Raw genomic sequence first — 57,671 nt, forward strand, 5'->3', positions numbered from 1 at the left:
GCATATTTATATGATCTAATAATTTTTATCATAACCTCATAAATTAATTTTACATCGTTTTCTCCAATAGGAAGTTCTTCTGCTTAAATCAACTTTTCTATATTGGTACATCTAACTTCTAGAACAATGTCTTCAAATAACTGGGTTCCTTCACAGATATACTATAAAGAAAAAATCGTACATCCCCAATAAAGCAAATTCTTAAATGTTCCTAAATTTTTCTTAAAGTTGTTTTGGATATACAAATTCATTAATCATTTCCCCTTAAAATTTTAAACACTAAAATAATTGTGTTGTAAAGTAGAGGTTTAGATATCTCTCATCAAATCTAAGAGCACAAATAATTAATATTTAGTTTTCATATAAATATTCCTCAATCTTCTTGTCGAATTCTTGATTATTCTTACTTATATCCGAAATAAATTGTTGACAACTATTATCAAACACATCAAAATCAAGCGATTTATACCACTGATAAATTTTATCAGGGAGATTCTCGTTAATCTCATCAACTACATATCCGATATTATACTCTAGTATTTTCTTAGCCATATAGGTATTTGCATTAACTAAAATTGGTGTTCTATAGTAAATACCATAATATAACTTAATGGAAAGTGCGTAATCAAGAGAAGTATTATTGTTACCGTAAAGGTTGTTTACAATATCAGTATTTTTAATAAAATTTATTGTGTCATTAACAGGAAAAGCAGGATAAAATTTTCCGTTGTTAATCCCACTTTCTTTACAGTACTCTTTTAATACTTCCGCATTTGTTCCATAGAAGTGCAATTCAAATCTCGCATCATTTTTAAAGATATTCAAGAGTCTTTTATTATTTTCAATGAATCTTACATTTCCAATAAAAGTAATTCTTAATTTATCTTTCTTTGATTGAAAATTAGTTCTTGGCTCCAGTCCGGACAATAAACCCTTATTAAAACTATGAACATGAATATACTCATGATTTGGTAAAAATTTTTTATAGCCATCAGACGATATAGTGGCGAATGCTGCATTTTTTATTACTCTTTCATTTATTTTTGAAATAATTGGTATATCTTGATAAAGATAATCTCTATAATTTAAGCAATATTTATTAGCCCAATTTTTTGATAAAAAATTAAAGAATAACATTGCAGTTATTTCATTCCAAACAATTACAAAGTCATATTTATTTTTTTCAAGGATTGGTTTAGCAAAATGAACAAACTTATAATATTGAAGTATTTTCTTAAATTTATTATCTTGTGAATTTATAATATTAACAAACCTATATATATTTTGAGCTTCAATTTTTTCCTCTTCGCCATACTTATCCATATAAATGATATCAAAAGGTATACCCTTTGAAATTAGCTTATCTGTATAGATAGAAATCAATGTCATGTGTTTTATATTTACAGAACTTAAAATACAAATCTTTTTCAACTATTTTTCCCCCATACAACCCTGTTCACATAATCTGTATAAGACAAAATAATTCTTAGCACCTTATCTGAGACATTAGGCATACTATAATCTCTAACAAGCCTTAATGCATCATTTTCTTGAGACTCTAATACATCAAGTCCTTGTAATATTCTTTCCTTCCTTAGTCCAACCATTATTACCGAGGCTTCTTCCATCGCTTCTGGTCTTTCATGGGCTTGTCTAATGTTAAGTGCTTTAAACCCTAGAATGGATGATTCCTCACTAATCGTTCCGCTGTCACTTAAAACAGCTTTAGCATTGATTTGAAGTTTAACATAATCATTAAACCCTAAAGGTTTCATAGTTATCACTAAAGGATTGAACTTGATTTGCTTAGAGTCAATCATTTTTTTAGTTCTAGGATGTGTACTCAAAATCACAGGTTTATTATATTTCTCAGCAACAGTATTTAAACTATCAACTAAATTTAAAAAATTTACTTCCGAATTAATATTTTCCTCTCTATGTGCTGATACTACAAAGTAGTTCCCTTCCTCTAGATCTAATCTTTCTAATACATTTGAGCTATCTATGTCACCTTTTCTAGTGTTAAGAACTTCGAACATCGGACTCCCTGTTTTAATAACTCTATCCGAAGGGAATCCCTCCCTGAGAAGATATTCTCTTGCAATATCACTATAGGTTAAGTTAATATCAGCAGTATGATCAACAATTTTTCTATTCGTTTCTTCTGGAACTCTTTGGTCAAAACATCTATTACCAGCTTCCATATGAAAAATCGGAATATGCCTTCTTTTAGCTGCAATTGCAGTTAAACAGCTATTTGTATCACCAAGAACCAAGAAAGCATCTGGCTTTACCTCTTCAAAAATTGGGTCAATTTTAACTAGAATATTACCTATAGTTTCTACAGCTGTTCCCGTAGCCGCATTAAGAAAATAATCTGGCTTCCTTAAATTGAAATCTTTAAAGAATACTTCGTTCAACTCATAATCATAATTCTGTCCCGTATGGACAAGTGTATGTTCAATTGCATTTGATTCTTCCAATTTATTAATAACAGCCGACAACCTAATAATCTCTGGTCTCGTTCCCACGACTGTCATGACTTTCAATTTCTTCATTAGTTATACCTCCACAAAGTAAGTGTCTGGCTTTTCTGGATCGAAACCTTCGTTCGCCCACATAACTGTTACAAGGTCTCCTTTTCCTACATTTACTATAGAGTGAGTATACCCTGTAGGAATATCAACAACTTGTAACTCTTCTCCACTTACGCGATACTCAATAATTTCTTCACAATCGATTTTTCTGAAACGAATTAATCCTTCTCCACTAACCACTAGAAATTTTTCGTTTTTAGTATGATGCCAATGATTTCCCTTTGTAATTCCAGGTTTAGAAACATTGACTGAGACCTGACCTCTTTCAGGTGTTCTTATAAACTCTGTAAAAGAACCTCTATGATCAGTATTCATTTTTAAATTATAAGAAAATTGATCTTTCGGCAAAAAGCTTAAATAGGTGCTATAAAGATTTTTAACCAACTTTTCTTCCATATTTGGAATACTTAAATTTGTTCTGCTTTCTTTGAAACTCATTAAAAGTTTAGCTAGTTCTCCAATTTTTATTTTATGTGTTACTGGCACAACACAAAAATCATCCTCTTGTAAAGTTGGATTCCCTTCTACAGCCTTCATAAATTCTTCTATCACATCATCTATATAACAGAGATTCAACTCAATTTCCGGATCATTAATCTGTATATCTAAGCCAGTAGCAATGTTGTGACAAAATGTGGCAACTACAGTATTATAATTAGGTTTGCTCCACTTACCAAATAAGTTAGGCAATCTATATACATAGACCTTTGCATCAGTCTCATAATAGTGATTAAATAGTAGGTCCTCTCCTGCTTTCTTACTTTTTCCATAAGGATTGTCCTTCTCTGCCTGTATAGATGAAGTAAAGAGAACAGGAGCCTTATTATTATGCTTTTTTAATAGCTCAAGTAATTGAGAAGTTAATCCAAAGTTGCCTTCCATAAATTCTTTTTCATTTGTCGGTCTGTTAACTCCAGCTAGATGAAAGACGAATTCACATTCCATAGTAAATTTTTCGAGTAACTCAGGATCACTTTCCCTGGAAAACTCAAAAACATCATTGTACCCTCTATTTTTAAGCTCAGCTATAAGGTTTTTTCCCAAAAACCCTTTTGCTCCTGTAACAAGAATATTCATTATTCTAACCCACCCTTAATTCATAACGTGTACTTTTTTATTCCACTCATTTAATTCGTTTCGTACATAATCTAATTCCAGTAGCTTTCCTTTAATTTGTTCAATGCTAAGAATTTGTGTATTCTCTGAATTATATTCTTCTACAGTAGAAAGCTTTTGATCTCCCTCCGCAAAGTACTTATCATAGTTCAAATCTCTTTGATCGGCAGGCACCCTATAAAATCCAGGTAAATTTTCTGATTTAACATACTCCTCTTTTGTTAAAAGTGTTTCGTAACGTTTCTCCCCATGCCTTGTGCCAATAATTTTTATTTCGTTTTCGGCATTAAATAACTCCTTAATTGCTCGGGCTAAATCTCCAATAGTACTTGCTGGAGATTTTTGAACCATAATGTCCCCTGCATTTGCATTTTGAAAAGCAAACACAACTAGTTCAACTGCTTCTTCTAGACTCATAAGGAACCTTGTCATATTAGGATCAGTAACTGTTAATGGCTGCCCATTTTTTATTTGATCAATAAATAAAGGAATGACAGATCCACGAGAGGCCATTACATTACCATATCTCGTTCCGCAAATAAGAGTTCTTTCAGGAGAAACTGTTTGGGATTTGGCAACAAAAACTTTTTCCATCATGGCTTTAGAAATTCCCATTGCATTAATCGGATACGCTGCTTTATCGGTCGAAAGACAAATCACTTTCTTTACACCATATTCAATAGCAGCTGTAAGTACGTTCTCTGTACCTAAAACATTTGTTTTCACCGCTTCTAATGGGAAGAATTCACATGAGGGAACTTGCTTTAATGCAGCTGCATGGAAGATATAATCAACTCCATGCATAGAATTCTTGACACTTGATATATCTCTAACATCACCTAGATAAAATTTTAGTTTGTCGTTCTTATAAAGTTTTCTCATATCATCCTGCTTCTTCTCATCCCTGGAAAAGATGCGGATTTCCTTTATGTCAGTACCCAAAAACCTTTGCATGACAGCATTTCCAAATGAACCTGTGCCGCCTGTTATCAATAAAGTTTTATCTTTAAACATATTATTTTAGACCTCCAGTATCTTTTTCATCAAGTTCACATATTGTTGGGTACATTTTTCTTTTGTATATTTCTCTAAAAAAATACCCCTGCTTTTTTTCCCCATGTATTCACGTTTATTATAATCGTCACGCAGTTCCTCTATAGCTTTAACCAGGTTGTAACTTTCTCCTGCTTTCATAGCATATCCGGCATTATTTTCTTTTAGATCTTTAGCTATATCTGACTCCTCTCCTATAATCGCAATTACAGGCTTACTAGCCATCATATAGCTGTAAGTTTTGCTTGGTACAGCCAGTCCAGTCAATCCATCTGATAGACTGACGATGAAACAATCACTAATATTAAGTGCATCTTGGAAATCTTGCCCATGCAAGAAATCAAAAACTGTAACATTGTTTAACTCCTCATTTTTCACAATATCTTTTAACAGATGCATTTTATTCCCATGTCCCGCAAAAAGAAATTGTACATTGCTGTCATTTTTAAGTTTCCGGATTGCGTCAATTATAGTATCAAGATCCTGAGCAATCCCCATATTTCCGAAATAAGAAACTACCAGATTTCCGTCCTTTTTAATGGATTTGAATAGTTTATTATCAATGGAAGCCGAAGAATTCGAAACTCCTTTATCCTCGTACCAATTAGGAATTACTTCGACCTGGTCTGCAGATAATGCAGGTCTATGTTCAAGCAGATAAGATTTCATTTCATTTGATAATGCCACCACTTTGTTTAATCGCTTATAAATTCCTTTGTTTATAAACTTCATCACTCTGCTGATTAAACTTTTTTGAGATATAGTGTTCGTAACATGTGCAATCTCGGGATAGATATCATAGCAGACAAATATTATCTTAGTGTCAAAGAATTTATTCGCCAGTGCTGCGATGAATGGTAACACTGGGGGATTAGAATAGACCATTATTGTCTTATAATTTCTTAACTTCATGAAGCGTAAAGCAACAGCAGATGTAAAAGAAAAATAATTAATTAATCTTCCAATAATATTACTTCTTTTTAGTTGAATATATTTTAGCCGTTTAATATCAATATTCTTGTATTTTTCTCTTAACGGAACTTTATTTGATAGATTGTATTCTTTAGGATACCCACATAAAACTTCAACTGAAAAACCTGCATTACTAAGAGAATGTGCAGTATCAAATGGAAGTGTAGCAGATGAGATGTACTCCGGATAAAAGTACTGACATAAGAACAATACATCCTTCTTTTTTTTCATATAACCTCTTCTTTCTGAAAATCCATTTCTGTAAGCCTAATAGACTCTGCTAAAGAAATTTGCTCATTTATCTCTAGTTTAGTAAGGCTTTTTTCGTAAACCAAGTTACCGAACACTTTATTAACTGTTTCGTTCCTCTTCAATAAAGCAAGTAAAGGATTAAATAACTTAGTCAATAACACGGTCTTACCATGTGCCTTTGCAATTAAATCAACCATCTTGCTTGTATTCACATAATCCTCATTTTGTGGAAAAAATAATCCATTACCACAGCTATCCACTACACACTTAACAAATTCTGATAAATTATCTATATAAATCATACTTCGATTATTGTCTATATCCGGAAAAATAGGTGTTTTCAATGCTAGTTTTGCCAATCGATTATAGTTACCTTTACAACCCCGTCCATATATCATTGGAGGTCGCAGAATGGCAACCTTAAATACATTACTCTCTAAATTTGCGATTAACTTTTCTGCTTCAAGTTTAGATTTCCCATAATTACTCTTTGGTTTTACCGGAGTATCCTTATTGATAATACCAGTTTCAATGCCATAAACACTCATTGAACTAAGGAATATGAACTGCTTAACCCCCTCAATCTTTGCCTTCTGAACAACTTCGAATGCCAAGTCACGGTTCACTTTATAGTAGAGATGTGCATTTTCTTCAGTTTCTTTTATATGTGCTATCCCAGCCACATGATACACAACATCATAGCTTGAAAAGTCTTTCTCTTTCCACGAATCATTTCTTAGACTAATAGAATCAATTGAATATTTCTTCGGTTGTCTTCCAAGCCATTTTACTAGGCTGGTACCTACATAACTATTTTTTCCTGTTATTAGTATTCTTTTCATCGAGAGGTATGCTCCTTGCTGCTTGCAACTTCTTTCTTTGCTGTAGTGCCAGTACCGCCCTCTATAACCCCGTCACTTTTTAAAACTCTAACCACAGTTCCAAAGAAACACTTTATATCCATTCTTAGACCAAGCCTTTCAACATACTCCCCATCCAGCTTTGACTTAGTCTCAATGGGTAACTCATCGCGTCCATTAATTTGTGCCCATCCAGTCAAGCCTGGCGGAACAGCATTAGCTCCATACTTATCACGTTCAGCTATAAGATCGTATTGGTTCCATAATGCTGGTCTTGGTCCTATAATGCTCATCTGACCTACGAAGATATTCCATATTTGTGGCAACTCATCAAGAGAAGTTTTCCTCAAAAACTTTCCTACCTTTGTTATATACTGTTCAGGATTCTCCAATAAATGAGTTGGAGTATCTTTTGGAGTATCAATCCTCATAGTACGGAATTTCAAAATATTAAAATGTGTCTTGTTAATTCCTAGACGTTTTTGTTTGAATAGGACCGGTCCCCTTGAGTCGATCTTTATAGCAATAATTAAAATTAAATATATAGGTGATAATATGATTAGACCGAATAAAGAAAGAATAATATCAATCAATCTTTTAATTTTCATGTACATGGGTAGAAACACTCCTTTAGAAGATTATTTAGTAAGTTAGGACTTAATTGGTTATGGTCTCTTTCCAATTAACTGCTAAGCTACTAAACACATAATGACTTTGACTTCTTATGTAACAGGCCAGGTATATATCCCTCCATCTCTAAGGTCCTTGTTATGAAACATGACCTTTTCATAAAAAAGATCTAGACATACAATAAAATAAAACTTAGTATGTCTAGAATATTTAAGATTAGTTGAACTCATTTATTATCACTATTTTGCAAGAGAAAAAGTTTTATTCTCTCTCCGATTAGCCACATTGATCACAAACTCACTAATCTCCTGCACCGTCATCGTTTCAAATCTATCAATCAAATAATGCACTTCATGCTCCTGCTCGAGCACAGCTTTTCCAATATGTATCTTCGGAAATACTGCTTTTGTGTGCACTTCTTTTTCATTAAGAAGCTCTTCGAACATCTTCTCCCCAGGACGGATTCCCGAGAAGTTGATCCCGATTTCTTCTATAGTATAGCCAGACAGCTGGATGAGGTTTTTCGCCAGATCGACGATCTTGACCGGTTCTCCCATATCGAGGACGAAGATTTCTCCGCCGCGTGCCAGGGCCCCTGCCTGCATGACCAGTCTGGATGCTTCCGGGATCGTCATGAAATAGCGGGTCATATCCGGGTGGGTGACCGTTACCGGGCCGCCTGCCTGGATCTGCTTTTTGAATAATGGGATCACACTGCCGCGGCTACCGAGGACATTGCCGAAGCGGACAGCGACGAATTTCGTTTTGCTCTGCTCGTCCAGCGCCTGGATGACCATTTCGGCAATCCGCTTGGTAGAGCCCATTACATTGGTCGGGTTGACCGCCTTATCGGAGGACACCAGCACAAATGTGCCGACCCCGAATGTATCAGCTGCCTCGGCGACATTTTTCGTGCCGATGACATTGTTTTTCACAGCTTCTTTCGGATTGTATTCCATGAGCGGCACATGCTTATGGGCTGCTGCATGGTAGACCACATCCGGCTGATGCTCTTCCATTACTTCAAAAATCCTCGCCCGGTCCTGGATATCAGCAATAACCGGCCTGATTTCCAGATTCTCGATTTTGAGATTACGGAGCTCCATGTCAATCAGATAGATGCTGTTTTCCCCATGGCCGACGAGAACGATTTTCTTCGGATGGAATTTAATCACCTGGCGGCAGATTTCAGAGCCGATGCTTCCGCCTGCCCCTGTCACCATGATCGTCTTGCCTGTAAGCTTTTGCGAAATGCTTTCTGTATCCAGCTGGACAGGCTCCCTGCCGAGAAGATCTTCAACCTGGACATCGCGGAACTGATTGACCGAAACGTTTCCAAGCATAACATCCTCAATCAGCGGCATGATCACCGTTTTGGCATCTGTTCCTGCACACTGTTCGAAGATATTCTTCATTTCTTCCTTATTCAAAGAAGGAATGGCAATGATGATTTTATCTATTTGCAAAGTTTCAACTGATTTACTGATGCGTTTAGAGCCGCCGACTACCGGAAGCCCGTGTATTTGGAGACGGAATTTCTTCGGGTCGTCATCGATAAAGGCAACCGGCTTGATGCCGGCGTCTGTATTTTTCAGCAGCTGGCGGGCAAGCATGGTGCCTGCTGCTCCTGCACCGATGATCAAAGCCCTGGACTGTTCAACCTGCGGCTTGATATAGCGGTCGCGGTAGACACGCCATGCAAAGCGCGAGCCCCCAATCAGGAGAACGTGAAGCATCCAGGCGAGCATAAGTGCCCGGAAGTAAATGTCCTGTATGACAAGCTGCTGGACAACGGCTGTCATCATAATGGAAAGGCTGACTGCCTTTACGATGCTGACAAGCTCGCCTACGCTCGCATATTCCCAGGCCTTGTTATAGAGCCGGTAGATGCTGGCGAAGATATGGTGGCTTAAGAGCAAGGTAATGGATGTCAGCATCAATGTTTCGTATTTGAAAATCTGAAATGTGGGATGAAGGGTAATATAACTGAGATAAATAGCGGACAGCACAATAAGTGAATCCAACGCAACCAGAAAAGTTAAGCGTTTTTGAAATGTCATCCATAATCCTCCTATAGCTTTAGTATAATAAAGTACACATGCAAATAAATATCTAATGAAAGCACACGAATGTTCATGTGTTTCCATTAGATATTTATCATTTTTATGTAAAAGGGCATCCAACCCGCCCTCACACCACTCCAATGACGACAAGCGTCTAAGGAAAAGATCTCTGATCCCACAGAATGGCCGAGTGCCCCCTTGGATAACGGCGAGGAGACATCACCGGTTCTTTATGTAAAATTCAAAATGACTGATATTTCGAACGATCAAATTAGAACAGACCCATGAACTTCTTCTTTTTAACCCGGCTGGGTATTTCTTTAATTACGTTCTGCCCCTGAACAAGGAGCTCTGCATTCTCTGTAAATAAGAAGACCGTATCAACACCGTATCTGCTGTCAATCTCAGCGAAAGCCTCCGCCATTTTGAAGCCCCGCTTTGTGGTGTTATGGGCATCTGAAGCGATAAAGTGCGTCAGATTGGCTTCAATCAGCTGATGGGAAAAGCCTTTGATCTTCTTCCCGAAGTACCCGCATAAGCTTGCAGCTGTCACTTGTGTTAATGACCCTTTTTTGACCAATTGGTATAACACGTCAGGACGTTCCATGATTTCAGCATTGCGCTCAGGATGCACAATGACCGGTGTCAGGTCTTTCATCTGCAGATCATATAAGAGCTGCTCTGTGTAGCGCGGTACATGCCCGCTTGGCAATTCAATGAATACATAAGGCGAATTGGCAAGGGGAAGGATTTCCCCTTTATCCAGGTCAGCCAGCAGATCCCCATTAATCCGGGTTTCCTGTCCGGCCAGGATTTCAAGGCCGATTTTTTCCTGCTTCAGTACATCATTCACTAGAGAAACTTTATTCTGTATCTCTACTTTAGTATTATCGTAGCTTTCATTTCTATGATGGGGCGTCGCAATGATTGTATGAATCCCTTCTGAAACAGCCTGCCTGGCCATTTCTATCGTTTCACTCATATCCTTGGCTCCGTCATCAACTCCGGGCAATATATGACAATGGATATCAATCATTGCGCCCAACCCCTTCCAATTAAATGTTAATAATCTAGGACTTTTTTAATATACCATTCTGCTCCTATAGGGTAAATAAGAGATTTTGTCGAATCTTCTTATTTTCCGCCATAGTAGTAATAGTAATGCGAATCCTGAAGCTTTTTCTGATTCAGCACTGCTCCAAGCAGCTTGCCCTTGGATGTTCGGAGAAGCTCTGTCGCTTTTTCCGCCTGTTCCATTTCTGTGTAGCCGCTGCTGATCACGAGCATGGTGCCCTCTACCTTGTTAGCCAGGATCTGGGCATCAGCTACAGCAAGAATCGGCGGAGTATCGAATAGGACGACATCAAATTCCTTCTGGACATTTACCAGGAATTCTTCCATCGCCTGTGAACCAAGAAGTTCAGCAGGGTTTGGCGGAATCGGTCCGCTTGTCAGCACAGAAAGATTTTCAATCGCTGTTTCTTTAACAGCTTTTAACAGACTGGAGCTTTTCGTCAATACATTTGTCAGACCGTTGTTGTTCGTCAGGTTGAAGGTATAATGGGCAGTAGGCTTCCGCAGGTCGGCATCAACCAGCAACACCCGCTTGTTCTGCTGCGCAAATACTACAGCAAGATTGGCCACTGTTGTGGACTTCCCTTCCCCCGGACCGGATGAAGTCACCAGGATGGAACGGACATCCTGATCAACGGATGAGAATTGAATATTGGTTCTTACGGTCCTGTACTGCTCGGCAATCGGAGATTTTGTGTTATAAGCTGCCACCAGCTTTCTCCTGCTGTCATTCACAGATGCTTTCGGCTTCTTCTTAAACAGCATCCCGTTCACCTCCACGCTGCTTTCGTGCTGCTTTCTCTTCCATGGCTCCTGTTTCTTCATTAATAATGGCAATCGTGCCAAGCACAGGCAAATCCAGCAGTTTCTCGATATCCTGCTCTGTTTTTACCGTGTTGTCCATGTATTCTAATAGGAAGGCAAGTCCAACACCTGCCATCAAGCCGACTACGAGGGCAATGGCCATATTCAGCAATTTGTTCGGTTTGATAGGTGCCGGATTGTCAGTGAGCTCTGCTTTCGCCAGAATTTTGACATTATCAATATTCATGATTTCAACGATTTCACGCTTGAAGACATTTGCCGTTGTGTTGGCGATATCCGCTGCCATATTGGCATCAGGATCCTGGACTGTAATGGCCAGTACCTGGGAGTCCGTCTGGCTGCCGACCGTAATCTTCGAATCCAGCTGGCTTGTCGTTATATCAAGGTCCAGCTCCTCTTTTACCAGGTCAAGGATTGCCGGGCTCTTTATGATGACATTATAAGTGTTAATTAATTGCAGATTGGTCTGGATTTCACCGGTATTATATACCGGCTGGTCGCTCTTGGCCTGGTTGACCAGCAGCTGTGTTGTAGACTGATAAATGGGAGTGAGGTAAAAGTAACTGATGAGACCGCTCGTTGCTACAGCAACGAAGGCGATAGACAAAATGAGACCCAGACGCTTCCTTAATGTCTGGAAAAGCTCTTTCAAACTTATTGTTTCCTCCATTGGGTTCCTCCTGAAAAAAAATGTAAGGTTATTGTAAAACACATAGTATTATAGCATATCATATATCAAAAAATGGTTATAATGGCATGATTTTTACAAGATCCGCTCGACTTTGACAGCAATCTGGCAATTATTTTCCTCATTAGTCCATTAAACTATAAAAAACTGCATATTTATAGTTTAAATTGGATTTTGGAAGAAATTACAATCCGCTGTCCTGCCGTTCAATTCCTTAAAAAAAGCACTCCAAGGAGTGCCAACGGAAATTTGGGAATTGAATATGGGGAATGTGATAGCAGCAGGAAAATTCTCATGGCCAGAAGGTGCCAAGGAAATCGCAGCTGACTATCTCACTCTTTTTTCAATTGATAACCTTACATCCATATTATCACCTTATCTATACAGATTGTCTAATCATGCTGTATTCCCAGCATTTTTGTATTCTGGGTATTTTTTGAATAAATAGACCGCGAAACGTCTTTTTATATAACTGTAGGCATATAGTAAATTTTTAGTTCTTTATTCTGTTGATTTTTCCAAAATAAAAAATCAGCTTCCCTCTTAGAAGGAAGCTGATCTCATTAATTGGCTGTTCTGAAAATCTGATTGGCCCACTCAGGATGGTCGATGAACGGATTGCGGTTTTCCTGGATACTGTAGATGACGTTATTGCGGTTCATTTCAAACGCATCGACAGGATCCTGTTCATTCCACTCTAGCAGGACAGACAGCTTGCCATGGTAAGGATTCGAGCCGTTGTTAAGCAGGTCATTCAGCTCAAGATCCACCCTGTCTCCATTTTCGTAGCGGACTGCCATATAAAAGAGCATTCGCGCTACATCGCCTTTTACGCGGTCAGGCGGCTCAAAGGAATTGGCGCTCCTTTTGCAATCGCTGCAGTTCGTTACAGCACTGCCGCCATTGGCAAAGTCCAAATTACCGCGCGTGCTGTTGACCTGGACATCTGTTGGGCGGAGATGGTGGATATCTGTTCCCGGTCCATTGGTTGTACCGAAATCGCCATGGGACTTGGCCCAGACATGCTCCCGGTTCCAATCGCCGACATTCCCGCCGTTTCTGTCTTTAGATCGGGAAAGGCCGGAATAAAGAAGAATGACGTTGTTCGGGTTGTTTGGATCCTCATCTGTTTCTTTCAACGCATCCCATACCTGGCTGTAAGAAAGAACTTTATGAGTCTTGATAATATCGTGCAGAGCAGCCTTCAGCTCACTGCCTGTCTTGCCTGCAGCAGCCGTATAATAGGAATCAACCGGCTGTTCAGTCTGTTCTCCTGTAACAGTTAATTGAAAAGTAAGCTGAGCTTCTTTATCGCCATCAGTGCCTTTGACTGTTACCTGATACGTGCCTTCCTCAGACTCAAGGAAGGTAAGCGTGCTGCCGAATACATTTCCCCTTGTGGATGTATATGTGAGCTCATCCCCGTCCGGGTCAGTAAAATAATTGCTCAAATCAATTGTTAAAGATTTGTTTATTTGAACAGTTTGATTGCTGATTGGACTGGCTGCCGGAGCCCCGTTTTCTACAGGGTGAAAAGGAGAAGCAATAGCTTCCCCTTTCACATTAGTGAACTTGATATTCGATGTATCGAAGCCGTCTGTAACTGTCCATTTCTGAACGTTTTCAGCACCGCGGATTTCTTTTACATTGCTATTGTCGATGACTACTTCTTTAATCACAGTACCTTTAAAGTCAATGATCGCATCCGCTTTCGCTGGCTTGATCACTACTTTTGTATCTGCAAGGCTTTCACCGTGGAACTCAGCGTATTCACCAGTAAAGTAGATGCCGTCTTGAATGACAGAGCTTCCTTTTACAGTGATGGAAACACTAGGTTTTGAAATGGTCAGCTTCTTAGTCTTAAAGTTATTAAACTGATAGTCTTTTTCTGCTGTGATTGGCACTTCCGTTTCACCTGAGAAATCAATTTGCGCCAATACCGGATCATGGTCGCTTGCACGGCCAGCCATGTCAGTAAAGTCAGCATTGATATGAAGAATATCAACCTTCGTATTGTCAACAAGATTATTAGATACAAGGATATGATCAAGCACTTGGGAATTGCCCTGATATACATAAGTGTATCGGTCAGAAGCTTCCACTTTATTGATCATATTCGTCATAATATCGCCTTCGTGGATTTTTAAAGACTGAGAGAATTGATAGTCATTAAAATCACCTAAAGAAACGATGTTGGCATCAGGGTTTTCTGCTTTGATACCAGCTGCAAAATCATGGACGATTTTTGCAATCTTATGGCGCTGTACTTCACTTCCATAGACAGGAGGCTGCTGTGATCCAAATAAAGGTGTATCCCCTGACTTGGAGTTCCAGTGATTGGCAATGACAACGACACTTTCACCCTTAAAATCGAACTGGGCTGCCAGGGGCTTTCTGCTGTCATCGAATGCGCTATTTGTCGGGTCAATACGCCCTGGGTTATGCGTTAACTTGCCATTTTCATAGCCAACAGCAGTGGTTGCATCTCCTGCAGGAATACCTTCAGTTAAAGAAACCCGCTCAGGATTGTATAAGAAACCTACCCTGATATTGGCATTAGGTGCACCGCCGTCTGCATTATTGACTGGGTCGATATTAACGTAGTTGTATTCTGCACCGCCGGCTGCTTTGATTGCTGCTATAAGTCTTTCATAGCTTTCAGAAGCATCTGAATCTCCCGCAGATCCGCCATTATTATCCTGAACTTCTGTTACACCGATAATGTCTGGGCTCTGCATGTCAGTGGCCAGGGCACGGGCAAGCTTTTGTGCTTTGCTGTCCGGGGACGAAGATTTATTATTCGAGAAGTTCTCCAGATTATAGGACGCAACGGTCAGCTTATCTTCAGCTTTCACGATAGTCGTCTGTTCAGGTTCAGCTTCACCTTCAATATGGGCTTCTTCAAGATCAGCCAAAGCTGCATAGATTTTGTAGTTTTGATAAGAATATCCGACTACCCCTGTTAAAGGACCTTCGAATTTGTCGCCTGTTGCCACTTCAAAATCACGGGCTTCGCCATTTGGCTCCAGACGGAACTGGATTCTGTTTGGATTTTGATCATTTTCTTCATATAATAGGCCGCCATGAAGTGTATCGGTTTCTGCACTTTCAAGGACTGTTACAAGATCTCCATTTTCCTGCGGAGCTACAGCCTTTACATCGCCGACCTGGACTCTCATGGATTCAAGACTCTCCCAGAAATCAATAGCATCCTTTTCCGGATTGAATACTTCCAGGTTATCGCTGTCGATATGCCCGCTTGGCAGATTGCTTTCATCAATGACAATCGGCTCTGGAAGGCTGACCCCGCTTTCAAGTACAGTTACATTCCCGCCTCTATCATTCCTGACTGTAATCTGTGTTGTCTTCAGGTCTGTTGTCTGGCGGTCACTGTACCCTTCAATGGCGTACTCGCTTACTTGTCCTGTTACTGAAACGAGATCTCCCACTGTGATAGGCCAAGGGCTGTTCCCACTGTATAACACAAGCGCTTCTGAAGTATCAGGATCATTATCAGCCAGCTCATCAGGTGTCTGGATATGATAATAATAGGAACCGGTGGATTGGAATGCATAGGTTACAATACCCTCGATTCCTTCCACTGTTTCCCCTGCAAACGGAGACGTGTGGTTCTTTGCTTGCAAATCATGGATCTGCAGTGAGTCTGTAATCGTGTATTCATATGTTGTAACTTCGCTCAATGTACCATCTTCAGCCTTTACAACTGTTTTCAGTACTGTATCTTCTGTGATTTGGATAGGTGCAGTATATTTCTCGCTTGCATCAGTCGGTTCTGAACCGTCTGTTGAATAGAAGATTTCTGCATTGGCAGTTGAAGTGGATAGCGTCACTTCAGTGCTGCCGACAAATGTGCCGCTTCCCGGTACAGCTTGAGCCGGGCGAAGAGCAGCACTGTCGACCACGATATCCTGCGCGCCGCGCGGGATGATCTGGTAGTCATTATCGAACTGCTGGACAATGCCAGTAATAGATTCATAGACCGTTCCCACTTCTAAGCCCAGCGTTATATACTCATCCCTGACTATGAAACTGCCAGTTCCATCTGTGGCTGTGAAATTAGCTCCTGAGGAATCGACGCCAGTAAGATCCAAGTTCTTGACTGTCACCAGCTGTGATTCAAGTGGTTCGCCGATTTCATTTCCTGTTACTGTTCTAGAAGCCGGAGCTTCTGCTTCGTTCTTTTCTACAATCACTGCTCCATCAAGCTGAAGCAAGTTTCTATAAACTGCAAGTTTACCTGTCAGTGTTACCTCATCGCCAACCTGTGCATCAAGAGAAGCCGGGCGAACCGCAATACCGCCGGTCGCATCCTGGACAGACACAGTATTCTTAAGGTTTGCAGCTACAACACCTTTAATAGTGACCGTTTCTCCAACTGCTGCAGCTCTTGCATCAGCGATTGAAATGATTTCAACATCGCCTGGCTCTTCCGGATCCGGTTCTCCCGGGTTCTCACCTGCTGATCCATCCATTTGGTGGATTCCAAGGTTTGATGCGTCATCTTTTGGCAGGGCAGTCCATTCGTCCTCGGGAACAAATGCATCATCCGCTATAGTGTCTCCGGAAGTGACAGAGCTTTTTCTGACCAGCGTCATATCAGCTGTTTTAACAGTTGTACCCCAGTATGTTCCTGGATCCACTCCGAGTTGGCCAAATGAGTCTACTATATTTCCAGATTTCTTTAATACAAGAGCATCGTCACCATTAAAGTTAATGACACTGCTGTTAGTAGTATCGCTCTTACTCAGTATTTCCGCAGAAGCTTGACCGTGTGAGATTACATATGTCTGCTTATCTGCCAGCTCACCTGATAAAGCAAGCTTAAATGGGTTAATGCTGGATCCATTAGTATACAGCTCAAGAGAATACTGGCTTAAGTCAACCGAAGAGCCGGTGCCATTATATAATTCAATTGCTTTATTATAACTAGCTCCTTCAATATACTCTGAAATAATCAGATCTGAAGCAGCAGCTACTGTCTCCGCTTTTACCGTTGACGGTACAGCAGCAGGAACAAATAGGCTTGTCACTAAACCAGCTGACAAAAAGGCATTTAGCGGTTTTTTCCACTTTCCTTTTTTCATAGTCGGCCCCTTTTTAATCATAGTTTTTGTAAAGCTATAGTCATTTCATTGCAGGTCCTCCTGGGAGACCAGAAGGATCTGCTTTATAATCAGTCTAGAAATTCTGTATCGCCATCAACTTCTACATTGTTGAATTCAATGGTAGAAGCGTCGCCTTTGATGTACAGGTTTCCTTTTACATGCGCATGCTCAAGTTTGTCTACTCCGGTCACATCCACTGTCACATTTCCGCTATATACTTTTGGCGCTGCTTCTGTACCGCTGAATCCTGAAACTTCCACCACTTGTACAATGCGGCCTTCAACAGAAGGGTTAACCGTTCCCAGTTCCTTCACATATTCCTGAAGCACTTCCCAATCAGTTAGTCCCAGATCTGTTACACGGCCTTCTTTATATGCGTTTTCAAATACTTTATAGTTGTCTCCGCCTTTTGCAGTGAATGCATTAGTAGCTACAACATATTCTTTTTCCAGGTTTAACGCTTCCCAGTTTCCATCTTTGTCCTGAACTGTAACGCTAGTTACTCTATCGTTTGCACCTTTAGAAGTATCATAAGTGAACTTTAAGCCTGACACTTGAAGGAACCCGCCGTTTAGTGCAGGTGCAATGCTCACACTCTGCTCCAGAGCGGCTTTCACTTCGGCACCTGTTAAGTTCATTGTTGCCAGAGTATTTCCGAAAGGCAATGTCGTGATCAGTTCCCCGACTGTGATTTCCCCGCTATTAATTGAAGCACGAATACCCCCGCCATTTTGGAACGCTATGACTGCATCTTCATTATATTGCTTGGCTTTTCTCAGCATTCCGTCGGCAATCAGGTTTCCAAGATTGGTTTCCTGGTTTCGGACTACCGCTTGGCCACCTATGTTTTGAACCAGTTCAACTGAAGCAGTTGCACCTGTCGGTTGTTCTTTAAGCGTCTTTACTTCATCTGCATAAGGCTTCAGAATAGCTGCCGCACCTGCATCTTCTGTCTTTTTAGAAATATCCACCAATTCACCCGCATGGCCGACAACCTTGCCGTCTTTATCAAATTCGACATCCAATGTTCCCAGGAAGGTACTGTATTGATAGGCTGTCACGATTACTGTCGGCTCATCTCCATGAGTGTCTACAACCGGCTTATAAGTGGAAGCATCGCGGGAATCTGTCCCCAGGAAAGTATGAGAGTGTCCGCCCACAATGACATCAATGCCGTCAACAGCTTTAGCCAGTTCCTGATCATTGTCGAAAGCCGGGTTATCATCATACCCGATATGTGTTAGAGCGATAATTTTGTTGATGCCCTGCTCTTCAAACGCATCGACTGCTTTTTGAGCTTCCTCGATATAATCCTGGAACTCAACGCTGCCCGGGCTGGAAATTCCGGCTGTCTCTTCTGTAGTCAAGCCAAGAATACCGATCTTCTCTCCATCTACTTCTTTTACGATGGCATTGTAGATCTGTCCGTCTTCAGGATTTGATTTCACTTCTTCTGTATTAAAGATATCATCGAAATGGCTGTCCTTAGAGAAGTCTACATTAGAGCTGACAAATGGGAAGTCTGCACCTTGGACAAATTCTGCAAGTGCCTGATGACCCTCTGGACTTGATCCAAGATCAAACTCGTGATTACCGAATGTCATGGCATCGTATCCCATATAATTCATAAGCTCTAAGTCAGCTTTACCTTGGAACTTATTGAAATACAAAGTACCTGAGAATACATCTCCTGCATCAAGCAGTAAAGCGTCCGGATGGCCAGCTTCGTACTCCTTAATAGCTGTAGCACGCTTTGCGGCATTGTCAATGTTTGCGTGTGTATCATTTGTATGCATAAGTGACAGATTGAAATTTTCAACAGGTGGATCTGTAGGTGTACCCGGATTTGATGGCGTACCCGGATTTGGAGCCTGAGGTGCTTTAAACGTAATGTCACCGATAACAGACTTGCCATTAAATGATAACAATTTATAGGTCTTGCCTGACTCTTGAACAGAAGTTGTCAATTCAACCGTCGTATAATCTCCGTCAGCCGGTGCAGAAGGAAGAATCTTGACTGCTTCTACTTTCAGTCCGCCATCAAATGAAAAATCTGTTGTCAGGACATTTTCTAATTGACCTTTTACTTTTACGCGAATCGTAGTATTGTTGACCGACTCCACACTGACGGCTTCAACCATGTTTTCCATTACCATCGCGGATTTATGTAGGAATATAGCATAATCCCCGCGTTTTGCGTTTAGATTGACTCCAAACTCATCTTCAGTGGTTCCTTTTGTCACACCATTAGCAGCCAAGGCTTGTACAGCATTTTTGTACATTGGTGTTACATCTTTGAATTCCATGCTGGAGTTGCCTTTAAGTCCAAATCCTTTATGCAGCCAAATGGCCAACTCTCCGCGGGTAATAGAGCTGTTTGAATCAAATGTAGTTTTTGTTTTTCCTGATGTAATCCCTGCTGCTTTAAGAGCATTTACTGCACCTTCTGCACGGGCAGGAACATCTTTGAATCCAGAGGCGGGAGCAGTTTGAGTATTTAAGCCCAGAACCTTCGCTAATAATACAGCTGCATCTACACGCTTAATTTCGGAACTAGTCCCAAACGAATACGCATTTAAACCTTTACCGCCTTTAGAGATAACAAAATCGACAGCATCCTTATAGCGATCTGTTACATCTTGAAAATTTGCGGCGCTTGCTGTTGGTGCCACTGCCGAAACTACGACAGCTGCAGTTGCTGCTGTTGCTAAAAATTTACGGTTTTTGGTCATCCTAGTGCCTCCTCAGTTTTTAAAATTGGCAAATACTCAGAAAAATATCCAAAAATAGTCCTATTACTCTATCAATTCACAAAATACCTTGAATTAAGAATAGTAAGACCAGAGCTCTTACATTATAACAAAAGACCTACGCAGTTTGCACATATTTATACATATTTTACGGGATTTTTACATTTGTATGCGCTTTATGTCGAATGTTAATTTTGTAAATACACCAGAACATTCGCCTTTTGCTGATGTTAATACTTTTTTCATATATCTTTTTTCACATCTCTATTTGACTTCTATTTGAGAAACTGTATTGACAGCAGCGAATAAGCGCTACTTCGTCTCTAGTAAATGATTTAGAATTTTTATAATAATTATATTGAAATTATTATGTATTGCATTATTTTCTTTTCCCACTAGAATAAGCCAGATTTTGATAATTGTATTAGGATCGATTATTTTCTTCTTTATTCGTATAAAAAGTAATTTCACAGGGGAGTATTAGCAGATGATTTCTACACAGGGATTAATACGCTTGTGTTCAGCCAAATTTATTTCAGTAAGGGATTCATTATAGGTATTCCCTTAAGTGAAAAGTGCAATATTTTCTCAGTACTGTTTTAAAGCAAAAAAAACCCTATTTCAATGTTGAAATAGGGTTTTAATCTTATTAGTTAGCAGTTACTACAGTAGATTTAGTTAACTTGTTACCAGTGATATCTTCTAAGCTAATATTAGATTCGTTATCAGTAACACCTACAGTAACTGTCTGAGATGTGTTGTAAGTTGGTACAGTCAGGGAAATTTTGTTATCTCCAACTACTCCGTCTACAACTCCAGTGTAAGCTACAGTAGTTCCGTTAACACTAACAACAAAGTCGTTGTTATCTCCAGCAAGTAAAGTAGTCGCATCTACATTTTCACTGAAAGTAAGTTCAACTGAAGTTGAGCTTGCTTTTCTAGCAGCTGTAAGTACTGGCTTCACATTGTCAACAAAACCACCGGCAATGTTTTCAGTGCGATCAGCTGCTGCAACCTTGCTGCCTGCAGTAGAAACTACTGAGTCTGAAATTGTCAGAACTGCACCACCAGTAGAAGCAACACTTGCAGCTGGAAGCTCAATCTTAACAGTTTGAGTATTTCCATCGAAGTAGATGTTAGTTCCAGCTGGAAGAGCTTTACCATCTAACATATAGTTAGCAAGGGTAGTAGCTGAAGTTGTCATTGTAGTGCTGTAAGATACAGTGATTACATTATTAGCAGCAACAGCAGATGCAGAAACTGTAGAAGCAGATGCTGATTTAGTGAATGAAACAGTAGTTGCACTATTGTTGTTTCCAGCTAAATCTTTTACTGCACCAGCAGCTAAGTTAAGAGAATAGTTGCCGATTTTGAATGCACCATTAGTTTGAACTGCACTAGAAGCTACCTGAAGGATAGTCGGGTTGCCGCTAGCATCATTAACGATTGTAGCACTATTGATTGCTTGTCTAACACCATCTTTATCAGTCAGCGTAAGCTTAGAAAGGTCTGCATTTTTGATGCTCTCATTGAATCTTACGTTGAATACTTCATTCACTCCTGCAGTTGCATCAACATCAACGATTTCATTGAAGCGAGTTACAACAGTTGGAGCTGTTTGATCCTTGCTCAATGTAACGTTAGAAGTATAAGTTGTTCCGTATAGGTTGTTTGAAGTCGCTTTGAATCCAGAAACTTCAACCACTACGTTAGAAGTGCTTTGATTAGTATCATATACTTTAATTTGACCATTGTCAGACAATGTTAAAGTATACTCTTTACCTGAACCAGATGCTACAACCCCTAAGTTGTAACCGCCCTTTTTAACAGCAAAGTTAGCGCCAGTCACTTCTTTGTTGAAAGTAACTTTCAAAGTGTTGTCAGATAACTGTTCTACTTTAGATACTGTAGGTGCAGTAGTATCATCAGAGATTACTACAGAGCCAGTAAGTACAGAAGATTTGTTTCCAGCAGCATCAGTAACACCGCTTACTAGTACCTGGTGAGATCCAGACGCAAGACCAGAAGCACCGCCAGAGATTGTAACTGTTTTTGTTAGACCTGAGATAGCAGCAACAGATCCAGTCTTGTCAACGCCGCCAACTTTAGCAAGTTCTACAGAAGAAACATAATCGTCAAAAGTTACTTTAACGTCGCTTCCGTCACGAACAACTTCAGTGATTGTTGGAGCTGTTGTATCAGAGAATACCCAAGTTTTTGAGAAGTTCTCAGCAAGACCTTCCAGTTTAGAGTTCAGAACTGATTTCTTTACAGTAAGCTGAACAGCTTCATTGTTAGCCAGTCTAGCATTGTCAGTAAGAGTAAGAACTACACGCTTAGCGTTGTTTTCGTCAACTTCAGCAGTGAAGTTTGTTTCACCAGCGCCCGCTACTGTTAATGAATAGTTGCTTTCGTTTTCAGCAGTCACTTCGTCAACAGCTGTATTGAAATCAATTACGATTTCTTTTGCGTTTACAGCTGAAACGTTAGAAACTTCTAAAGTTTTAACAACTTCAGCAGCTCTCTTAAGGAAGATTGCAAGATCACCGCGAGTGATGTTCTGGCTAGTTCCGAAAGTTGTTTCAGTTTTACCTTGAGTTACACCATACTCATAAAGAGCTTTGATGTAAGAACCGAAGTTAGGGCCAAGGTCTGTGAAAGGAACTTTAGCATCTGATTCAAGTTCGTAGGCATTAGCAAGGATCTTCGCCATTTCACCGCGAGTAAGCAGTGCGTTTGGAGCGAAAGTTGTTTGTGTTTTACCAGAAATAACCCCTTTAGCTTTCAGTGCAGATACAGCAGCATCGTAGCGGCCAGTATCAGAGAAGCCTGAAGCTGGTACGTTAGTCAGGTCAAGCTTAAGAGCTTTTGCCAGCCAGATTGCAGCATCACCGCGTTTTACATTGTCGTGAGTGCCGAATGTAGTGTCGCTAGTACCTTGAGTGATACCGTTAACTACTAGGTAGTTTACAGCGTCCTGGTATTTTGCAGCAACGTCTTTGAAATCAGATACAGATGCTGCGCTTGCAGCAGGAGCTACAGCAGATGCAACGATCGTTGCAGTAGCAGCTGTTGCGATGAACTTGCGGTAAGACTTAGGTTGATAAGCCATGTGTTTGTTTCCTCCCTGTTTTGTAAATAAAGGTTTTTAATATTTTCGAAGATTGAATCTTCGATGAACACCAATTTGTTGCAGTTTAGCAGATTCCTATTTCCGTCAAATTCCCCCATGTTTCGCGTTGCTATGTAGGTGAAAATGGAGCATTCCTGGAAGAAAAACAGTGCTTCTCTCCTAAATGACAGAATAGAACTACTATACACGTATTCTATTCTACCAAAAATGGATGATATTTCAACTGTTTTTTACAATATTCTCCCTGCAAACTGTTTTTTGCCAGAAAACCCACTTATGCCATGCATTAGGAGTGTAATACCAGCAACAAAAATTATTATACAGGTAATTTACTTTAGATGGAAGAATTACCATGGCAAAATAATACTAGTTTGGCATAGTAATTGTTTCCAGTACTTCCACCTCTTATTATAGACGATGTGAGTTTTGATTTAGTTTCAGGTTTTTTTATATTATTTTCCAAGAAAAAAAGCATGCAGAAGAGCTGCATGCTTTGCTGAACTCACCTTGCCAGTGTATGCACGCCGGCTTTGGTGTATGCTATATTTTTTTGTATGTTTCCAGAGTCTGGTCGGCGAGCTGTTTGACAGAATAAAGGGCCGAAGCTTTTTCGTAGAGTTTGTCTCCCATATTTGAGAGTTTTCCCTGATCCTTCGCTTCAGCTGCAGCCAGAATGGCTGACTCTATGGCAGATGCATCTTTGACAGGCACAATCCAGCCCAGCGAAGGATCGGAAATCAAATCCTTCACACCGCCCACATCTGTAGAAATGACCGGAACATGGGCGCGGGCCGCTTCCAGAATGACGAGCGGAAAGCTTTCACTGTAGGATGCGAGCAGCTTGACGTCAGATAAGGACAGATATGAGTGAACATCATCATGGAAGCCGAGGAAGCGAACTTTTTCCGCGATCCCTTTCCTGGCAGCTTCCTTTTCAAGCTCCTCCCGTATCGGTCCGTCGCCGATCAAGAGCAGCGTTGTATCCGGTCTTTTTTTCAAAAGGCTCTGGAAAGCATCAAAGACAACGGTGTGGCCTTTGATTGGATGCAGGCGCGCCACCATGATGACGGCAAACTCCTCTTCTGAGAGCCCTAAATCTCCCCTTGTCAGATTGTTTTTCAATTCTTTATCAAAGGAAATGCCGTTATAGATAGTCGTAATTTTCCCTGCCGGGATGCCAAAGCCGGTGATCATGCTTTTGAAGCGTTCAGATACGGCAAAGAAATGATCAATTTTACGGATGACATTCATATTGATTGCAGTAAAGACACGGCCTTTAATCCCGCCTTTGATAAAGTCCTGCTCAGGATTGCTGTGGATCGTGGTGACCCATTTGAACGGAATCATTTTTCTCACCATATAGGCGAAAAGGTTCGCCCTCGGCCCATGAGTATGGACAATGGTGATTCCTTCATCTTTGATGACCTTTTTAATCCTTGATAAGATGGACAGGTCATAGCGTGATTTCTGGTTGAAGAAGACCAGCGGGATCCCAAGCTCCCTCGCTTCCTGTGCGAGTTTGCCTTCCTGGAAAACGCCAAGCAGGATGTCCTCGGACTTTAGATGGCTTAATAAAGAAAGAAGGTGGTTTTTTGAACCACCTGTCTCCCCTCCGCTGATTAGATGCAATATTTTCATGATTGCTCATTCCTTTTGATTGTAAATGTTCCGGCAACAGCTGCCAGCATCATGAAGAAATACGTTGTATATGTTTTATCTTCCCAAATATTGTAGAGAAGCGCACAGGCAAATACTGCCAGCAGGACGCTCATGAGGGCGATTGCCGCTTTGGATTTCTGTCTGTTTTTCCACAGGAAGAACAGCATGCCTAAGAGGAACACGGCAAACAGGATGACGCCAACTGCCCCTGTCTGGGCGATGATCTGGATATACTGGTTGTCCGAATAGATGTCATTCTCGATGCCATAGTCATCATAGATCGGCGAAGAATAGCTCTTTGCCGCTGAATCGCCGTAAGTGGCAAAGCCTGTACCAATAACCGGATGGTCTTTGAAAATTTCAAAGCCCTTGTTCACAATGAACAGACGGCCGGTTGTCTTGCTGAGCTCAACGGTCGACATCTCGAATGTTTCCTTGAAGCGCCGCTCCTCGTCTGAAGGCTGCTCAGTCTGGTCTGCAGGCGTTTCGGTGCGCGGTACATCCTGATCTAGGCCCTGGAGCTTAAAGTAGTTCGCTCCTTTTGTCACCGGAATATTGACCAGGACAACTGCTATCAGGATGCCGATAACGATATTGCGGGCCCTCTTCCACTCTTTTGTGAGCAGGATATAGACAACAAAAGCAATCACAAAGCCGATATAGGTCCCGCGTGAATAGGTCAGCGTGATGACGCCAAGCATGAGCACAAGGCCGATATTGATGAACAGCCTTGTTCTGCCATTATTGACGAGCTGCTTCAGATACACGCCAAGCATGAACGCAATGGACAGGTATACAGCCAATACGTTCGGATTGTCGATCAGTCCGTAGATCCTGACGCGGTTATTATAGGACAAAGAACGCGCGACCCATTTTTCCGGCATAAGAAGCGTCCTCAGGGAAAGCTTCTCTACAAGTCCGTGCAGACAGAGCAGGATGGCCATGAAGAAGGTTGTCCAAAGAAACTTCAGTATATCTTCTTTTGTAATATTCAGGCGCCTCACAACATAAAACACGATATACGTGATCAGGAAGGCCCTGAGCTGAAACACGATGGCAGTCGGCGATACACCGGTCAGGAATGCCGAGATGGCTCCCACTGCACAAAAGGCGAAGAACGCCCATTCGAAAATATGGAATTCAAATATCTTCTTCCATTCTTTCTGAAGAAGATATTTCAGCACCACACTTGCGAATGCCGCCAGGATGATCAGATCTCCTGCCATCTTCAGCGATGGATTTATTTCAATCAAAAACGAACGGGTCGGAAAATAAATCAGCAGGTTCAGCAGGCCATTCTTCGGCGAGAAAAACGCATACAGGGCCAATAGCGCCGATACCCCAAGCCCGACAAGTGAATGGGGAATTATGAGTGCAAGGATGATCAGAGGCACGCTTATGAGTGCAAAAGGAAAATCTCTCCATGAAATATTCATCAATCTAGGTCCTTTCTTGCCTTTTACTTTGCTTATGCAGGATAAAAGGCTTGAAAAGTAGTCTTTCAAGCCTTTTGTGTTCTAAGAAGGCAGTCCAATAAAGTTCTCTCCATTTATAACATGGGGAACTGGAGCAGTCTATATTAAAAAGTTGAAAATCCTGTGAATCTTAACCAATCCCTACCGGCGGGACATGATCTTCAGAAGGAACCTCGGCAGGGCGAGCTGCCGCTTGAAGCGGTGCGGCTCCTTCATCAGGCGGTAAAGCCATTCAAGGCCGAGCTTCCGGTAAAAGGACGGTGCCCGCTGCACCTTGCCGGCAAAGACGTCGAAGCTTCCGCCAACACCCTGGAATACTTTAACGTTAAGATGCGGCATATGCTCACGGATCCACAGCTCCTGCTTCGGGCTGCCCATGGCGACAAACAGCAGCTCGGCGCCTGATTCATTGATTTTCTCAACAAGCGCCTGCTGGTCCTGGACATAGCCGTTTTCATAGCCGGAGATGATGAGCCCCGGATATTTTTCCTCAAGCTTCCGTTTAGCCTCTGTGACAACCTCTTCCTTGGCGCCATACAGAAATACTTTATGATGTTCTTCAGCGGCAAAGCGGATCAACCTTTCCATCATATCCACGCCGGTCACCCTGGAGGTGATGCTCCCGCCCTTGAGCTTAGAGGCAAGCAGGATGCCGACGCCGTCAGGGATCTGATAGGTTGACCCGTTGATCAGGCCGCGCAGTTCTTCGCTTTCTTCCGCTTTGATGACTTTTTCAGGATTTACGGCAATAATGGTCGACTGTTTCCCTTCCATCATCCTGGTTCTGAGATCATCAATAATCTCTTCATAATTAAGAGGGGAAACATCGACCCCTAAATATTGCTCTTTTCCCATTCTACTCATCACTTTCTTTTACTCATAATGTAATGGGCGCCAGCATGGAAAGGTCGCCGATGCGGTATACCTTTACATGATCAGCATCCATGTCCGTACAGTTCTTCGTATCAAACACAACAGGGGAAGCCATGCCTGCAAAATCCTCTGCCTTCAGTTCGCGGAACTCAGAATGGTCTGCAAGGACAGCGACCACATGGGCACCGTTCACTGCTTCCTCAAAAGAAGACAGCTCAAAATCCACCTGGTGGTTCTGTACATGCGGATCATAGGCATGAACCTCGAAGCGCGGATTGCTTTTCAGCATTTCGTAAATTTCGAGTGCCGGGCTTTCGCGCACATCATCAATATTGCCTTTGTACGTCAGGCCGAAAACAGCGATCTTCGGCTTTTCCAGCTGGACAGTAAGCTTCTCGATATTCTCAACCACAAAGTGAGGCATAGAGTTGTTGATGCGGCGGGCTTCCTGAATCAATGGCGATTCTGCCTGCGCTTTTTCCACGATGAAGTAAGGATCGACTGCCAGACAGTGGCCGCCTACTCCTGGTCCAGGCGTATGGATGTTCACGCGCGGATGCTTGTTGGCAAGCTCGATGACATTATGCGCATTGACGCCAAGCTTCTGGCTGATTTTCGCCAGCTCGTTGGCAAGGGCGATATTAACATCGCGGAAGGTGTTCTCCATCAGCTTGGACATTTCAGCAGTCACCGCTTCTGTTTCGATCACATCGCCTGTGACGACGGCACGATAGACATCTGCCGCTTTTTTCGCAGCAACCGGTGTCGTTCCGCCGACGATGCGTGTGTTTTCGATCAGTTCGATCAGAATGCGGCCTGGGAGCACACGCTCTGGACAATGGGCCACATAAATATCATTCTGTGTATCAAATCCGCTTTCCCGAAGGATCGGTGCCACAACATCATCCATCGTTCTTGGCGGGATCGTGGATTCAACAATGACGACATTGCCTTTTTTCAAAAATGGTACGATTGACTTTGTAGCATTGACAACATAGTCGACATTCGCTGTATAGTCTTCGTGGATCGGCGTCGGTACGGCAATGATGAAGACATCTGCTTCCTCAGGTGCTGTGGACGCGCGCAGCTTGCCTGTCTCCACTACCTCTTTCACAAGCTCCGGAAGGCCGACTTCTTCTATATGGACTTCCCCTTTGTTCAGTGAATTGACGACACGTTCGCTGACATCCATGCCAACTACTTCATAGCCGGCTTTTGCAAAAATGGCCGAAGTTGGCAGGCCAATATATCCTAATCCAATTACACAAATCTTTTCCATCAAATAGGACCTCTCTTTATAAGCTTCAATAGTGATATACCGGGCTTTTTTGTTACCCGGTGAACAATCTCAAATAATTTCTAACATAGTATAACAAATCCTGACAAACCTTGCATCATTGACATTGTCTGAAAGCAGTTATAATGATAAAATATGGTTTAGCTTTTTAGGGGGCGTTTTCACCGGCTCCTTTTCTTTTATGTTGCGAAAATATTCTGCTTTGCATTCGCAATTTTTTACCAAGAGGCTTAATTTTAATGCCGGATGAAAGCATATGTGCATACTAAAAGAAAAGCTTTCTGGCGGGAAATGCAGCCTTAACCCACTATAAGGAGGAAATACTTCTTTGAAGATTGTCATCTCAGGATTCTACGGACTTGGAAACACAGGCGACGAAGCCATCCTGGAATCTATTGTCGATAATTTGCGCGATCAATTGAATGAACCAGAAATTACCGTTTTTTCACTATCTCCGGAACAGACTGCAAAGGAACATCATGTCAAAACCGTTTACCGGGGCTGGCGCCAGGATTTTAAAGGCAAGGTCAGAGCACTGAAGGAAGCCGACCTGCTCGTGTCCGGCGGCGGGGGACTTTTGCAGGATACATATCCGACTAAGTTTATATTCGGACCGCTTCCTTATTATTTACTGATTGTATTCCTTGCCAAGCTTTGCGGCACAAAAGTCATGTTCTTCTCCCAGGGCATTGGACCTGTCAACTCCACCTGGGGCAAGATACTAATGAAGGTTTTTGCCAATATGGCCGACTTCGTTACAGTCCGTGACCAGTTCTCTAAGGACCTGCTGCACAAGCTTGGCGTCAAACGGCCTGAAACGGTTGTCACATCAGATATCGTATTTGCTTTCCATCCGAAAAAAGATACAAGCTGCATCGACAGCCTTGATCTTGAACGAAAGGATAATCTGGTTGCCGTTTCTGTGCGTCCATGGTTTGAGAAGGTAAAGCAGTTTGAACAGATTGGCCAGATCCTTGACCGCTTGATTGAAGAGCGTGATGTAACTCCTATATTCGTGCCGATGGAAGGCCATCATGATGATGAGGCGAGCAAAAAGGTGCTTGCCCACATGAAGCATGCTGACAAATGCCATATCCTCGGGACGAAATTTACGCCAAATCAGTATTTAAACTTTATCGGCGAATGCCAAATGACGATCGGCATGCGTCTTCATGCCCTGATTTTCTCAACGCTTATGGGTGTTCCGCATATCGGCCTCAGCTACGATAAAAAGGTGGAAAGCCTGCTGAAGCGCAGCGGGATGTGGGAATTCTCGGCCGTCCTTGAAGAAATGGATGCTGAAGAGCTCACCAAGAATTCACTTCACCTTCTGGATAACCGCGATAAATACAGCACGGTGGTCAAAGCAAATGCTGAAGGTATGAGAAAAGAAGCTGTCCGCAATGTTGAGCTGCTGAAAGAAAACTTTTTACGTTAATGGAGGCGCCAAAATGAAAATATTAATTGCTACCGCATACGATTATCCGCACGCGGGTGGACTTTCCACCCATGTAGCGACATTAAAGGCCGGGCTTGAAGAGCGCGGGCATGAGGTTGATGTCCTGTCTTTTTCTGATATCAGCCCTGCCGTCCGCAAGGTGTATGCCCAGGGGCCAAGCTTTGTCATTCAAAAGCTTAAGAAAGGACGCGGCATCCTGTGGAGCCATCATGCCCGGAAGAAGCTGATCCAGAAGCTGATTGAAAAGAACAAGCATAAGCAGTATGACCTGATCAATGCACAAGATCCATTTACCACGCTTGCTGCCATCGAAACGGGCATCCCGACTGTCTCGACTGTCCACGGCTATATGGCATTCGAATCTGTCAGCAAGGGCAGCATCATTGAAGGAAGCCCTGAGGCAAAGGAAATGCAGGATATCGAGATCAAGGCCTATAAAGGGACACGGAAGATCATTACCGTCGACCAGCGCCTGAAGGACTATGTAAAGGAAATGTCGGGCGTGGAAGGCAATGCCATCCGCAACTTCATCGATATTCACAGCTTCAAGCCTGATAAAGATAAGAAAGGCCAGCTTCGCGACCAGTACGGGGTATCACGAGACGAGCATGTCTTGTTCGTGCCGCGCCGCCTGACAAAAAAGAACGGGGTCATCTACCCTGCCCTGGCTTTGCCTGCTGTGCTTGAAAAGTATCCAAACACCAGATTAATTTATGCCGGAAGCGGCGAAGCGTTAAATGAAATTAAGCAGATTGTCGCGGAAAATAAAATGGAGGACCGTGTTACCCTGCTCGGTGCCGTCCCTCATGAAAAGGTAAAAGATTATTATGCCCTCTCCGATATCGTTCTTGTGCCGAGCGTCCACTCTGCAGGTGTGGAGGAAGCTACCTCCATTTCGGCTCTTGAAGCGATGGGCTCCGGCTCTCCGCTTGTCGCCTGTGCAGTCGGCGGCCTGAAGGAGATTGTCGATCCCGGCAAGGACGGCTTATTGGTTGAGGAAAAGAATGTAGAAGAGCTTTCCGAAGCTATTCTGTACTTCCTCGAAAATCCGGAAAAAGGCGAAGAAATGGCGAAAAATGCACGCGAAAAGATTGAGAAGGAATATTCTCACCTTGCCGCTGCAGCCAAATATGAGGAAATCTACCTCAGCGCACTGAAGAAATAATTGTGAAGAGCCTCAGGGAGAGCACCCGCTTTACCTGGGGTTTCCTTCTACCCTTAAATAGAAAGTGACTGAAGAATCCATGTCAGGATTAAAAAAAACCGCCATCTGGATCACGCTGCTTGCCCTTGTCCTTAAGCTGTCAGGCTTCCTGCGCGAGAGCATCATTGCGAGGGAATTCGGCGCGACCGATTTCACAGACGGCTATTTGCTTGCTTTTTCTTTTATCACACTTGTTGTGGCCATGATTTCAGGCGGATTCAATAATGTGTTTCTGCCCTTGTATATAAAGCATCGGAAGGATGACACAGCTGCCACTGAACGGAATGCGAGCGGCATCATGAATGCGACAGTGCTGGTCTTCCTGATTATTACGGTTGCCGGCTATTTCTTCGTCCCGTATATTGTCCCATTCATCTACGGATCAATGAACGAGGTGCAGGAGAAGGTCGCTGTCGATATCACGCAATTCTTCTTCCTTTTCATGACGGCGATTGCCTTGAACGGAATTCTGGAATCCTACCTGCAGGGCAGGCGCGTGTTTGTTCCATCCCAGATTTCAAAGCTCCTGGCGACATTGATGGGTGCCGTATTCGCCCTGCTGTTCTCTGACTCATGGGGCATCAATAGCCTTGCCTACGGATTTATCTTCGGTACACTCCTTGGAACTGTGCTGCAGATATTTTATCTAAAGAAAAGCGGCTTTCATTGGGAGCCGACGATCAAGATTGATAAAGTATTCCGGAACACCTTTCTTGCCCTTCTTGTACCGGCATTGCTCAATTCAGTCGTCGGGCAGATCAATATGTTCGTCAACAAAACATTTGCCGCCGGGACAATTTCCGGTGCTGTCACTTATCTGAATAATGCTTCCCTCCTGGTGAGCATCCCGCAGGCAATATACGGCACGACGATTGCTGCGATCATCTTTACCCTGCTGTCAGAGCAGGTGGATAACCATAAAAAGTTCCAGCAGACGTTCTTCATGGGCATGCAGATCTCCCTTGTTACCCTGATGCCAATCGCGGTCGGGCTCCTGCTTGTCGGTGATGCGGCCATTGCCTTTATCTATGAAGGTGGGAGATTTACGGCAGAAGACACGCAAAATACCTATCTTGCACTTCTCTTGTATCTGCCATTGATCGTGACGCAGGGCCTGCAGTACATCGTCTCGAAGTCAATGTATGCCCGCGGGAAGACGGCGATCATCCTCCGGATCAGTGTAACGACGATTCTATTGAATGTGCTGCTCAACTGGCTGTTTGTCGGTCCGTTCGGCTATCCGGGGCTTGCTTTGACCAGCTCTGTCGTCTCCTTCTATTATCTGGGCGTATCTACCTATGTGGTCTACAAGGACTTTGATGCAGGCGAAAGAAGGAAGCTTATCTCCTTATTCATCCGCGTGCTGCTGCCATCTGTCATCATGGCAGTGCCGCTCTACCTGATCAAGCAGTTCACACCGGTCTCCGATTGGCTGCCGCTGTTCGAGCTGAGTATTCTTGTACCGCTTGGCGCCATCCTTTATGCGGGAGGATTATATTTCTTCTACCGCCAGGGATTTGTTCAGCTGCTTTCTGTTGTCCGGAAAAAACGGGGCGGAAGCTCTGCTTGAGTATAGCGCGAAAAGCGCCAGCTATCTTGCTGGCGCTTTTTTCTATGGCTCTTTGTTGCTATTCTGCCGTCCATATTAATGATGATAAAATACTCTTTCAGGAGGCAAATGCTGCTCCTGCTTTCCACTTTCTTATGTGAAATATTAAAAACCAGGTTGGAAGGACTGTATTTCTTATTCCGATATATACTGCTTAATTGTGGGGCATTGAGAAAAGCTATTTAAGTTTTATTTTCTCTAAAAGAGCTGACCTTCCTGGCCTGGACGAGGACCAGTGAGAGGTTGAAAAATAGGCGGAGAATTTCCCTCTAATTTCTAAAAACCTCTAAAAAAAGCTCAAATAGACGGAGAATTTCCGTCTATTGGCTCAAAGAATAAGAAAACCGGCAGTTTTGCTCCGCTTAACGGGAATTTCTCCCCTTATTTACACCCACGAGTGCCATATTCAGCAGCATAACCGGAAAATCTCCGCTTATTTTCAGGCATGCTGTTCACGGACTTCCTGTTTTTTCAAAACCATTCCTTCACTATCCTGCCGCGTTGGCTGATTAAGCCTCTTTTTACACACAATACTATAAAATGTAATTTATTCCTTAAAGGCAAAAGAGCCTTTAATATTGGTGCTCAAAATCAGTCATGATCCACTTGTTTTCCACCTTGCTGATTGTGATGACGATGGTGAGGACACCGTGAAGATCGCTTTTATGTTTCTGGGTGATTTTATATTCTGAAGGGCTGGTCTGCTTCAGTTCATAAGGCTGTGATGTGTCCAGGAATATCGGTCCTTCGGTAGCAACAAGATAAAGTCCATCCGCCTTTTCTTCAACTATATAGCCAAATCTTTTCTTTGCGAGCTGTTTGGTCATAATGGAAGAAAATTCAGTGTAAAACTCCTCTTCTGTTTTGAATGTCGGATGCTTCAGATTGGCATCAAACTTTTTTAACTGCTGATCAAACAGCGTCATGGAACTTGCCGAGAGCCCGCTTGCTTCTGCCCTGCTCAGCCCGCCCTGCTCCACTGGTTCTTCTTCCTGCTGATGATCCTCAGGTTCGTTTGCTTCAGGCTGTTCTTCCTGTTCTTCCTCTGTTTCCTCTGTTGGCGGAGGATAGTTCTGTCCTGGATCTTGTTCTGTGTTTTCCTCTGGTTCATTGTTTTCGTTCTGGTCCGGCTGATTGTCGGGGGCCTCTGCTTCTGTATCTTCCTGCTTTTCGGTGTCTTCTGTATTTTCGAGCAGCAGGCTGTTATACCCTTTGGCTTCAAGGATGGAGTCTGCAATCTTGAACAATTCTTCTTCCTTTAGGTCTCCCTGCTTCTCAACGACTTGATAGAAGCCTTCCGCTTCCCAGATGATATACGACTGCCCGTCTTCTCCATGATAATAGGTGCCGGTCAGATTATCTGCCAGCATGAGGTCAGAGCCTGCCTGCTGATCGTCCGACAATTCCTTGCGCATCTGATAGGAAAATGTATTCTGCTCGTTCGCCGAATCGGTGAATATATGCTCATATAACTCTCCTACTGTATGCATATGCTTAAACACATAATTTTCCGGTATATAGGGAGGTGTGATCAGCTCAGGTTTCTTTTCGGCCGTTTGCTGCTGATCTTCTTCCTGCTGGTTCACCAATGAATAGACCCCTGCAGAGGATGCGGCAAGAAACACGGCTGTTAGCATAACAGGAACCCATTTTCCTGCCTTCTTTCGGGAATGTCTTTGGGCTGTCCTTGTTTCCTTCTGCCTTATGGTTCTCATAACATTTGCCTTCATATCGGGAGTAAATCGGAATTCCGCAAGTTTTCCGCTATGCTTTTGATCTTTTACTTCTTCCAGTTCTTTCTCCATTCCACTCACCTCTTTTCGTCAAAGACTTTTTTAATATTTCCTTGCCTCTTGTCATGCGCGATTTCACGGTATTCAGGTTCAGCCCGCATATATCGCCGATCTCTTTCTGGGTGCATTGCTGATAATAATATAAGAAAATGATTTCGCGGTATTTTAAGGGAAGCTGCAATATTTCATTCAGCAGCTCTGTCTTTTCCTCCTGTTCGATCAAATCCTGTTCGGCACTGCTGCTGCCGCCTGTGAAATAGGAGGAAACCACATCGCTTGCATGCATTTTCCGGTAATGCCAGCTGGTGACATAGTCTTTGCAGTGATTAACTGCCACTCTGTAGAGCCAGGTATCAATGGATGAATTTCCCTGGAAGGTATCCAGCTTCTCATAGCATTTGATGAAGATTTCCTGTGCGAGATCTTCTGCGGTCTGATGATTGCGGACATACGAATAAGCAAGATGAAGTACATCCGTGCCATGCCGGTCCATCAAATCGCTGATGATTTCATGTTTATCCAATCATGTCCCTCCTCTCGGGGAGATTTGTTTATTTTTAGACGAGGCGTGGGGGGAGAAGGTTGATTTTATTTTTTTGGGTGGGCATGGAAAAGCGCCGGGGATTGGGCCGGCGCTAAGATATAAACTATTATTATTTTTAATGGGGCTGTTGATTTCCGTTGCAGGCACTTCGCTTTCCGCGGGGCGGCGCTGAGCCTCCTGGCGCTGCACGCTGCGGGGTCTTAGCTTTGCAGCTGCAATCCCGCTGGATTCTGCGTGTCTGGAACGAAGATCAACAGGGATTAATTATTTTTCTGCAGTTCTTCAACCGAGTAAGATCACATAGCATTTGCCCTTTAAACCACTTATTAGTTTTTCGCTTCCTTCATCTTAACGGAGCGTTCGAGGAAGAGCGCGTATTGGCCGCGGTCGACTGTATTGTTTCCGTTGTATGGAACCGAGTTGGTGATTTTGTTATAAGCAAGCTTGGTGATATCCGTGCGGTTCGGATGGAATGGAGCGATTCCAGCAAAACTATAGCCTGCTGGCGGCTGGTTATAGGTGTCGCCGAATGAACGGACAAGAATGCTCGCCATTTCCGACCTTGTGAGCGGATCATAAGGCTTGAGCTTTCCGCCTGCTCCCATGATGCCGTTCGCTTCCGCGATGAGCATATATTCATAGCCCGGGCTGCCCGGCTTCATATCATCAGCTTTCATCTTATAGCCTGCCGGCAGCTTCAGGTCCAGCGCCTGGACAATCAGCTTGGCAGCATGATAGCGCAGCAGCTTCACTTCAGGGCGATAAGTGCCGTCCGTGTAGCCGTTAATGGTATCCCTTGTCTGCAGGAAGGTCACCGCCCGGGAAACTTCCTTATTATACACATCTTTGAAATAAGTTAATTCATTGGAAGTGACAAGATTGGAGGAGGCCATATACCCTTCGAAGCCTGTCCCCTTCACTTTGTAGAATACATATTGGTTATAGATGCTCGATCCGCTTTCGTACGGTCCGCCTGTGATTTCTACCGGTGTATAATGCAGGATGGCTTCCGGTGTCGCATCAGTGATAGAATCACGCAGGTTGGAAGTAGAACGGGCAGTGTTATATGTATATGCGACTGCTTTGTTCTTATAGTTCTGCGTTGTTTTCGTGCTGGTTGGCCATGTATAGTCGACTCCTGCCGGGAATGTCATCAGCTCAGGACGAGATGCATCCGGATAGCGGATGTCCAGCTTCGGTGTTTCCCCCAATTCCACCAGGCTGTTCTCCCTGATTGTCTGAAAAACCTTCTCCTGGTAGGCATTGCCTCCTGCATGGTTCGGGTCATTTCGTTTGGAGAGCCCATTATAGCTCATGATTGCAAAATACCAATCTTCAATCTTCTCTTTTTCATGCTTGTTCACCTGCGGAAGATTGCTGTTATTCCACTTGCGCAGCAGCTGGTCGGCCCCCTGCTCAATATTGTAGCGCGTATCCTTTTTCAATCTTTCCACATCAACGTTATATTGGCTGATTTCTTCCGGTGTCAGCGTCAGCTGCATGATGCCGATTCCGCCGTCATTGGAAATGATCGGAGACCCATTGCCGTCAAACTGCATCATACCTGTTTCCACATAAGCGATCGCCTTCAGAATTTCTGCCGGGATGCCTTTCTGAACAGCCACCTCGCGCAGCATCTTCTGGACCTCGGCAATATTCACCTGGGCATTTGCTGCCATGATCAGCGGCTGGACAGAAGAAGCTGCCTTTGTCACTCCTTCAGCCTGCACACCCGTACCTGCACCCAGGCTGAGCATAAATACACCGGCCGCAGCCATTTTCACTAGTTTTTGAGATTTCATGCTATCCCTCCTCTTCCAGTATTTTAACATATTGGGAGATTGGGAAGAAATATTTGTCATTATGGAGGGTGAATTTTGGTAAAAAATGTATAGTTAGGCGAATAAATGAAATTTTGGGGCGAATCACCTTTAATTTGGGTAGAATCAACGAGATTTTAGGGCGAATCATCATGATTTTAGGGCGAATCAGCAAAACATTAGGCGGAATCCTTTTGAAAAAGATAGAGGAATGAAAAATTCACCTGCTGATTCGCAGAAATTAGGTCATTCTTCCTATCTCCGGCTAAATCCTGTCCTGAATCAGCCGATATTTAATATAGTGAATGATAAAAATGACTCTATCAATCAGTCTTTTACCTTTTGCTATATCTTATTGACTTGTGAGGGAAAACTCTATGCTAGATAAGCATAAATCTTACCGTAAATTTATGGCGGCTTCTGTAACAGGTGTTATGGTCGCAAGTGCCGTATCACCCCAGCTTGCAGGCGCCCAGCAGCCTGTGCTTTTTTCTGATGTAGCACCAAAGGATTATTACTACGAAGCGGTCACCAGCCTTTCAAAAAGGGGAATTGTGAAGGGCTTCGGACAGGGAGAATTCCGGCCCGGCGAAATGGTGACAAGAGCCCAGGCGGCCAAAATGGTTGCTTTAGCATTAGATTTAAAGACCGATCAATTAACAGATCCAGGATTCAAGGATGTACCAAAGACCAATTGGGCCTATCGCTATATCACCGCCCTGAATAATGCCGGAATTCTTCATGGCTATGGCAGCCAGTTCAAGCCGAATGACCCGATTACCCGGGCACAGCTGGCAAAAATTCTGACGCTTGCTTTTAAACTGCAGGAAAGCCCGCTGAAGGATCAGCGTTTTACTGATGTGCATGCTAAAGACTGGTTTGCAGGCTATGTGCAGCCGCTGATTGAAAACAAAATTACGCTCGGAACGACGGCTAACACTTTTTCACCTTCCCAAATCGTGACCCGCGGCCAGATGGCGGCATTTATATATAGAAGCGAACAGGCTGTCAATACCATGCAATCTGCCGCTGTCATTAAAGAGATTACAGAGGAACAGCTTATTACAGATAAGGGGATTTTTCTTCTCTCTCCTGAACAGAAAAAATGGATCACTCCAGATAATGCCCAGATTCTTAAAAATGCAGTCATTCACTATCAAGCTGATGAACATGTAATAGAGAAGATTGCCTCTATTGAAATCAAGGCCAGCGGGAAGCCCGCTGCAGAGAATGCCGCTGAGTTTTCCGGAAACCTGTTATTTGACGGGAAAGGCGCTGTGATTGAAGGGAATGTAAAAGTGTCAGGCGATTTCCTATCCTTGAAGAATCTGACCATCATGGGGGATTTAGAGATTGCAAAAGAAGTAGAAAATGACTTCTATATGGAAGATGCCATCGTCCATGGGAAAACCCTGGTTAATGGCGGCGATTCAAATACGGTGGTGTTCAAAGATTCCCGTTTAGGGTCTGTGGATGTGAATAAGCCTGAAGTGCGGGTCGAATCGCTCGGCCATTCTGCTGTTGGAGAGCTTGCTATTCATACCAATGCTACTATCACCGCAGATTCTGGCGTCACTTTTCCGAAGGTATCCATTACAGGCAGCGCAAGCCAGATCAATCTGCAGGCTAATATTGATTCTCTCACTATTTCCAGCAGCAAAGCACTGAATCTCACTGGATCAGGTAATGTAAATAAATTAGAGGTGAGCTCCACCGTTCCTGTTTCACTGGACTACACTGGACAGGTTCAGACCTTGTCTATCACCCAGGCAAAAACCAGCCTGGCGATCGGGTCTAATATGCAGATACAAAACCTTGTGACACCGGCAAAAGTGGAGGCGCAGCAGTTTGTAAAGAACTTTGAAGCCATCCAGTCCCAGGTCGCCAACCTGAACGGGTCAGCCAATCCGGCCGCTGCACCAAGGAATAATCCTCCTGTGCAGGCAAATCCGGTATCAAATAAAACCATTAACCTGGAAGACGGCCCTATTGTGATCGACGTATCAGAGGTTTTCACTGATGCCGATCAAGAGCCCCTTACCCTAACTGCGATGTCCCGTGCACCCGGGGTGGCTGCCGTGCAGCTGGCTGGAACACAGCTGACCATCACACCTGCAGCTGCGGGTACAGCACTCATCCAGATGTCTGCAACCGACGGGAAACAGTCGGCTGTTTCACGATTTAGCGTTTTTGTAAATACAAAGCCGTCCGGTACAGACCTTCCTGCCCAAACCCTGACACTTGGCTCTGCAGGCGGGACGCTTGATTTATCCTCTTATTTCCAGGACGGAGATGGCGACACGCTGACCTATACAGCTGTATCAGACAATCCGGCCATAACTGAGGCTGATATCGATGTCAGTACGCTTTCCATTTCTGCTGTCAGTGCAGGCACTGCCACAGTCACAGTGACAGCGGATGACGGCCGCGGAGGAACCATCAGCAAGACATTGCAAGTGCTGGTGAACCGCGCTCCTGAAGCGTTTCTGAACATTATCGACCAGACCGGGACGATTGGCGAACCGGATATAGAAATAGATATAAAGAATGTCTTCCGGGATCCTGACAGCGATTCTTTAACCTATGAAGTGACGTCAAGCCACCCTTCCGTTGCCGGCGCTTCACTGGACGGTACAGTTGTCAAATTGCATCCTGCCGGACCAGGTGAATCAGCCATAACCATCAAAGCCAGAGACGGAAAAGGCGGTTCTGCAGAGATTTCATTTACAATCAATGTCAACCAGGCACCAGCGGGGACTTCTATCGCTGATCATATTCTCACCCTTGGTTCTGAAGAAAAAACAATTGATCTCGCCAGCGTGTTCAGCGATCCTGACGGAGATGCGTTAACTTATAAGGTCGTATCACAGGATTCTTCCATTGCAGGTGCAGCCGTCAGCGGTTCTCTATTGAAAATAAAGGCTGAAACTGCCGGAACCTCCGTCATTACTGTTACAGCGGAGGATGGAAAAGGCGGGAAGACATCCAGAAGCTTTACTGTGCGGATCAACAGGAATCCTGTTGCCAGCCCGATTGCAGATCAGACGCTTTCCTTGGGGAGTGCAGCCAGGATTATTGATCTGGCCCAGTCATTCTCAGATCCAGATGGTGATGAATTATCCTTGAGTGCCGTTTCAGCGGATTCAAGCATCGCTCAAGCGGCGCTCACTGGAAAGGTCTTAAAAATCTCTGCGATTGGGACTGGGGAGACTACTTTGACCGTCACAGCTTCTGATTCTTTTGGTGGAACTGTCTCTCAAGCTTTCAGTGTTACAGTAAAACCAAACGAAGCACCTGTTGTTCAGCAGGTAATCGGGGACAGGAAGTCAAAGCCGGCTGATGAAATTGTCATCGATCTTGCTGATGTGTTCACTGATCCGGAGCAGGATGAACTCATCTATGAGGCAGAATCATCCAATCCTTCTAGTTCAGACGCTGAAATATCCGGCAGTTCACTCACAGTCACCGGCGTCCAGGATGGGAATGCTGTCATCACCGTGACAGCAACCGATGCTTCCGGCAACAAGGTCAGCACCACTTTCACGGTTACCGTTTCATCGAATGCTGCGCCTTCAGTGTCCGGCTCTATCCCTGAACAGGTCATTGGTGCAGGGGTGCCGGGAAATCAGTTTTCAATTGACCAATTATTCTCTGACTCCGACGGCGATCAGCTGACCTATTCAGTAACGGCAGCGGACGGAGCCCTTGTCAATGCCAGCATCAATGGGAATCTCCTGACCCTTATGCCGGGAACAGGCTATGGAAAAACGACTGTCACTGTCCAGGCAGATGACGGCAATGGCGGGACAGCAACGGCCGCTATTAGAGTAAACGTCACCAAAGTCGCTCAATACAAAAAAATTACAGCAAAAAAGGGAATTGCAGATGTGTCTTATGATATAACATCCCTCTTCCCGGCCCAGAATAACCTGACCGTCTACCGCCAGATCAAAGGGCAGCTGACACAGAGCGGCACCCAGCCTCTGAACGGAAAAGTGTTTAAGATGGTACCAGGTGAGACAGGATCTATTGTGAATTGGTGGATTACAGCGGAGGATGGAACAGCAGTATTTATTGAACTCACCGTTCAGGAACAGCAAGGCCCAGAAGTCTTTTTCTCAGAATACACCCGGGGAGAAGATGGCAGGATTGCTTTAGAGATTTATAACAAAAATGACAATGCGCTGAACTATCAAGTGATAGGATACCGGTACAATACGAAAACCAGCCAGATGGAAATAATGAAAAACAGTGATATTACTCCTCAACCTTTTGGAAGAGTCAGCGGAATTTATCCGGGTATGTACGGGATGGTCATTAACTATACGTTCTATGATTTAATGGATATCGCACCGGTCCCATACTACAATGACGAATTGGCCATGACCACTAACGGCAAAGACGGCTATGTTATTTGTGCCTTCGAGCTTTTAAAGAACGGACAGGTGGTTGATGTCATCGGAGATAAAAACTGGACACCAGGCTCCCCTTCTGAAATCCTGCCGGAACTTGGCACGATGATTCGGAAGAAGGGAATTGGGACTGGGTCCACTTCCTTTGATTTGAGCGGGGAATTCGACTTGATGCCAACAACATATATCAATTTGGGTAACCATACACCTTAATAGATTGGAAGCTGCCTTGGAAGGGCAGCTTCTTTTTACATAACAAAGAGCCAGCATTGTAAAAGATGCTGGCTCTTTGTTTTGAGGCAATTTGCTATTTAAGGAGCAGGAGGATATGTGCCGATATCATCAATATAATCCGTAGGTAATTCTATCCACTGGCTATCATCATAAGCTGCTGACCCTTGTGTTACTCCGCTTTGTCTTACCAGTGTTTTATCCTTGAAATATTTTACAGAGTCGATTAACTGCTCTCCATACATCAGTTGAACATCAACGTATTCAACACTTCTTTCAGGCTCTATAGGAAAAGGAATGCGTAAAACTTTAGATGGGATTTCTTCATCAGTCCACCAGAAGTTAGACTCTACAATTGCCAGTATTTCTTTAGACTCTAGTGTAAGTCCAAAGCTTTCAAAGGTAATATCTTCCCCGGCAACCACCAGCTTTAGCTGTGATAGATCAACTTCAGCCGCCGTAGGATTATAAATCTCTAAAGCCAGGTCAAATAATCCCCAGACCGTTTCAGAAATGAATAGGTTGGGAGCAGCTGGAGAAGCACTTTGGACAGTTAATTGGAATGTCCTGCTGACTGTTCCCCCTTTGCCATCCTCAGCAGTGATTGTAATTGCCGCTGTTCCTGCATTTACAGGTGTGATTGATAAGGCAGTTCCTGTCATATTCACAACAGCAACTTCTCTATCTGAAGAGTCGGCTTTCAATGTTAGGGCGTCGCCATTAGCATCCCCAAATACCTGGCTCAAATCCAATATCATTGGGGCTCCGCCTGCCATCACTGTCTGATCCGGAATTCCATTCTTAACTACGGGAGCCTGATTCGGTTCCTCTATTGTTATATAAAAGCTTTCCTCTTCACTCCCGCCCCGGCCATCAGCTGCTGTAACACTGATCACGGCTCTTCCTTTGTTTAACGGCGTTAATTTCAGATATGTTCCGTTCACATCCACTGCTGCAATTCCGCTATTGTTGGAGATGGCTGTCAGAGTAAGTTTGTCTCCATCAGGATCTGAAAAGACATTGCTTATATCTATCATAAACGGTGCTTCTCCAGCCACAGCCGTCTGATTGACTATTTCCTTTGCCAATACAGGCGCGCGGTTCGGACGCTCTATTGTTATCGTGAAACTTTCTTCCACGGTTCCGCCGCGTCCGTCATCAGCTTTTACCGTGATGGTGGCTGTTCCAGCGCTTAACACTGTTACCTTCAGGTCAGTTCCGGCAACCTCCGCTGATGCTATTGTGCTGTCTGATGAGGCTGCTGTCATCGTGAGGCCGTCCCCGTCGGCATCCCCAAATACCTGGCTCAAATCCAGTATCATCGGAGGTCCTCCTGCCATCACCTTCTGGTCAATCATTTCTTTGGCCACTATTGGAGCACGGTTCGGCTGCTCTACTGTTATATAAAAGCTTTCCTCTTGACTTCCGCCGCGGCCGTCAACGGCTGTAATAGTAATCGTCGCTCTTCCTGCGTTTAACGGTGTTAACTTCAGGCCTGTTCCGATTACTTCCGCTGTTGCTATGCCAGCATCGTTAGTGCCGGCAGTTATAGTGAGTGTGTCTCCGTCAATATCTTCAAATACATTGGTCAAATCTATTAAAGACGGTTCATCACCTGCTACAGCCGTCTGATTGACTATTTCATTTTTCAATATAGGTGCATGATTCGGCCGCTCTGCTGTAATTGTAAAACTTTCTTCCACCGTTCCCCCGCGTCCATCATCAGCTTTTACCGTGATGGTGACTGTCCCAGCGCTTAACACTGTCACCTTTAGGTCATTTCCGGCAACCTCCGCTGATGCTATTGTGCTGTCTGATGAGGCTGCTGTCATCGTGAGAGCGTCCCCGTCGGCATCCCCAAATACCTGGCTCAAATCCAGTATCATCGGAGGTCCCCCTGCCATCACCTTCTGGTCAATCATTTCTTTGGCCACTACTGGAGCACGGTTCGGACGCTCTACTGTTATCGTAAAGCTTTCTTCCACCGTTCCCCCGCGTCCGTCATCCGCTTTTACGGTAATCGCCGCTGTTCCCGGGGCAGATGGCGTCAGCGTTAAAGTGGTTCCATCCGCACTTGCAGCCGCTACCCCTGAATTTGAAGATTCCGCTGTAATAGTCAATGAATCATGATCTGCATCCATAAATACATTGCTTAGATCTACTGTGATCGGTGCTGTTCCAGCCACAGCCATCTGGTCCGCTATCTCATTAGCTACCACGGGAATGCTGTTTGGCTGCTCAACATTCACAAAGAAACTCTCATAGACAATTCCGCCCCTGCCGTCATTAGCGGTTACTGTGATAGTGGATGCCCCTGCAGTAACAGGTGTTATCAATAGCGTTGCACCCTGGAGGGAAGCATCTGCTACATCTGCCGCTGAGGAAACCGCAGTTAATTGAAGGGCATCTCCATCAGGATCGGTAAATACGGAGCCCAATTCAATTGAAATAGGGGCACTGCCTGCTGTCAAGTTTTGATCGGACACTTCAGCCGCTACAGCAGGCGCCCTGTTTGGGATGACAGTTGCGCCGCCTGGTACATAATCCGGATTGTCCTTGCCACCGATTTTTTGTATATTGCCTTTCACATTTTCATAGTTTGATATGGCAGCAGCCGGGTCCACTCCTGCAGGAAGCTGCAGATTAATAATCTTTGCCGCTTTTCCAAGGATGTATCGTGAATCTTTATCAATCGTCTTCAGTAAACCTATTTGGCCTGTAGACTCCACAGTAACTATTGAAGCTGCGGATGCGACCATTTGACCAAAGCTGCCGTTTCCGCTTATCGTAATATTCCCATTGCCAATGATCCTTACTTCTTCTACATTTGAATTAATTTCAACACTTTCCACACCGGCTTCAATTGTTATCCTTGGAATAATCGTTTGGGAATCGGCAGTAAATCTTGTTTTACTGCGGATCATCACAGAGACTGCTTTTGTTTCCCCTGTAGCTTCAACGCTGGCACCGCCTTTTGAAATTTCCATTTCGCCTAAACTTGAATTATGGAAAACAACTCGGGAAGCCGCCTTCAAATCAATTGCAGCAACAGTCTCATAGCGGTTTTGGGCTATTTTATAAGAAAGGGAGTTATAAAATTTATCTGAATTCGCAAGGGTCGTAGCAGCTCCCTCTGAAACGATGGTTTTGCCGGAAACGCTTATGTTTTCTGTGTAAAAAGAATGCTGGACTGCACTTCTGATTTCGAGATTTCCGTTTATTTTCATATCTTTCAGAATGGTAAAGTCACTATTTACGATTAAGTCGGTGTTAATCAGAGCATTTTTCCCATTCAGAGTTATATGATTATATGTATCAGGATTTGAGCTGGCTTGTCCTCCAGCTGTCAATTCGACTGACAAAAACTTGTCAATGCTGTCTCCGTTAGGGCTGAATGTGATATTTGCTCCTTTAAGGGCTCCTGCATTCTCCACATTAAACCACGTCTTTAAATTTGCACTTAAAGAAAAGGTACCTTTATCCGTCACCACATTATGATCAGTAATGCCCGAAACCGCTGCAGTAATTTGTAAAGGCTTTGCAGCAAGCTCACTCCGGTAAATGAATGCGGCTATCTGCCCGCGGCTTACTGTCTCATTAGGTGAATAAGTCTTTGCTGTTGTTCCATTTGTAATGCCTTTTTCTATTAATGGCTGCAAGTATCCTGCATACCATTCGGTGGGATTTACATCATGAAATCGCTTATCCTTCAGAGGACTTTCTTTGAATTTATAGCCCAGAGCTATTATTTTTGCCATCTGTGCACGTGTAATGGGTTCATTCGGCTTGAACTGGTCTCCATATCCCTTTACGATGCCCTGCTCAGCTAAAGCAGCAATATAGCTGTATGCCCAGTTGTTTTTCGATACATCTTTAAACCCTGGGTCCTTAACATGGTCTGTTTTTATATTTAGAGCAAGCGTAAGCATTTTGGCTGCCTGGGCACGGGTCACACTTTCATTCGGTTTAAAAATGCCATTCCCAAAGCCCTTGATAATTCCTTTTTCCGACAGGCTGGAAACAGCTTGATAATAGTAATCGTTATTTCTCACATCTGAAAAACTGGTACCTTGTGCGTAAGGAAGGAGAGGCGAAACCGAACCTGCCACCATGACACCTGCTGATGCTGCTAAAAAAAATCTCCAATTAGACCTATGCTTATACCGCATATCATTTCCTCCAACATAATAAAATGGCAAAAATAGAACAGCATTGTTCATTAAAACCTATTAACAAACACAGCTACTACAATGATTATCGGCAGATTTCAGTCTGCATTTAGAGCATTTTAGTTCGAATTAACTATATTTTAGAATAGTCAGCTGCCCTTTTAGGAAGAAATATACTAAATACAGACTGCATACATCCCGGTTTACAGCTGCCCTTTTCTGGGAAAAGAAGCTAAGCCGGGGCGGGGGTTCCTCCGAGCAAAGCCAACGTGTTCCCCGCTTCCGGCTTTGTCTGTTTAAGTGCATAAAAAAACCGGCTGCAGCGATTTCGAATCGTCTGCAGCCGGCAAAACCTTTCAGGGGGATTAATAGTCAGTATCCCCATTTGTCTTTCTTTTATTCAATGATGCTTAAAGTCTTTTAAAATTATTTCACTATCGGCATCAGTTTGATGTACTGAGCTGACACATAGGCTTCAGAGATAGTGTTGTGGTCCGAGATAATCTTGCTCCAGCCATTGCTTGTGCTTTGCACCACAATCGGCATGCCTGCATTTTTGTACGTATATTGCAGGTTCAATGCTGAAACCTCAGGTGTGCTGCGCACATTCAAGCCTGAAGTAGTTGTTTCACTAATCTGGTAGAATCCAAAATCTTTCTTGCCTAAATAACTGTCCACCCTGTACATATGGCCGGCGATCTTCTGGCCCCAGAAAGGATCTGACGCATATTTCACATTAAATCCGCGGGATTTGTTTCCTGTCGCACCGCCGTTAGGGTAGGCGCCGAGCGGGTTAATGTAATTTTTGTTCAGGTACCTTGTGGCCAGGGCATCGATCGCTTCTGCCGGTGCAGCAAATTTCTCTGCCTCATTCAGGTTGCTGTCATATGCCTTCAGTCCAAAAAGGTTGTTTCTTTCCTGTGAAAGCCTGCTCATGCCATAGTCGCTTTCGTGCATGGCCATGGAAAGAATCAAGAGGCCATTAATTCTATGCTTTGCTTCGGCTGCTTTAATGGCAGCGCCAAGTCCCTTGATCTTACTGAGCTTTGCAGCATCCTTATAGCGTACAAAGGCTGCCGGATTGCTTCTGTATAATGCATCCAGTTCGCCGAGCCTCATATCAATGAAACGATTCAGCTCTTCTGCCGTATAATTCGTTGTTGTCCTGGCAGGGAGATAATTGAAGTATTGATAGGCTGTCCCGATTGTTTGTCCGGTTGTATTTGTAAATGTTCCTCCATCCCAGCTGTAGTACTTGTTCCCGGCTGTAAGGAATGAAGGAGCCTTGCCCATGGAATATGAAGCATAGGTATTGGTTGAAGGCGTGTAGATGGAATGAACCAGCTCACCATTCACATTGACAGAATAATAGTTTCTGCCGGCTACCTGCTGATTGGGAATCAGATAAGCTTCGGTGTGCTTTACATATGCAGTCATCCCCGCAATGATCACTTTTACATAGTTTTCATTAGAATCTACATATTTCATTTCCTGCTGGGCAGGGACATAGGTAATATTATTCTTAAAGCTTGAATCGCTGTATATATACGTTAAAGAGCTGCCTACCGGCGGTCTGGAAATGACAAGTCCCGCTGACATTTTGACGATCTGTTCATTCAGCGTCACCACCTGACTGGAGCTTGATACAGCTTTATTGGCCGCATCAAAGGTTGAGTATGAACGGGATCCCGGCTGAAGGTTTCCACTGCTATCGATTGTCGACACCCGGAAAGCGCCTGATTCGGGCTCTTCTCCCCCAGGGCCCTCTCCCACAAAGGATTCAGCTGTTTTAATCATCCTGTATATAAAGGCTGCTGCCTCTGCGCGGGTAGCTGACTTCTGCGGAAGAAAGCGGAAGCTTCCATCGCCGTTGGGCACGCCCTTTATAATCTGGTCATATACGTTTCTTGCTACTGCCTGCCTGAAGCTTTTATTAATCTGGCCGGCATCTGTAAAACTTAAAGGAGCCTCAGTTCTGTCCACATTCAAGTAGATAAGCGACCTGTCAATCATGACCGCCATTTGCTCTCTCGTGACCGGATCATTCGGCCCGAATTTCCCATTGGCATATCCTGTCACAATTCCTGCAGCACCTGCGCTGTTGATTCCCGGCGCCAGACTTGAGGATAGAGGCACATCCGCAAACGACACAGGTCCTTCAGGAAGCTTCAAGGCCCTTGCTACAAACGCAGCAAACTGCCCCCTGGTCACCATCTCGCCGGGCTTATATACTCCGTCTCCAAATCCGTTGATAATGCCTTCACTTACCATCGCACGCATTTCGGTCTCCAAAGTAATCCCTGAGATATCATCATTGGCAAATGCTGACTGCCCGGTAAAAGAAAACAGGCTGACTGCCAGCATAAGAGCGAAAAGCATGCTGAATTTGTTCTTCATTTTTCTCCCCCTAAGATTTTACAAGATTCCCTCTTATTCTACCAAAACTACCATGGCAAAATGAACATGAAATTCAAGTTTTCGGAAAAAAAAGCAAGAAAAAAACCAGGAGTGCGGGACTATCCTCCTGGTTTTCATGAATTATCTGGAATTATTCATAGAGTTATAGATTGCCGCTGAAAAGACGGCTCTTGTTGCGTTGCTTGACGAACGGTATTGGCTGCCGCCAAAGATGGAAGTCGTATCGATCTGGTGCATGACCATGATGGCATTGAAAGCCCAGTAGCCAGGACTGACATCTGTATACACGGTGCTTGCGGCTGTGACACCTTTATTCTTGAGATTGAAGGCCCGCTGAATGATGACGGCCATCTCTGCACGTGTCATATTGCTGTTTGGACGGAATGTACCGTCGGCAAAGCCGGTGATAATCCCGGATTCTCTTATAGCTGCAATATCATTGGCAAATTGATAGTTTGGCGATACATCCTTAAAAGCATTCAGGCTGGAAGCATCCTTTTTCAGCACTCTGTTGATGATGGCCGCAGCCTGTCCTCTTGTAACCGGGTTCTCTGGAAGGAAGGTTGAATTCTCAAAGCCTTTAATGATGTTCTGGCTGCTTAGCGCATTGACTGCTGCATATGCCGGATGATTGGCATCAAGGTCTGTATACTGCTGTGATGCCGCTGCCGCTGCAACCACCCTTTTCGCACCTGCAAACTTTGGTCCCCAGTATGTACTGCTCAATGAATCAATCTTGATGCCGCTGCTCGTTGTTGCACTGATGAACTGATTGTCGCCTATGTAAATGCCTGAATGGGTGATACCTGCTTTATCATATGTTTTTTCAAAAAAGACAAGGTCACCGACCGCCAGATCAGACTTTGAAACCGGAGTGCCGACATTATACTGATCAGCCGATACACGCGGGAGAGTGATGCCCACTTTTCCAAAAACATAGAAGAGGAATCCTGAACAGTCAAAACCGCTTGGAGCAGTGCCCCCATATTTATATGGCACACCAAGATTGTCTTTTGCTATAGCTGCGATCTGTTCCTGCTGTGACGATGCAAACGCTGATGATACAGGCAGGATAGCAAAAACCATCACTGCAATGAGTAGTTTTGACAATAACCGTTTCATTTTTTCACCTCTGGGCTTTTTTTCATAAATAATATCGAAATATGAATTTTATAGGCTTATTTTATCAGATAATTCCGGACTATTACTTTACGATTATGTTACAAATGGGTTTGATGGGAATATGTGACGAAAAAGGAGGGTATATATGTAAGTTGACATATCTGAACATAAAAAAGACAGGCATAAAGCCCGTCTTTTTTATCTTAAACCTTTATTTTCCGCCCTTGCCAGGAATACGGCATAGGAGGAGCGGAGCATCTTTTCTCCCGGCTTGAATGTACCATCAGGATAGCCTTCTGAAATATGAGCTCCGGCGATTTTCAGAATTTCCTTTGAACCGGCTATGCTTGGGCTCACATCTGAAAATGAGACATTTGAAGCCTCAGGCAGTTTATAGCCTCTCGCTATCAAAATGGCCATTTCTGCGCGTGTCACCGGCTCATTCGGCCTGAATGTCCCGTCTTTGAACCCGGTCAATATCCCGCTGGCTGCAGCTCCTTCAATATAGCCAGAAGCAAAGCTGGCAAATGGAACATCCTTAAATCTGGTAGCCTTCTGGGTGCCTTCGATACCCAGCGCCCTTCCAATCATTGCAACAGCTTCTGCCCTGGTTACAAGCTTTCCGGGACCCATCATTTTTTCCTGATAGCCGTTCAGTATACCTTCCCTGTTGAGGTATATTAAGTGCCTGCTGTACCAAAGCGAATTTGTCATGTCCTTGAAGTAAGGAGAAGCAATCTCTGCAGAGACAAGCGTGCTTCTGTCCAGTTTCTCTTCCTTCCCGTTCAGGGGCACAATCATGTAAGGGACCTGTCCTTTTACCCCGTAGTCCTCAAAAACTGGTTCTGCGGCCCCTTCTGCGATCAGTCCGCCGAAACGATATACATTATAGGCCTTGAATTCCTTCAAAACATTCTGCATATCCAGTGAGATTTTCCCGCTGTTGTCTGCCCTGGCCGAGACGGGTATCGGATTTACCTTTGCTGTGTCTGCCTGAACGAGGCCGTATCCGTAAAGATGATCTTTTCCCTGAGTGCCAAGGTCCTTGGCATTTGTCTGCAGAAGCTTCCTGATCTGCTTATTCGTGTAGCCGGGATATTTCTGCATATATAGTGCTGCCATTCCGGCTACGAAAGGGGATGCCATTGAAGTCCCCGTCATGTACCCATACCCTTGAGGCGTTGTGCTGTAAATAGAGCTGCCCGGTGCGGCTAGCTCTATTTCAGCCCCGCTGGAGGATGAAGGCACCTTCACATTCGCTTTATTGACGGCGGATACGGCAATGACACTCGGGAACTTGCCGGGATATTCCACAGTATTCACATCGTCGCCCTTCCCCGAGTTTCCGGCTGCAGCAATGATCAGGATTCCTTTTTCATAAGCTTTATCTATCATTGTCCGGATACCAACATCATCATATGGTGTGGTGAGACTCAGATTGATGATATCCACATCGTTTTTGATGGCCCATTCCAGTCCTGCCATGACAGTGGATGAAGTACCGTCCCCTCTGCGGTCCAGCGCCTTGACCGCATATAATTGTGCTTCAGGGGCCACGCCGACTATGCCGACCTCATTGTCCAGGGCACCAATGATACCTGCCACATGGGTTCCATGCCCGTTCTCATCCTTATAAGAATCCTTGCAGGCCAGCGGATTATAATTAAGATCCAGTACACAGGCACCGCCAGCGATGGAAAGATCCTCATGCTCAGCAGCACCGGAATCGATAATGGCAATCTTTACGCCTTTGCCTGTCAGGCCTGCCGGCTGCATGGACGTTCGGTTTATATTCCCGTGCGCCCATGGAATCACCTGTCCGCCCACCTGTACCTTCTGATCCTTCTCAAGGCCCGCAAGCTCACCGGAGAGGCGCAGTACTTCTGCCGAGGCGGCAGGCAGCTTAACTGCAGCGGCATGGATCAGCCCATATTCCCGCGTTACTTCCCCGCCTGCCGACTCAATCAGCTTTTCATTGATCTCCCCATTAAAAAACGCGATGTAATTAGCCTCCTGTGTCTCCGGGGCGGCTTTTGCAGCAGTGCTGCCATTATTCATGACCGGAAATAGGATATTGCTTATTAACAACATAACTGCCGCAGGCATCAGCCATTTTTTCATAGTTAAAGACTCCGTTCTACTAGATTCACGAAAGCGGGGAACGGCTTCAGCAAGCTGCCGAATCGCTATCATTCTTTCATTCTATCATTATCTTATATAAAGGCTGAACTATAAAACAAAAGGAGCTTAATCAGCTCCTGTTGTTGTTTATATCTTATAGAGTCGGGGTAAATATCAGATATTATAGTAAGAGGACACGTTGTACCCTTTTTGCTTATAATAGTCTAAAATCCCGAAATAAATCGCCTCTGCCGCTTTCTGTCGCCAAGCTGACGATTTGAGTTTTTCATTATCTTTCTGATTGTCAATGAAACCAAGCTCTACAAGCACTGCAGGCATGGTATTTTCACGGATTACGTGGAAGTTTCCGTGTTTAACGCCTCTGTCATAGAGTTTCCAGGCGTTAAGCAGCCTGTTTTGGACTGCTGCTGCCAGTGCCTTGCTTTCAGCTGTATTTGGATTCGTTGCAGCCGAATTATAATAATAGGTTTCGGTTCCGTTGGCTGTTCCATTGAATGCATTTGCATGCACACTCAGGAATATATTCGCTTTAGCAGCCTTGGCAAATTCTACCCTTTTCTGCAGGGAGATAAATACATCGGTTTCCCTTGTCAGCTTTACATCAAACGGAGTCCTGCTCAACAGGCTCTTTACCTTTAAAGAGGTGTCCAGCACTACATTCTTTTCCAGGATGCCAAAACCGCCTGCACCTGGATCGGATCCGCCATGTCCAGGATCAATTACGATTGTCTGCAGGGCAATCGGATCATTATTTACATCCCCCGGCTTATAGCTTCCATCCAAGTATGCACCATGTACCAGCCCTTCAGCAGAGCCGGACTTTATGTACACCCAGTCTCCTACATTATAAGCAGCCTGTACGGTTGTTCCCTGTGCTAAAGAATCAACCTTTGGATAATCTGTGTTCGGCCCTGTCCGTACATTCAGGGAATCTGCGTTTACCGTAAGTTCACCTGTAAATGAAACACTTGCGCCGATCCTAAGCTTGTAATCTACCGATCTGGCGAGGAATACGGAAAAATCCGCCCTTTTAATATTGGAATCATATCCAAAATTCGTTGGTGAAATCCCCTGGGCTATCCCCCTGGCCATCAGTGCATTCGCTGCACCGCCCGTACTGTTCTCCCCGTATTGGAAAGCACGGCTGATCAGCAGGGCCATTTCTCCCCGCGTCACCGGCTTGCCCGGCTTGAAGGAGCCATCGGAATATCCTGAGATGATCCCTTTATCTACAGCTGATTGAATATATCCAGAAGCAAACGACTGACTGTTGACATCTTTAAATTGTGTGACTCTTTTCGCTCCATTAAGGTTTAAAGCCCTCCCAAGCATCGCCGCCGCTTCTGCGCGGGTTACCTCCTTGTTGGGGCTGAAATATCCGTCTGAGCTTCCCGTGACAATATTACCTTGAGCCAAGTACATGATTTCCTTGTAGGCTCTGTAATCAGCTCCTACGTCCTTAAAGGATCCAGCCGCTTCAGATGTTGTGCCAAAGAACGGCAGCATCATCAAAGCCAGCAAAATCACACAAAAAAATTTCCTCATTATCTAGCTTGCTCCTTTCGCCATTTTCCTACATTTTAACACACTGGAAGCTGTACCTGTATAATCCATTTTGTCTATAAACATGAAATTTTGTAATAAAATATTTCCAATTTCTTTATTTTGTGTCTTTTTCTACTATATTAAGAACCTTTTTTATGAGTCTATTGATTCTGGCTGTGAAAAAATAAGTGCATTAAGAATTACCCCTTTTAATATGAAAAACTAAAAAAGCATCAGTTCCCGGGACCAGGAGCTGATGCTTTTATAGTTTACGTTTTCATTTCAATTCGATTTCAAAGATTTTGCGTTATTAGATCTCATCCAGCAGGGAAAGCTGCCTGTACAGCATAACTGCAGCTTCCGCCCTTGTTGTGTCCGCTTTCGGAGCAAAGGTTCCGCCGGCTTTTCCTTTTACAATGCCAAGGGCCGCTGCCTGGGATACTGCTTCCCGCAGACCAGGACTCACTGTACTTTGATCCTTGAATTTCTTTTCGGAGGATACGCCGTCCAAAAGATCTTCATTCAGGTAGCGGATGGACCTAACGATCATGGCGGCCATCTGCTCACGCGTTATTTCCTCTCCCGGATTATACTTTCCTTTCAAATCGCCCTGTACAATGCCTGCACGGCTCGCAGCCTCAATATGGAGCACACTCCATGATTGCTTGGCCGTAACATCGGGGAAGACACCCCTGTAGGATTCTGTCGGTATATTTAAGGCTCTTACAAGCAATACGGCAAACTCTGCTCTTGTCAGCTTATCGCCGGGAGCAAATCTGTCTGCCGTCTTCCCTCCTGTAATGGAGCGGGAAGCCAGCACCTCGATTTCATCCTTTGCCCAATGCGTCTTGATATCGTTGAATGTTTTGCTGTTTTCTAATACTGCATACTTGGAGAAGTGATTCACCGAAAATGTTACTGAATCCCCTTCAGCCTTGCCGCCTGTGTATTCCCATTTGTTCTGCTGTTCATTCAGGTAATAAGCGGCAGCCTTCCGCTTGTCATTCAATTCGGCCCCTTTGATTGAAAGGCTTACTGACACCGGCTCGCTGAAGCCTGTCAGATAGCGTTCCTTGCCATCTTTAGTGTAGATGATCTTTAAATCATACACATCCGAAATTCTCCGCTGTCCTTTTTCTGCTGCTGGAAGCTCGGATTTTTTCGGCTGAAGCTCTGAAACACTGAACTTGATCTCTCCTGATGAAAGTCCTGCTGCCTCTTTTAGAACCTTGGCCGGAATGGTGATGCTGGCATTACCTGTAGCCACTGTAAGAGACTTGTTTTTGTCTGCTATCTTCTTAATCGTTTCAGGCTTTACAACTGCCTGGAAGGAAGAAGCATCCTTCTGTGAAGATGAGAGATCAATAGTAACAGATGATTTAAGAGGATCATTGATAGCGGCAAGAATTTTACCTTCATCAACTGTCAGGGTTGCCGTGCTTCCTTCAAGCTTTAAGTCGCCCTGGCTGTCTCCAGCAGGAGGTGCCGGCGGTGTTCCGCCCCCGCCTCCAGGGCTGCCTGGATTACCAGGGTCTGGATCTCCTGGATCACCCGGGTCGCCTGGGTCCTCACTGTCTTCTTCAGCCTCGAACTCTTTTTCTACTGCGTTTCCTGCATAGTCAAAGGCAGCTACAATGATTTCCTGGCCTGCTTCCAGGCTGTCAGGAAGGATGTACTCTACTGCATCGCCCGGCAGTCCGGGGGTTTCTTCTGTTGTGAAAAGCGTTTCTCCATCAATGAAAATATCAATATAGGCAATGCCGCTTCCTTCCGCGTCATCTTCTGCCTTGAATGTTAATTTCTGTCCGCTGTAGCTCGCTTCTAATTGCGGTTTTGTATTATCAATCTTGACCGGAATTTTGAAGCTTTGGAAGTCTGCTCCCTGATAATCAATTTTTGCCTTGATTTCGTAGAAATAGTCTCCCTCAGCGATTTTGTTATTTACTTTTCCATCCCAGCTTCTTGCAGGGTCAAGAGAGTAAAGCGGACTGCTGCCGCTATCATAATAATTTTTCGTAATATTATTTTCTGTTCTCAATTTCCTCAGCAGCTTACCTTCATCATCCAGAATATTGAATTCTGCTGTTTTGGCATTTCTCAGGAAAGATAAAACAGGGATTGCCTGTTCCTGTATTCCGTCTGAATTGGGAGAAATGGCAATGGACTCAGGGAGGGTTGCCTTTGTGAATGCATTATAGCCAAGATAGCCATACTCCCCATCCATCACGGTTACCATTCCTGCCATTTTATAAAAACTATCTGCCTCCCATACAAATCCGTCCAGGATCGGAGGGGCATTCCAGTCTCCCTTAAAGCCTGTATAAGGGACAGTCAGCGGAGGATTTTGATCTTCCGTATCAGTAAAAGTTACAAATCCTTCAGCAAAATACCCGTTTGCGAAAATTTCTTCCGGTGAAACTGTGCTTGTTCCGTCCTCACTCAGCACTTTAGCTTCTGAAAGGTCGATGTCCACTTTGATTTCTGCGGATGAATTTGCCGGCACCGTGATCACTGGTGCCTCCTCTCCATTGATGGCCACTTTTGCCCCCTGGAGTTCCTGTGCTTCCAGCTGGCCTGGCTGTACACCCAGATAGCCTTCTTCAGCCAGATCTGTCTGGGCATTGACATTAACCTGGTATACGGCCGCAGCATCTGAGTAGTTAGTGGCTTTAAGCGTAAAGGAAATAGAATCAGCTGAAATTTCCTTCAAAGCCACTTTTGCCTCGTTTGTCGCTGATTCTGTTACAACAACAGGAGTGTGCAAGGCTGCATTCAGCTGCATCATGCCTGCTCCCTGGCGGCGCGGCGAATAGAAATTATTCTGGGCAAGCTTGCTCTGCGCTGGGCCTTGATCCACAATCGGCTTTGCCGTATTCATAAGAAGGTTCTTGGCGAAAGCTGCCCGCTCATAGCCAGCCAGGCTGAATTCCTTGTCCACTCTCTCGAGGATAAGGGCTGAGCCGCCGGCAACATGAGGCGCTGCCATGGATGTACCACTCATCATCCCGTATTGATTATTATTCAATGTAGAGTAGATCTGTCCGCCGGGAGCTGTGATTTCCGGTTTGAAATCAAGATTAGGCGTAAGCCCCCATGAAGAGAAATCACTCATTTTCCCGGATTCCGGGTTTGCTACCTTGGCACTTTCCCCATTAAAGGAAACTTTCACTTCCTCACCGCTATCAAGGGCTGTTTTCAGCATTTCCCCATCCTGCATCTGCATCTCTATCTGAGGGATTACAACCGCACTGTCAGTGGCCATTCCAATCATTCCATCGGTATGATTGTAGATAATGACTCCGACTGCTCCAGCTGCCTGTGCGTTCAGGGCCTTATCTACAAAGCTGATTTCTCCGCGCTGGATCAGTGCGAATTTCCCTTCAAGATCAGCAGCCCGGGTTTCTTCCGGCTTGCCGAGTCCTGCATCGACCACTGAAAACTCTTCTTTATCCAATGCACTTGGATGGACGCTTCCTGCCGACAAAAACGGAAGCAGGCTTTCTTTTTCCCCGATTGAAACAGAAGCAGCTTCAAGATCCATAAAAGAGTTCTCTGAAGAAGCAACCTGAAGGGAATCATAAGATACTCCCGGAGCTCCGGAAACACCGATATCAGGATTTGAAGCATAAGGATTGTTTTCAAACCCGTAGCCAAAATGGGCAGAGTTGCCGCCTGAAATAGCCACAAGGACACCGCTGTCTACTGCCCTTTTCACAGCCATCTGCTCTGGGTCATCAGCAGAAACAAATCCTGCCGTTGAGCCAAGGCTCAGATTAAGGACATCGGCCCCCAGCTTGATGGCATCATCCATAGCTCTTATATAGATATCTCCGTAAGTTGACTGGAATTCAGGGTCATTTCCGAACACCTTCAAGGCCAAAAGCTGGGCCTCAGGCGCGACTCCCTTAATTCCGCCATTCTCCTCATCCCCATTTGCCCCTACTGTACCTGCCACATGCATTCCGTGCATGCTCGCATCAGGTCCAAGATCAAGGATTGTATCGTTATCATCCATATAGTTATAGCCATACGGGACTTTATCTGTATAAAACTTGCCCGGAAGCTGATTGGCAGAGATAAGGCTGTCTGTATCAGCCTGTGATAATTCTGCTGTGGAGCTGTCCGTCAGCACCATATCTTTATGATCCGGGTCAATGCCGGTATCAATGACGCCGACAATCATGCCTTCACCTTTGACTCCGTATTCCCTCCATGCTTCCTGAGCCTGGATAAATTCCTTGCTGTAACGCATCTCCGGCTTTTCTTCCGGGCGTTCATATTCATTGACGATATGTACTTTCGCCACATTCTTTAATTTTCCGATGGCTTCCATGTCGCCATATTTCACTTCGGCGCTGAAGCCGTTGACAATCGTTGTAAAGCTGTTGAGATATTTGATTGCGACTTTTTTGGATTTGATTTCATTTTTAACCGCGCTTTGTGCAGTCACCGCATCTTTTTGAAGCTTATTTTTAACAGTTGGTGCTAAATCACCGAATTTCACGCCGCTTCTGCGCGCGTATTCTATCGCTGGTTCATCATCAAGCTCGACCAGTACACGGACCTTATCATCCGGCTTATATTGCTTGTCCAGCATCAATTTCTGCTGAACCGTTTTAGCTGAAGCCTTTGCAGGAGCAGCCGCTCCCATCGCCCCGGTTGCAAAAAGAAGGAGCATGATCATCAAAATAGAAAAGCTTTTCTTTATCACTGTCTTCCCCCCATGTTCTTTTACTATTTTTCCAGACTAATATCCCTTC

General features: G+C 44.1%; 31 protein-coding genes. 4 read left to right on the plus strand and 27 right to left on the minus strand.

All coding sequences use genetic code 11. The features are described from left to right. Nucleotides 1-351 precede the first annotated feature (351 nt). The 18 genes from RBB45_RS18870 to RBB45_RS18955 all read right to left on the minus strand — a co-directional run bounded on the left by RBB45_RS18870 (nucleotide 352) and on the right by RBB45_RS18955 (nucleotide 28,425). Complete coding sequence (locus tag RBB45_RS18870) at nucleotides 352-1,431, minus strand: glycosyltransferase family protein (protein ID WP_306010170.1); 1,080 nt, start codon at nucleotides 1,429-1,431, stop codon at nucleotides 352-354. Next, nucleotides 1,428-2,558: a non-hydrolyzing UDP-N-acetylglucosamine 2-epimerase gene (gene wecB / locus RBB45_RS18875; RefSeq protein ID WP_306010171.1), complete on the minus strand. Its 1,131-nt coding sequence runs from the start codon at nucleotides 2,556-2,558 to the stop codon at nucleotides 1,428-1,430. Before wecB ends, RBB45_RS18870 begins: the two co-directional genes overlap by 4 nt. 3 nt (nucleotides 2,559-2,561) lie before the next feature. Beyond that, nucleotides 2,562-3,674, minus strand: coding sequence for a capsular polysaccharide biosynthesis protein CapF (locus RBB45_RS18880; RefSeq protein ID WP_306010172.1), 1,113 nt, complete (start codon nucleotides 3,672-3,674; stop codon nucleotides 2,562-2,564). A gap of 15 nt (nucleotides 3,675-3,689) precedes the next feature. Beyond that, the gene (locus RBB45_RS18885) at nucleotides 3,690-4,727 is read right to left on the minus strand and encodes a polysaccharide biosynthesis protein (protein ID WP_306010173.1); all 1,038 of its coding nucleotides are present in this window, start codon (nucleotides 4,725-4,727) and stop codon (nucleotides 3,690-3,692) included. Nucleotides 4,728-4,733: 6 nt separating this feature from the next. Then, nucleotides 4,734-5,969 carry a glycosyltransferase family 4 protein gene (locus RBB45_RS18890; RefSeq protein ID WP_306010174.1) on the minus strand — a complete coding sequence of 412 codons (1,236 nt, stop codon included), beginning with the start codon at nucleotides 5,967-5,969 and terminating at the stop codon, nucleotides 4,734-4,736. Further along, a complete protein-coding gene (locus RBB45_RS18895; protein WP_306010175.1) occupies nucleotides 5,966-6,832 on the minus strand; it encodes an NAD-dependent epimerase/dehydratase family protein in 867 nt (288 codons plus the stop codon). The genes RBB45_RS18890 and RBB45_RS18895 overlap by 4 nt, the downstream gene beginning before the upstream one ends. Next, the gene (locus RBB45_RS18900) at nucleotides 6,829-7,464 is read right to left on the minus strand and encodes a sugar transferase (RefSeq protein ID WP_306010176.1); all 636 of its coding nucleotides are present in this window, start codon (nucleotides 7,462-7,464) and stop codon (nucleotides 6,829-6,831) included. The genes RBB45_RS18895 and RBB45_RS18900 overlap by 4 nt, the downstream gene beginning before the upstream one ends. 255 nt (nucleotides 7,465-7,719) lie before the next feature. Further along, nucleotides 7,720-9,540, minus strand: coding sequence for a polysaccharide biosynthesis protein (locus RBB45_RS18905; protein ID WP_306010177.1), 1,821 nt, complete (start codon nucleotides 9,538-9,540; stop codon nucleotides 7,720-7,722). A gap of 274 nt (nucleotides 9,541-9,814) precedes the next feature. Then, nucleotides 9,815-10,579 carry a tyrosine-protein phosphatase gene (locus RBB45_RS18910; RefSeq protein WP_009792717.1) on the minus strand — a complete coding sequence of 255 codons (765 nt, stop codon included), beginning with the start codon at nucleotides 10,577-10,579 and terminating at the stop codon, nucleotides 9,815-9,817. Nucleotides 10,580-10,677: 98 nt separating this feature from the next. Next, nucleotides 10,678-11,382: a CpsD/CapB family tyrosine-protein kinase gene (locus RBB45_RS18915; RefSeq protein ID WP_148975745.1), complete on the minus strand. Its 705-nt coding sequence runs from the start codon at nucleotides 11,380-11,382 to the stop codon at nucleotides 10,678-10,680. After that, a complete protein-coding gene (locus tag RBB45_RS18920) occupies nucleotides 11,372-12,112 on the minus strand; it encodes a YveK family protein (protein WP_306010178.1) in 741 nt (246 codons plus the stop codon). Before RBB45_RS18920 ends, RBB45_RS18915 begins: the two co-directional genes overlap by 11 nt. A gap of 581 nt (nucleotides 12,113-12,693) precedes the next feature. Beyond that, nucleotides 12,694-17,235 (minus strand): endonuclease, encoded by a 4,542-nt coding sequence (locus RBB45_RS18925; RefSeq protein ID WP_306010179.1) that lies wholly within the window; start codon nucleotides 17,233-17,235, stop codon nucleotides 12,694-12,696. 89 nt (nucleotides 17,236-17,324) lie between these two features. Continuing rightward, complete coding sequence (locus RBB45_RS18930; RefSeq protein ID WP_306010180.1) at nucleotides 17,325-19,988, minus strand: 5'-nucleotidase C-terminal domain-containing protein; 2,664 nt, start codon at nucleotides 19,986-19,988, stop codon at nucleotides 17,325-17,327. 667 nt (nucleotides 19,989-20,655) lie between these two features. After that, nucleotides 20,656-23,118: an S-layer homology domain-containing protein gene (locus RBB45_RS18935; RefSeq protein ID WP_306010181.1), complete on the minus strand. Its 2,463-nt coding sequence runs from the start codon at nucleotides 23,116-23,118 to the stop codon at nucleotides 20,656-20,658. Nucleotides 23,119-23,679: 561 nt separating this feature from the next. Beyond that, nucleotides 23,680-24,777 carry a glycosyltransferase family 4 protein gene (locus tag RBB45_RS18940; RefSeq protein ID WP_306010182.1) on the minus strand — a complete coding sequence of 366 codons (1,098 nt, stop codon included), beginning with the start codon at nucleotides 24,775-24,777 and terminating at the stop codon, nucleotides 23,680-23,682. After that, nucleotides 24,774-26,234 (minus strand): O-antigen ligase family protein, encoded by a 1,461-nt coding sequence (locus RBB45_RS18945; protein WP_306010183.1) that lies wholly within the window; start codon nucleotides 26,232-26,234, stop codon nucleotides 24,774-24,776. Before RBB45_RS18945 ends, RBB45_RS18940 begins: the two co-directional genes overlap by 4 nt. 180 nt (nucleotides 26,235-26,414) lie before the next feature. Next, on the minus strand, nucleotides 26,415-27,128 hold the full coding sequence (locus RBB45_RS18950) for a WecB/TagA/CpsF family glycosyltransferase (protein WP_224948970.1): 714 nt from the start codon (nucleotides 27,126-27,128) through the stop codon (nucleotides 26,415-26,417). A 22-nt stretch (nucleotides 27,129-27,150) separates the two neighbouring features. Further along, on the minus strand, nucleotides 27,151-28,425 hold the full coding sequence (locus RBB45_RS18955; protein ID WP_009792707.1) for a nucleotide sugar dehydrogenase: 1,275 nt from the start codon (nucleotides 28,423-28,425) through the stop codon (nucleotides 27,151-27,153). A gap of 346 nt (nucleotides 28,426-28,771) precedes the next feature. Here RBB45_RS18955 and csaB point away from each other — a divergent pair, with 346 nt between their 5' ends. From csaB to murJ, 3 genes are all read left to right on the plus strand, one after another. Next, nucleotides 28,772-29,881: a polysaccharide pyruvyl transferase CsaB gene (gene csaB / locus RBB45_RS18960; RefSeq protein ID WP_009792706.1), complete on the plus strand. Its 1,110-nt coding sequence runs from the start codon at nucleotides 28,772-28,774 to the stop codon at nucleotides 29,879-29,881. Nucleotides 29,882-29,894: 13 nt separating this feature from the next. After that, a complete protein-coding gene (locus tag RBB45_RS18965) occupies nucleotides 29,895-31,067 on the plus strand; it encodes a glycosyltransferase family 4 protein (RefSeq protein ID WP_224948950.1) in 1,173 nt (390 codons plus the stop codon). A 79-nt stretch (nucleotides 31,068-31,146) separates the two neighbouring features. After that, nucleotides 31,147-32,676, plus strand: coding sequence for a murein biosynthesis integral membrane protein MurJ (gene murJ, locus RBB45_RS18970; RefSeq protein ID WP_306010184.1), 1,530 nt, complete (start codon nucleotides 31,147-31,149; stop codon nucleotides 32,674-32,676). Nucleotides 32,677-33,287: 611 nt separating this feature from the next. On the opposite strand, the gene RBB45_RS18975 is transcribed toward murJ, so the two are convergent. The 3 genes from RBB45_RS18975 to RBB45_RS18985 form a co-directional block, all read right to left on the minus strand. Then, complete coding sequence (locus RBB45_RS18975; RefSeq protein WP_306010185.1) at nucleotides 33,288-34,520, minus strand: DUF4367 domain-containing protein; 1,233 nt, start codon at nucleotides 34,518-34,520, stop codon at nucleotides 33,288-33,290. Beyond that, nucleotides 34,480-35,031 carry a sigma-70 family RNA polymerase sigma factor gene (locus RBB45_RS18980; RefSeq protein ID WP_306010186.1) on the minus strand — a complete coding sequence of 184 codons (552 nt, stop codon included), beginning with the start codon at nucleotides 35,029-35,031 and terminating at the stop codon, nucleotides 34,480-34,482. Before RBB45_RS18980 ends, RBB45_RS18975 begins: the two co-directional genes overlap by 41 nt. Before the next feature lie 347 nt (nucleotides 35,032-35,378). After that, nucleotides 35,379-36,854, minus strand: a complete 1,476-nt coding sequence (locus RBB45_RS18985; RefSeq protein ID WP_306010187.1) for an S-layer homology domain-containing protein — start codon at nucleotides 36,852-36,854, stop codon at nucleotides 35,379-35,381. Nucleotides 36,855-37,249: 395 nt separating this feature from the next. On the opposite strand from RBB45_RS18985, the gene RBB45_RS18990 reads away from it, so the two are divergent. After that, complete coding sequence (locus tag RBB45_RS18990; RefSeq protein WP_306010188.1) at nucleotides 37,250-41,497, plus strand: S-layer homology domain-containing protein; 4,248 nt, start codon at nucleotides 37,250-37,252, stop codon at nucleotides 41,495-41,497. Nucleotides 41,498-41,595: 98 nt separating this feature from the next. On the opposite strand, the gene RBB45_RS18995 is transcribed toward RBB45_RS18990, so the two are convergent. The 6 genes from RBB45_RS18995 to RBB45_RS19020 form a co-directional block, all read right to left on the minus strand. After that, nucleotides 41,596-45,684, minus strand: a complete 4,089-nt coding sequence (locus RBB45_RS18995) for an S-layer homology domain-containing protein (RefSeq protein WP_306010189.1) — start codon at nucleotides 45,682-45,684, stop codon at nucleotides 41,596-41,598. A gap of 426 nt (nucleotides 45,685-46,110) precedes the next feature. Continuing rightward, nucleotides 46,111-48,081, minus strand: a complete 1,971-nt coding sequence (locus RBB45_RS19000; protein WP_224948929.1) for an S-layer homology domain-containing protein — start codon at nucleotides 48,079-48,081, stop codon at nucleotides 46,111-46,113. 141 nt (nucleotides 48,082-48,222) lie between these two features. After that, nucleotides 48,223-49,224 carry a C40 family peptidase gene (locus RBB45_RS19005; protein WP_022544485.1) on the minus strand — a complete coding sequence of 334 codons (1,002 nt, stop codon included), beginning with the start codon at nucleotides 49,222-49,224 and terminating at the stop codon, nucleotides 48,223-48,225. 198 nt (nucleotides 49,225-49,422) lie between these two features. Next, complete coding sequence (locus RBB45_RS19010) at nucleotides 49,423-51,345, minus strand: S8 family peptidase (RefSeq protein WP_306010190.1); 1,923 nt, start codon at nucleotides 51,343-51,345, stop codon at nucleotides 49,423-49,425. A gap of 174 nt (nucleotides 51,346-51,519) precedes the next feature. Next, entirely contained in the window at nucleotides 51,520-52,911 is a 1,392-nt protein-coding gene (locus RBB45_RS19015) for an N-acetylmuramoyl-L-alanine amidase (RefSeq protein ID WP_022544486.1), read from the minus strand. 310 nt (nucleotides 52,912-53,221) lie between these two features. Next, nucleotides 53,222-57,622, minus strand: coding sequence for a S8 family serine peptidase (locus tag RBB45_RS19020; protein WP_306010191.1), 4,401 nt, complete (start codon nucleotides 57,620-57,622; stop codon nucleotides 53,222-53,224). Nucleotides 57,623-57,671 lie beyond the last annotated feature (49 nt).

The organism is Bacillus sp. MMSF_3328, assembly GCF_030733525.1.
Classification (GTDB): domain Bacteria; phylum Bacillota; class Bacilli; order Bacillales; family Cytobacillaceae; genus Bacillus_AB; species Bacillus_AB infantis.

Coding starts and splice junctions, on each gene's coding strand:
- RBB45_RS18995 (WP_306010189.1), bottom strand. CDS start 45,684: ATGCGGTATAAGCATAGGTCTAATTGGAGATTTTTTTTAGCAGCATCA.
- RBB45_RS18905 (WP_306010177.1), bottom strand. CDS start 9,540: ATGACATTTCAAAAACGCTTAACTTTTCTGGTTGCGTTGGATTCACTT.
- RBB45_RS18935 (WP_306010181.1), bottom strand. CDS start 23,118: ATGGCTTATCAACCTAAGTCTTACCGCAAGTTCATCGCAACAGCTGCT.
- RBB45_RS18910 (WP_009792717.1), bottom strand. CDS start 10,579: ATGATTGATATCCATTGTCATATATTGCCCGGAGTTGATGACGGAGCC.
- RBB45_RS18945 (WP_306010183.1), bottom strand. CDS start 26,234: ATGAATATTTCATGGAGAGATTTTCCTTTTGCACTCATAAGCGTGCCT.
- RBB45_RS18915 (WP_148975745.1), bottom strand. CDS start 11,382: ATGCTGTTTAAGAAGAAGCCGAAAGCATCTGTGAATGACAGCAGGAGA.
- RBB45_RS18950 (WP_224948970.1), bottom strand. CDS start 27,128: ATGGGAAAAGAGCAATATTTAGGGGTCGATGTTTCCCCTCTTAATTAT.
- RBB45_RS18880 (WP_306010172.1), bottom strand. CDS start 3,674: ATGAATATTCTTGTTACAGGAGCAAAAGGGTTTTTGGGAAAAAACCTT.
- RBB45_RS18900 (WP_306010176.1), bottom strand. CDS start 7,464: ATGTACATGAAAATTAAAAGATTGATTGATATTATTCTTTCTTTATTC.
- RBB45_RS18925 (WP_306010179.1), bottom strand. CDS start 17,235: ATGAAAAAAGGAAAGTGGAAAAAACCGCTAAATGCCTTTTTGTCAGCT.
- RBB45_RS19015 (WP_022544486.1), bottom strand. CDS start 52,911: ATGAGGAAATTTTTTTGTGTGATTTTGCTGGCTTTGATGATGCTGCCG.
- murJ (WP_306010184.1), top strand. CDS start 31,147: ATGTCAGGATTAAAAAAAACCGCCATCTGGATCACGCTGCTTGCCCTT.
- RBB45_RS19010 (WP_306010190.1), bottom strand. CDS start 51,345: ATGAAAAAATGGCTGATGCCTGCGGCAGTTATGTTGTTAATAAGCAAT.
- RBB45_RS18895 (WP_306010175.1), bottom strand. CDS start 6,832: ATGAAAAGAATACTAATAACAGGAAAAAATAGTTATGTAGGTACCAGC.
- RBB45_RS18965 (WP_224948950.1), top strand. CDS start 29,895: ATGAAAATATTAATTGCTACCGCATACGATTATCCGCACGCGGGTGGA.
- RBB45_RS18885 (WP_306010173.1), bottom strand. CDS start 4,727: ATGTTTAAAGATAAAACTTTATTGATAACAGGCGGCACAGGTTCATTT.
- RBB45_RS18985 (WP_306010187.1), bottom strand. CDS start 36,854: ATGAAATCTCAAAAACTAGTGAAAATGGCTGCGGCCGGTGTATTTATG.
- RBB45_RS18990 (WP_306010188.1), top strand. CDS start 37,250: ATGCTAGATAAGCATAAATCTTACCGTAAATTTATGGCGGCTTCTGTA.
- RBB45_RS18975 (WP_306010185.1), bottom strand. CDS start 34,520: ATGGAGAAAGAACTGGAAGAAGTAAAAGATCAAAAGCATAGCGGAAAA.
- RBB45_RS19005 (WP_022544485.1), bottom strand. CDS start 49,224: ATGAAACGGTTATTGTCAAAACTACTCATTGCAGTGATGGTTTTTGCT.
- RBB45_RS18940 (WP_306010182.1), bottom strand. CDS start 24,777: ATGAAAATATTGCATCTAATCAGCGGAGGGGAGACAGGTGGTTCAAAA.
- wecB (WP_306010171.1), bottom strand. CDS start 2,558: ATGAAGAAATTGAAAGTCATGACAGTCGTGGGAACGAGACCAGAGATT.
- RBB45_RS19000 (WP_224948929.1), bottom strand. CDS start 48,081: ATGAAGAACAAATTCAGCATGCTTTTCGCTCTTATGCTGGCAGTCAGC.
- RBB45_RS18890 (WP_306010174.1), bottom strand. CDS start 5,969: ATGAAAAAAAAGAAGGATGTATTGTTCTTATGTCAGTACTTTTATCCG.
- RBB45_RS18920 (WP_306010178.1), bottom strand. CDS start 12,112: ATGGAGGAAACAATAAGTTTGAAAGAGCTTTTCCAGACATTAAGGAAG.
- RBB45_RS18930 (WP_306010180.1), bottom strand. CDS start 19,988: ATGACCAAAAACCGTAAATTTTTAGCAACAGCAGCAACTGCAGCTGTC.
- RBB45_RS18955 (WP_009792707.1), bottom strand. CDS start 28,425: ATGGAAAAGATTTGTGTAATTGGATTAGGATATATTGGCCTGCCAACT.